Source organism: Martelella sp. FOR1707, assembly GCF_053484265.1.
Genome location: NZ_JBAKFP010000002.1, coordinates 171,603 through 228,160 on the forward strand (window position 1 = coordinate 171,603; position 56,558 = coordinate 228,160).

Annotated in this window: 53 protein-coding genes and 2 riboswitches (2 of these 55 cut by a window edge); of the genes, 27 read left to right on the forward strand and 26 right to left on the reverse strand. The window is 62.3% G+C overall.

The genetic code is table 11. From position 1 onward, the window contains the following. From cysQ to V6765_RS04685, 3 genes are all read left to right on the forward strand, one after another. Positions 1-362, forward strand: the final stretch of a protein-coding gene (gene cysQ / locus V6765_RS04675; RefSeq protein ID WP_448426886.1) for a 3'(2'),5'-bisphosphate nucleotidase CysQ. Its footprint begins 433 nt before the window's first position; 362 of the gene's 795 nt are visible here — the last part of the coding sequence; its start codon lies off the left edge, out of view; its stop codon occupies positions 360-362. Positions 363-866: 504 nt separating this feature from the next. Further along, positions 867-2,012, forward strand: a complete 1,146-nt coding sequence (locus tag V6765_RS04680; protein WP_448426887.1) for a glycosyltransferase family 4 protein — start codon at positions 867-869, stop codon at positions 2,010-2,012. Positions 2,013-2,525: 513 nt separating this feature from the next. Continuing rightward, entirely contained in the window at positions 2,526-4,640 is a 2,115-nt protein-coding gene (locus V6765_RS04685; protein ID WP_448426889.1) for a GumC family protein, read from the forward strand. A 135-nt stretch (positions 4,641-4,775) separates the two neighbouring features. Here the strand turns inward: V6765_RS04685 and V6765_RS04690 are convergent, their stop codons facing one another. Beyond that, positions 4,776-6,083, reverse strand: a complete 1,308-nt coding sequence (locus tag V6765_RS04690; protein WP_448426891.1) for a UDP-glucose dehydrogenase family protein — start codon at positions 6,081-6,083, stop codon at positions 4,776-4,778. A 334-nt stretch (positions 6,084-6,417) separates the two neighbouring features. Between V6765_RS04690 and V6765_RS04695 the strand changes: the two genes are divergently transcribed. From V6765_RS04695 to V6765_RS04705, 3 genes are all read left to right on the forward strand, one after another. Continuing rightward, a complete protein-coding gene (locus V6765_RS04695) occupies positions 6,418-7,557 on the forward strand; it encodes a lytic murein transglycosylase (RefSeq protein WP_448426893.1) in 1,140 nt (379 codons plus the stop codon). Positions 7,558-7,644: 87 nt separating this feature from the next. Continuing rightward, positions 7,645-7,747, forward strand: a riboswitch (TPP riboswitch). Positions 7,748-7,912: 165 nt separating this feature from the next. Further along, entirely contained in the window at positions 7,913-9,709 is a 1,797-nt protein-coding gene (locus V6765_RS04700; RefSeq protein ID WP_448427580.1) for a TRAP transporter large permease, read from the forward strand. A 14-nt stretch (positions 9,710-9,723) separates the two neighbouring features. Continuing rightward, on the forward strand, positions 9,724-10,722 hold the full coding sequence (locus tag V6765_RS04705) for a TRAP transporter substrate-binding protein (RefSeq protein WP_448426895.1): 999 nt from the start codon (positions 9,724-9,726) through the stop codon (positions 10,720-10,722). Positions 10,723-10,743: 21 nt separating this feature from the next. Here V6765_RS04705 and V6765_RS04710 read toward each other — a convergent pair whose 3' ends face one another. From V6765_RS04710 to V6765_RS04730, 5 genes are all read right to left on the reverse strand, one after another. After that, positions 10,744-12,051, reverse strand: coding sequence for a diguanylate cyclase (locus tag V6765_RS04710; RefSeq protein WP_448426897.1), 1,308 nt, complete (start codon positions 12,049-12,051; stop codon positions 10,744-10,746). A 216-nt stretch (positions 12,052-12,267) separates the two neighbouring features. Next, positions 12,268-13,548 (reverse strand): TRAP transporter large permease, encoded by a 1,281-nt coding sequence (locus V6765_RS04715; protein ID WP_448426899.1) that lies wholly within the window; start codon positions 13,546-13,548, stop codon positions 12,268-12,270. A gap of 4 nt (positions 13,549-13,552) precedes the next feature. Then, on the reverse strand, positions 13,553-14,077 hold the full coding sequence (locus tag V6765_RS04720; RefSeq protein ID WP_448426901.1) for a TRAP transporter small permease: 525 nt from the start codon (positions 14,075-14,077) through the stop codon (positions 13,553-13,555). 139 nt (positions 14,078-14,216) lie between these two features. Further along, the gene (locus tag V6765_RS04725) at positions 14,217-15,200 is read right to left on the reverse strand and encodes a C4-dicarboxylate TRAP transporter substrate-binding protein (protein WP_448426903.1); all 984 of its coding nucleotides are present in this window, start codon (positions 15,198-15,200) and stop codon (positions 14,217-14,219) included. 53 nt (positions 15,201-15,253) lie between these two features. Then, the gene (locus tag V6765_RS04730) at positions 15,254-15,949 is read right to left on the reverse strand and encodes a GntR family transcriptional regulator (RefSeq protein ID WP_230720249.1); all 696 of its coding nucleotides are present in this window, start codon (positions 15,947-15,949) and stop codon (positions 15,254-15,256) included. Between the two features lie 251 nt (positions 15,950-16,200). Here V6765_RS04730 and uxuA point away from each other — a divergent pair, with 251 nt between their 5' ends. Continuing rightward, complete coding sequence (uxuA, locus tag V6765_RS04735) at positions 16,201-17,397, forward strand: mannonate dehydratase (RefSeq protein WP_448426905.1); 1,197 nt, start codon at positions 16,201-16,203, stop codon at positions 17,395-17,397. Here the strand turns inward: uxuA and V6765_RS04740 are convergent. Next, positions 17,378-17,860, reverse strand: coding sequence for a MarR family winged helix-turn-helix transcriptional regulator (locus V6765_RS04740; RefSeq protein ID WP_448426906.1), 483 nt, complete (start codon positions 17,858-17,860; stop codon positions 17,378-17,380). The genes uxuA and V6765_RS04740 overlap by 20 nt on opposite strands. A gap of 68 nt (positions 17,861-17,928) precedes the next feature. Between V6765_RS04740 and V6765_RS04745 the strand changes: the two genes are divergently transcribed. The 6 genes from V6765_RS04745 (at position 17,929) to V6765_RS04770 (ending at position 24,244) form a co-directional block, all read left to right on the forward strand. Then, positions 17,929-18,282: a DUF1428 domain-containing protein gene (locus V6765_RS04745; RefSeq protein WP_448426907.1), complete on the forward strand. Its 354-nt coding sequence runs from the start codon at positions 17,929-17,931 to the stop codon at positions 18,280-18,282. A gap of 109 nt (positions 18,283-18,391) precedes the next feature. Next, positions 18,392-18,547: riboswitch (FMN riboswitch) on the forward strand. Positions 18,548-18,647: 100 nt separating this feature from the next. After that, positions 18,648-19,655 carry a bifunctional diaminohydroxyphosphoribosylaminopyrimidine deaminase/5-amino-6-(5-phosphoribosylamino)uracil reductase RibD gene (gene ribD, locus V6765_RS04750; protein WP_448426909.1) on the forward strand — a complete coding sequence of 336 codons (1,008 nt, stop codon included), beginning with the start codon at positions 18,648-18,650 and terminating at the stop codon, positions 19,653-19,655. Next, complete coding sequence (gene ribB / locus V6765_RS04755) at positions 19,652-20,863, forward strand: 3,4-dihydroxy-2-butanone-4-phosphate synthase (protein WP_448426911.1); 1,212 nt, start codon at positions 19,652-19,654, stop codon at positions 20,861-20,863. Before ribD ends, ribB begins: the two co-directional genes overlap by 4 nt. A gap of 47 nt (positions 20,864-20,910) precedes the next feature. After that, a complete protein-coding gene (gene ribH, locus V6765_RS04760; protein ID WP_448426913.1) occupies positions 20,911-21,351 on the forward strand; it encodes a 6,7-dimethyl-8-ribityllumazine synthase in 441 nt (146 codons plus the stop codon). A gap of 260 nt (positions 21,352-21,611) precedes the next feature. Continuing rightward, positions 21,612-23,324 carry a thiamine pyrophosphate-binding protein gene (locus V6765_RS04765; protein ID WP_448426915.1) on the forward strand — a complete coding sequence of 571 codons (1,713 nt, stop codon included), beginning with the start codon at positions 21,612-21,614 and terminating at the stop codon, positions 23,322-23,324. 68 nt (positions 23,325-23,392) lie between these two features. After that, a complete protein-coding gene (locus tag V6765_RS04770) occupies positions 23,393-24,244 on the forward strand; it encodes an IclR family transcriptional regulator (protein WP_448426917.1) in 852 nt (283 codons plus the stop codon). Positions 24,245-24,253: 9 nt separating this feature from the next. Here V6765_RS04770 and V6765_RS04775 read toward each other — a convergent pair whose 3' ends face one another. Next, positions 24,254-24,469: a helix-turn-helix domain-containing protein gene (locus tag V6765_RS04775; protein ID WP_448426919.1), complete on the reverse strand. Its 216-nt coding sequence runs from the start codon at positions 24,467-24,469 to the stop codon at positions 24,254-24,256. A 3-nt stretch (positions 24,470-24,472) separates the two neighbouring features. Beyond that, entirely contained in the window at positions 24,473-25,024 is a 552-nt protein-coding gene (locus V6765_RS04780; RefSeq protein WP_448426921.1) for a DUF2975 domain-containing protein, read from the reverse strand. A gap of 74 nt (positions 25,025-25,098) precedes the next feature. Here V6765_RS04780 and V6765_RS04785 point away from each other — a divergent pair, with 74 nt between their 5' ends. Beyond that, positions 25,099-25,674, forward strand: coding sequence for a hypothetical protein (locus tag V6765_RS04785; RefSeq protein WP_448426922.1), 576 nt, complete (start codon positions 25,099-25,101; stop codon positions 25,672-25,674). A gap of 23 nt (positions 25,675-25,697) precedes the next feature. On the opposite strand, the gene V6765_RS04790 is transcribed toward V6765_RS04785, so the two are convergent. The 3 genes from V6765_RS04790 to V6765_RS04800 form a co-directional block, all read right to left on the reverse strand. Continuing rightward, positions 25,698-27,182: a tripartite tricarboxylate transporter permease gene (locus V6765_RS04790; protein WP_448426923.1), complete on the reverse strand. Its 1,485-nt coding sequence runs from the start codon at positions 27,180-27,182 to the stop codon at positions 25,698-25,700. 30 nt (positions 27,183-27,212) lie between these two features. Then, positions 27,213-27,713: a tripartite tricarboxylate transporter TctB family protein gene (locus tag V6765_RS04795; RefSeq protein ID WP_448426925.1), complete on the reverse strand. Its 501-nt coding sequence runs from the start codon at positions 27,711-27,713 to the stop codon at positions 27,213-27,215. Positions 27,714-27,866: 153 nt separating this feature from the next. Further along, the gene (locus tag V6765_RS04800; protein ID WP_448426927.1) at positions 27,867-28,838 is read right to left on the reverse strand and encodes a Bug family tripartite tricarboxylate transporter substrate binding protein; all 972 of its coding nucleotides are present in this window, start codon (positions 28,836-28,838) and stop codon (positions 27,867-27,869) included. Between the two features lie 151 nt (positions 28,839-28,989). Here V6765_RS04800 and V6765_RS04805 point away from each other — a divergent pair, with 151 nt between their 5' ends. From V6765_RS04805 to V6765_RS04820, 4 genes are read left to right on the forward strand one after another with little or no spacing between them, the layout of a single operon-like run. Then, positions 28,990-29,757, forward strand: coding sequence for an SDR family NAD(P)-dependent oxidoreductase (locus tag V6765_RS04805; protein WP_448426929.1), 768 nt, complete (start codon positions 28,990-28,992; stop codon positions 29,755-29,757). Then, positions 29,754-30,665: an NAD-dependent epimerase/dehydratase family protein gene (locus V6765_RS04810; RefSeq protein WP_448426931.1), complete on the forward strand. Its 912-nt coding sequence runs from the start codon at positions 29,754-29,756 to the stop codon at positions 30,663-30,665. Before V6765_RS04805 ends, V6765_RS04810 begins: the two co-directional genes overlap by 4 nt. A 49-nt stretch (positions 30,666-30,714) precedes the next feature. Next, on the forward strand, positions 30,715-31,431 hold the full coding sequence (gene pxpB, locus V6765_RS04815) for a 5-oxoprolinase subunit PxpB (RefSeq protein WP_448426933.1): 717 nt from the start codon (positions 30,715-30,717) through the stop codon (positions 31,429-31,431). After that, positions 31,428-32,366 carry a 5-oxoprolinase subunit C family protein gene (locus tag V6765_RS04820; RefSeq protein WP_448426935.1) on the forward strand — a complete coding sequence of 313 codons (939 nt, stop codon included), beginning with the start codon at positions 31,428-31,430 and terminating at the stop codon, positions 32,364-32,366. Before pxpB ends, V6765_RS04820 begins: the two co-directional genes overlap by 4 nt. A 189-nt stretch (positions 32,367-32,555) precedes the next feature. Here V6765_RS04820 and V6765_RS04825 read toward each other — a convergent pair whose 3' ends face one another. Then, entirely contained in the window at positions 32,556-34,040 is a 1,485-nt protein-coding gene (locus V6765_RS04825; RefSeq protein WP_448426937.1) for an NAD-dependent succinate-semialdehyde dehydrogenase, read from the reverse strand. A gap of 381 nt (positions 34,041-34,421) precedes the next feature. Here V6765_RS04825 and V6765_RS04830 point away from each other — a divergent pair, with 381 nt between their 5' ends. Continuing rightward, positions 34,422-34,664: an Lrp/AsnC family transcriptional regulator gene (locus V6765_RS04830; protein ID WP_230720229.1), complete on the forward strand. Its 243-nt coding sequence runs from the start codon at positions 34,422-34,424 to the stop codon at positions 34,662-34,664. Between the two features lie 49 nt (positions 34,665-34,713). Here V6765_RS04830 and folD read toward each other — a convergent pair whose 3' ends face one another. From folD to V6765_RS04865, 7 genes are all read right to left on the reverse strand, one after another. Next, entirely contained in the window at positions 34,714-35,613 is a 900-nt protein-coding gene (folD, locus tag V6765_RS04835) for a bifunctional methylenetetrahydrofolate dehydrogenase/methenyltetrahydrofolate cyclohydrolase FolD (RefSeq protein ID WP_448426939.1), read from the reverse strand. A gap of 110 nt (positions 35,614-35,723) precedes the next feature. Further along, positions 35,724-36,209 carry a F0F1 ATP synthase subunit B gene (locus tag V6765_RS04840; protein ID WP_230720227.1) on the reverse strand — a complete coding sequence of 162 codons (486 nt, stop codon included), beginning with the start codon at positions 36,207-36,209 and terminating at the stop codon, positions 35,724-35,726. 4 nt (positions 36,210-36,213) lie between these two features. Next, complete coding sequence (locus V6765_RS04845) at positions 36,214-36,798, reverse strand: F0F1 ATP synthase subunit B (protein WP_448426941.1); 585 nt, start codon at positions 36,796-36,798, stop codon at positions 36,214-36,216. 87 nt (positions 36,799-36,885) lie between these two features. Continuing rightward, positions 36,886-37,113 carry a F0F1 ATP synthase subunit C gene (locus tag V6765_RS04850; protein WP_018063478.1) on the reverse strand — a complete coding sequence of 76 codons (228 nt, stop codon included), beginning with the start codon at positions 37,111-37,113 and terminating at the stop codon, positions 36,886-36,888. Between the two features lie 88 nt (positions 37,114-37,201). Beyond that, positions 37,202-37,954 (reverse strand): F0F1 ATP synthase subunit A, encoded by a 753-nt coding sequence (locus tag V6765_RS04855; RefSeq protein WP_230720225.1) that lies wholly within the window; start codon positions 37,952-37,954, stop codon positions 37,202-37,204. A 58-nt stretch (positions 37,955-38,012) separates the two neighbouring features. Beyond that, on the reverse strand, positions 38,013-38,354 hold the full coding sequence (locus tag V6765_RS04860) for an AtpZ/AtpI family protein (RefSeq protein ID WP_448426943.1): 342 nt from the start codon (positions 38,352-38,354) through the stop codon (positions 38,013-38,015). Between the two features lie 184 nt (positions 38,355-38,538). After that, a complete protein-coding gene (locus V6765_RS04865) occupies positions 38,539-39,516 on the reverse strand; it encodes a magnesium transporter CorA family protein (RefSeq protein ID WP_448426945.1) in 978 nt (325 codons plus the stop codon). A 134-nt stretch (positions 39,517-39,650) separates the two neighbouring features. Here V6765_RS04865 and V6765_RS04870 point away from each other — a divergent pair, with 134 nt between their 5' ends. Continuing rightward, the gene (locus V6765_RS04870; RefSeq protein ID WP_448426947.1) at positions 39,651-40,352 is read left to right on the forward strand and encodes a phosphoribosyltransferase; all 702 of its coding nucleotides are present in this window, start codon (positions 39,651-39,653) and stop codon (positions 40,350-40,352) included. A gap of 54 nt (positions 40,353-40,406) precedes the next feature. Here V6765_RS04870 and V6765_RS04875 read toward each other — a convergent pair whose 3' ends face one another. Both V6765_RS04875 and V6765_RS04880 read right to left on the reverse strand, forming a co-directional pair. Then, on the reverse strand, positions 40,407-41,477 hold the full coding sequence (locus V6765_RS04875; protein WP_448426949.1) for a PRC-barrel domain-containing protein: 1,071 nt from the start codon (positions 41,475-41,477) through the stop codon (positions 40,407-40,409). A 214-nt stretch (positions 41,478-41,691) separates the two neighbouring features. Next, on the reverse strand, positions 41,692-43,197 hold the full coding sequence (locus V6765_RS04880) for an HWE histidine kinase domain-containing protein (protein ID WP_448426951.1): 1,506 nt from the start codon (positions 43,195-43,197) through the stop codon (positions 41,692-41,694). 670 nt (positions 43,198-43,867) lie between these two features. Between V6765_RS04880 and V6765_RS04885 the strand changes: the two genes are divergently transcribed. From V6765_RS04885 to dgcA, 4 genes are all read left to right on the forward strand, one after another. Beyond that, on the forward strand, positions 43,868-45,286 hold the full coding sequence (locus tag V6765_RS04885; protein WP_448426952.1) for a phosphomannomutase: 1,419 nt from the start codon (positions 43,868-43,870) through the stop codon (positions 45,284-45,286). A 43-nt stretch (positions 45,287-45,329) separates the two neighbouring features. After that, a complete protein-coding gene (locus V6765_RS04890) occupies positions 45,330-46,763 on the forward strand; it encodes a mannose-1-phosphate guanylyltransferase/mannose-6-phosphate isomerase (RefSeq protein WP_448426954.1) in 1,434 nt (477 codons plus the stop codon). A 230-nt stretch (positions 46,764-46,993) separates the two neighbouring features. Then, entirely contained in the window at positions 46,994-47,995 is a 1,002-nt protein-coding gene (gene dgcN / locus V6765_RS04895) for an N-acetyltransferase DgcN (protein ID WP_448426955.1), read from the forward strand. Next, entirely contained in the window at positions 47,992-48,978 is a 987-nt protein-coding gene (gene dgcA, locus V6765_RS04900) for an N-acetyl-D-Glu racemase DgcA (protein WP_448426956.1), read from the forward strand. The genes dgcN and dgcA overlap by 4 nt, the downstream gene beginning before the upstream one ends. Positions 48,979-48,984: 6 nt before the next feature. On the opposite strand, the gene V6765_RS04905 is transcribed toward dgcA, so the two are convergent. The 4 genes from V6765_RS04905 to V6765_RS04920 all read right to left on the reverse strand — a co-directional run bounded on the left by V6765_RS04905 (position 48,985) and on the right by V6765_RS04920 (position 53,794). Then, positions 48,985-50,193: a GTP-binding protein gene (locus V6765_RS04905; RefSeq protein ID WP_448427581.1), complete on the reverse strand. Its 1,209-nt coding sequence runs from the start codon at positions 50,191-50,193 to the stop codon at positions 48,985-48,987. A gap of 602 nt (positions 50,194-50,795) precedes the next feature. Beyond that, positions 50,796-51,452: a GntR family transcriptional regulator gene (locus V6765_RS04910; protein WP_448426957.1), complete on the reverse strand. Its 657-nt coding sequence runs from the start codon at positions 51,450-51,452 to the stop codon at positions 50,796-50,798. Next, positions 51,449-52,606, reverse strand: a complete 1,158-nt coding sequence (gene argE / locus V6765_RS04915) for an acetylornithine deacetylase (RefSeq protein WP_448426958.1) — start codon at positions 52,604-52,606, stop codon at positions 51,449-51,451. Before argE ends, V6765_RS04910 begins: the two co-directional genes overlap by 4 nt. 3 nt (positions 52,607-52,609) lie before the next feature. Next, positions 52,610-53,794, reverse strand: coding sequence for a M24 family metallopeptidase (locus V6765_RS04920; RefSeq protein WP_448426959.1), 1,185 nt, complete (start codon positions 53,792-53,794; stop codon positions 52,610-52,612). Positions 53,795-54,216: 422 nt separating this feature from the next. Between V6765_RS04920 and V6765_RS04925 the strand changes: the two genes are divergently transcribed. The 3 genes from V6765_RS04925 to V6765_RS04935 form a co-directional block, all read left to right on the forward strand. Continuing rightward, complete coding sequence (locus V6765_RS04925) at positions 54,217-55,587, forward strand: aminotransferase (protein ID WP_448426961.1); 1,371 nt, start codon at positions 54,217-54,219, stop codon at positions 55,585-55,587. 19 nt (positions 55,588-55,606) lie between these two features. Next, complete coding sequence (locus V6765_RS04930) at positions 55,607-55,969, forward strand: VOC family protein (RefSeq protein WP_448426962.1); 363 nt, start codon at positions 55,607-55,609, stop codon at positions 55,967-55,969. A 72-nt stretch (positions 55,970-56,041) separates the two neighbouring features. Next, positions 56,042-56,558, forward strand: the beginning of a protein-coding gene (locus tag V6765_RS04935; RefSeq protein WP_448426964.1) for an ATP phosphoribosyltransferase regulatory subunit. 617 nt of this gene lie beyond the right edge of the window; only the first 517 of its 1,134 coding nucleotides appear in the window; its start codon is at positions 56,042-56,044; the stop codon falls past the right edge of the window.

The following is a 56,558-nucleotide window of genomic DNA, read 5'->3' on the forward strand; positions in this document are numbered from 1 at the left end:
GATCCGAAGCGATAAGATGCCGGCCCAGGGGCGAGGTTCTGACCGCGGTTGCCAGCCGATCGCACAACAGTCCGGAGACCGAGGATTTCATGCGGAAAATCGGCGTGTCCGATTTCACCTCGGTAGGCTCATCGCTGAAATTCTGCCTTCTGGCGGAAGGCGCTGCCGATGTCTATCCCCGTTTCGGACGCACCATGGAATGGGATACCGCCGCCGGCGATGCCATCCTGCGCGCCGCCGGTGGCACGACGGAGTGCGCGAACAATACGATTTTTGTATATGGCAAGACGCGGCAGGCTGAGGACAGCGACTTTGCCAATCCGCCCTTTATCGGATGGGCCCATCCAGTCTCACGTCGGTAAACTTCAAGAAATCTGTGGCGGAAGACTAAACGGCGGCGCTGCGGAGCGTACCCGCTTCATACAAGGTGGCTCTTCGGCCTCTCTCGGTCGCGGGCAGACACTCTGCTTCCATCGCTTGTCGTGCCTATATCGCAGCGATTGGCATCGGCATTGATCTGAAGCCAAAAAGACAGCCTTGGCTGTTGCGAATTTGCATGTCCCCTCGGCAAGGAAGTTAGCGGCTAATACACTTTAAAATTGAATGTATGAGAATCCGCATCTTTTTAGAGAATCGCGGCATCACAAGCAAATAAGTCTTTCAGTTCTCGGTTGACGAGGTTTCAATATCTGCTAATTTGCAGCCCATAGCAGGATGATTAAAATTTTATCTTTTGTAGGTTACATTTTTTAGTTGTGATGTTTGAGGCAGGTCAAACGTTTATTTGTAATTTTATTCAATTTTGATCGATGAATTTAGCTGGGCGGCCTGGTCAGCCGTGATTTCACGCAGGGGTGCCACCTTTCATGAGTGGGTATTTTTTCCAGGCGCTGGTGTGCGCATTTTTTGTTTCCGCTGCGATATGCGCGCTGATTGTATCGACGCGAAAGTTTCATCTCAGATTTTCTGATCGTCGCAAGGACACCAAAGCTGTTCAGAGTGCGCATCGAGTGCCGACGCCGAGAATTGGCGGCGTGGCTATCCTGGTCGCGCTTGTCTCGCTCGGCATGTTTATACCTGATACGACCGGTCATCATCTGTGGCTGCTGCTGCCCTCGCTGATGCCGGTCTTCCTTGCCGGCCTTGCAGAGGATCTCGGGTTTCACGTGTCTCCGCGTCGCCGTCTGATCGCCGCTGCGGTCTCTTCGTTGCTCGCCGTCGTTCTGTTCAAGCTTTGGATTCCGCGCGCCGACATTCCGCTGATCGGCACAATCATAGCGTTCTCGCCGTTCGCGATCGCCGTGACCATTTTTGGCGGAGCCGGCATTTGCAACGCCTTCAACCTGGTTGATGGCGTGAACGGACTTTCCAGCCTGATCGCCGTTGTCGTTGCTGCTGCTCTGGCGGCTATTGCTGCGCAGAACGGTTTGTTTGAAGTCAGTGCCTGGTGCGCCGTGGCTATCGGAGCGCTGCTCGGATTTCTTGTTTTCAACTTTCCGTTGGGAAAGATTTTCCTAGGTGATGCGGGCGCTTATGGCATCGGCCATATTCTCGCCTGGCTCGCCTTCCTGATACTGAACTTCATCCCGAACCTCACGCCGTGGGCGCTGTTGCTGATATTCTTCTGGCCGATCGCCGATACGTTGCTTGCCATATTCCGTCGCCGGATCGCCGGTCGGCCAGCTGATCAGCCGGACAGGCTGCATTTTCATCAGCTGGTCATGCGCGCGCTCGAGATTGGCGTCCTCGGCCGCAACGCGCGACATATCAGCAATCCAATGACGACGGTTATCCTGGCCCCGATGTTCACGGCGCCGGCCATTGCCGGCGTGATATTCTGGCACAATCCGGCAGCGGCCGCGCTCGCTCTTGCTTTCTTTGCCGCTTTATTCGTGGCGACTTATCAATTCGGCGCCCGGTTTGCCGCCTGCCTTCGCCTTCAGGCCGGGCACAAGGTGCATTTCAATTGGACGCTCCATCCGAAGAGGCTTTCGCACCGAAAAGACGGATAACCCTGGGGCGGAGCAGCCTTACTCAACGTCGGGCTGCTTTCAGTTCAGGTGCACCGGCTCGCATGATTTCAACTGACGCTCATGTGTTACGGGTCCTGCTTGCTCTTCTGGGAGTTTTCAATGACAATGAAATCTGATTTTGACGGGAAATGATTTTGGTCAAACTTGCGCAGCCCGCATCACGATCTCTTTGCAGTCTCTCGTGTTTGAGACGTTGCTCATAATGTGGGCGTTCTCGTTCCCTCAGCATGTCACGAATGCACTTTATTTCGGGTGCATGCCTGGATTGTGCAGGGCAAGCCTTTTGGCGCCATTCGACGCCATGCGCAATTGGCCGACACGCGCAAAAAAGTCCGCACGATCGGGCCTTCCCTCTCGGCAACTTGACTGGTTCGGTCGCATAGTCTATCGCCCGGTCGGCTCATCCTGGAAGTTTTTCGTCCAGAAAAACGTGAGATCGACCGACGGCAGGACCAACACGATTTACAGAAACGGCCTGAGTTTTTGAGCAACATGTCAATTAACAAAAACGATGCTGAAAACGACGAAATCGATCTTCAGAAAATATTCTTCATTTTCTGGCGGCGTAAACTCCTGATTGCGCTGATATGCATCGCCTTCGTTCTGGCGGGCGGGTATTACGCCTTCAAGATGACGACGCCGATCTACGAGGCATCCTCGGTCACGATGGTGCGCAACCAGGCGGAGACAGTCATCGATCTGCCGAGCGTTCTGGCGCAGCTTGGAACAGATGATGTCGCGCTGAAATCCGAAATCGAGGTGATCAGGTCGCGCATACTGATCGGAAAAGTCGTTGATATGCTGGATCTGACCTCGGATCCTGAGTTCAATGGAGCTCTCAGGGAACCGACGGCGTTTTCGCAACTGATCTCCAGCATCAAAGGCCTGTTGCCAACGAGTTCCAAACCTACCACCGGTCGGGTTGATCCGGGACGGACGCGCGAACGGGTGGTAAGCGCTCTTCTTGCGCATTTCACGGCGAACGTGGTCCCAGGCACCACGACCTTCAGAATAACCGTGCAGTCCGAGGATCCTGAAAAGGCAGCGCTGATAGCAGATACGATTGCCGAACAGTATGTCCAGCGTCAGATCGACGTCAAGCGCGGCGCCACGGTCGATGCGATCGACTGGCTCAGCGACCGCGTGGCTGAACTCAAGGTCGCGCTACAGAATTCCGAAAATGCGGTCAAGCAGTTCAAGACCGATACGCCGCTGACAACCCCTGAAGTGCTAAGCGGACTGGAGCGGCAGTTGAAGTCGATCCGCGATCGTATCGGCGAGACCCGTCAGAGGGTCGCGGCCTCTGACGATTTCTTTGCCGCATTCGAGCAGGCGACGAGCTATGAGGACAAGGCCGTTCTCCTCGGCGATGCAACGCTCATCGATCTGTCGGCGACCGCGTCTCGCAGCAGAAGCGCTGCATCGCGCTTCAATGCGAGGGTGGAAACACTGCTCGCCGAGCGCCGCAGGGATGCAGCCGAGAGTAAAAGTCAGCTCGCCTCATTGGAATCCGCAGAAGCGACGCTTGAGCAAAAAATTCAGAAGGAGAGCTCCGCCTACCTTGAACTTGAGCAGTTGACGAGGGAAGCGGAGGCCAATCGAACGCTCTACGAGTATTTCCTGGCGCGCCTCAAGGAGACTTCCGCCCAGCAGGGCGTGCAGCAGGCGGACAGCGTCATCCTGTCCTATGCAGTCGTTCCCGGGTCCGCGAGCGCACCGTCGAAGAAGCGGATCGTTCTGCTTTCCGGGTTTGTGGGCCTTATTTTCGGTTGTGCGCTCAGCATGCTTCTCGAAATGCGGAACAAGACTTTCCGCACGTCGCAGGAACTGGAGGAACTGGCCGGCTTGCCCGTGGTCGGCATGCTGCCTCTCGTTCCGGCAAAACACCGGAATGATTTCTTCCACTATCTGCAAAGTCACCCGACATCGCCGTTTGCCGAGGCTGTGCGCAATCTCAGAACGTCGGTCCTGCTTGCCCATCTCGATAACCCTCCGCAGGTGATCCTGCTTACGTCTTCAATACCTGGCGAAGGCAAGACGTCGAGCAGCATTGGTCTCGCGCTCAATTTCGCCAGCATGGGCAAGAGAGTTCTTCTGATCGAGGGCGACCTGCGTCGACTGACCTTCAATCAGTATTTTGACAATTCGCAAGGCGCTGCCGGCCTTATTTCCGTGCTCTCGGGGAAAACGTCGCTTGAGGAAACCGTTTTCCATCATGAAGAACTCGATATCGACATTCTGTTTGGAGAGCGCTCGACGAAAAATGCGGCCGACGTTCTCTCCTCGCGGAAGATGGATGAGCTTCTTCGCGAAGCCCGGTCCAAATATGATTTCGTCATCATCGACGCGCCGCCGGTGCTGATCGTGCCCGATGCCCGCGTGCTGAGCCAGTTTGTCGATGCCATCCTCTTCATCGTCAAATGGGATTCGACCCATCAGCGTCAGGTCGAAGAAGCGATCCGCTCGTTCGAGGAAGGCAAGATCGAGGGACTGGTTCTCAATCAGATCGATCCGAACGGGTTCAAGCGGTATGGCTATAATTATGGCTATGGCTATGGCTATGCCGCCCACTATGGCGATAAATATTACGACACCGCGAGCGATTAGGGTATTTCGCGCGCAACCGATGGATCGGCGCCTGCGACAACACCGTGAAACACGGAGCAGGAACCGCAATGCGCTTCCATCCGGATCGGGCCATCCTGGCTCCGATCCGCGGGTGTCTCGGCGGACCGTAGATGACTACTGACGCCCTACACCCACATAGGCGATAAACCCCGCCGCCTCGGCGTCGCCTCTGTTATATATATTCCTCAGATCGGCGAGCCTCGCCGTCGCCATTACGCCCGCCAGCCGGGACAGGTCGAGCGCACGGAATTCGTTCCATTCGGTGAGGATCACGGCAGCATCGGCGTCCTTTGCTGCTTCATAGGCGTTTTCCAGCCATTGGACGCCCGGCAGCAGGGCCTCGCCCTCACGACGGCCGTGAGGATCCACCACTCTCACATGCGCACCCCCGCCCACCAACGCCGGCACGATTGTCAGCGATGGCGAGTCGCGCATGTCGTCGGTGTTGGGTTTGAAGGTCACGCCGAGAACAGCGATCGTCTTGCCGTTTACCGAGCCGCCACACAGGTCCGTGACCTTCTCGACCATTCTGCGTTTGATGTCGTCATTGAGCTTGATGACCGTCTCGGTGATCTGCATCGAGACGCCGTGCTCCTGACCGATCCGGGCAAGCGCCTTGGTGTCCTTGGGAAAGCACGAGCCGCCGAAGCCCGGGCCTGCATGCAGGAACTTGTTGCCGATCCGATTGTCGAGGCCGATGCCCTTGGATACGAGTTTGACATCGGCCCCTACGCGTTCGCAGAGCGTCGCGATCTCGTTGATGAAGGTGATCTTGGTAGCGAGAAATGCGTTGGCCGCGTATTTGATCATTTCGGCCGACTCCAGGTCGGTCGTAACGATTGGAAAGTCGCGCAGAAAGAGGGGACGATAGATCTCGCCCATCACCTCGGCCGCGCGTTCATGTTGAACCCCCACAACCACCCGGTCCGGGCGCATGAAATCGTCGATCGCCGCACCCTCACGCAGGAATTCCGGGTTGGAGGCGACATCGAAATCAGCCTGGGGATTGGCCCTTGCAATGATTTCCTGCACCTGCCGGTTGGTTCCGACCGGTACCGTCGATTTTGTCACCACGACCGTATAGTCGTCGATGGCTTGGGCGATCTCCTCGGCCGCGGCGAACACATAGGTCAGGTCGGCATGTCCGTCGCCCCGGCGCGCCGGCGTGCCCACCGCGATGAAGACCGCATCGGCTTCCGACACCGCGGCGGGCAGATCACTGCTGAAATGCAGCCGGCCGGACTCCATGTTTCTCGCCATAAGCTCCTGGAGACCCGGCTCATAGATCGGCACCTGACCGGCTCTGAGCATGTCTAGCTTGGCTGGGTCCTTGTCGACGCAAACCACCTCATGGCCGAAGTCGGAAAAGCAGACACCGGAAACGAGTCCCACATAGCCGGTGCCGATCATTGCGATTTTCATGGGAAAATGTTCACTCTTCTGGCAGTTGACGGATCGCTTTTATTATTGAGACGAATTGATTACAGTTGCACGACAGGCCTTGTCGAGTAGGGGCCTTCAAAAAAGAAAGTCACGATGGACCTGGGCTTTACGGGAAAGAGTCGGTGTCGCCTTTTCGCGTTCTCGATATCGGCAAGGTAGTTCCCTGTTTTGACGCATCGGGTTATCGAAAAACCGGGTCTTACTTTTTCGCCGCTGTGCTTTCGCATCTCCATAAAATAGACGCAAGCGCGTGCTCTTTCGGTCAGGAGGCCGATGCGCTAGGTTTGCGCACGAATGGAGCGGGGTTATCGCTATGTATCTGACGCGACGCGTGTTTTCTTTCGGGGTGATTGCCGCGACGCTTTCAGCGTGCACGAACAGTTCGGTTGGCAGTTTTTCTTCCGTCGCCGATCCGGCGATGCGGCCGGTGGCCAATTCTGAGTGGAACGCGTGGGTGGCCGGGTTCAAGCAGCGCGCGGCGGCGCGCGGGATTTCCAACGACACGCTGACGGCGGCCTTCGCCAATGCCGGATACACGCCGGGGGTCATTGAGCAGGACCGCAACCAGACGGAATTCAAGCGCACGCTGGAAGACTATCTGGCCATTGCCGGCTCCGATGAGCGGATCGCCAAGGGGCGCGCCAATTATGCCCGCTACCGCGATGTTCTGGAGCGGATCGAGGCGACCTATGGCGTCGACGCCAATGTGATTGTCGCCATCTGGGGCCTGGAAAGCATGTACGGCGAACGGCGCGGCAGCATTCCGGTTGTGTCGTCGCTTTCGACGCTGGCCGTCGAGGGGCGGCGCGGTGCTTTCTTCGAAAGCCAGTTGGTCGGGGCGATGCGGATCCTGCAGAACGGCGATATCACGCCCGAGCGGATGACCGGAAGCTGGGCCGGCGCCATGGGCCATACCCAGTTCATCCCGACCTCCTATCTCGGCTATGCCGTCGATTTCAACGGCGACGGCCGGCGCGATATCTGGGACGCCGACCCGACCGATGCGCTTGCGAGCACCGCGAACTATCTTGCTCGCTCGGGCTGGCGGAAAGGTCAGCCCTGGGGCGGCGAGGAGGGCTCGCCGGGCGCTGCCGTCGATGGCACCAGGATACAGCCGCAGGCGGGCGGTCCGGTCTTCGTCGTCGGGCACAATTTCAACGTCATCAAGCGCTACAACAACTCCACCAATTATGCGCTGGGCGTGGGGTATCTCGCCGACCGGATCGCGGGCGCCGGCCCGCTCAGGGGCAGTTTTCCCGATGACAATTACGGCTTCAGCGCCGACCAGCGCAAGGAATTGCAATCGCGGCTTTCTGCGGCGGGCTACGATGCCGGCACCATCGACGGCGTGTTCGGCGACCAGACCCGCGCCGCGATCACGGCCTATCAGCGGCAGAACGGGCTGAATGTCACGGGCGAACCGTCCATGGCTCTGCTGCAAAGGCTTCGGTAAAACCCGTTGGCAAGTTGTCTTGCGTTGCCGCCAGACGCCACGTTTCCGGCATGCCATTGACAGCGCCCTAAAAGCCGGACAAAACCTGACTATTCCGAGGGGTGCATCCTGCGATGCTGAGACGGCGGTGAGCCGGACCCTTGAACCTGATCCGGGTCATACCGGCGTAGGAACGGAAAATCTGGCCGCTCTGCCATAACCTTTCTCTTCTCCGCCGGTCTCCGTGATTGCAACATGCTGGGGATCGCATCATGAAGCCTTGCCTTCCAATACCATGCGCGGGCCGCCAATGGTTCAGCCCTCCGAACGGCTGTTTTGAGACAGGCGTCGCCCGCGAACGACATCGTCCATGCGTATGACGGCGATTCATCGCGCGGCTGGACGGTTTGCGGACGCGCTGGAAACGGCGCTCGGTCTGCTCGCCGCCGTCATTCTGATGGCGATGCTCGCCCTTGTCGTGGCGGGCGTCGTGCTGCGCTACGTCTTTCACACCGGGGTCGTCGGCATGGAGGATCTGGGCGTGTGGCTGAATATCGCGCTGATCTCGGCCGGCCTGCCGCTCACCCTTTCGGGCCCGCTGTCGATGCGGCTCGATGGTCTTGCACGGCTGCTGCCCGATCGGGCGTCCGGCGTGCTCGCTGTCGTGGCCGACGGCTTCAGCGTCGTCGCGGGGCTGATCCTGTGCCTTGGTGGCCGTGAGGCGATCGCCTTGCTTGGCGGAATGTCGCCGACGCTCGGGGTTCCGGAATGGGTCCGCTTCGCCTTTCCCGCAGCGGGCGGGCTGGGACTGCTCGCGCTGCTCTGCCTGCGCCGCTTGGAGCGGTCGAGCGGCGCACGGCTGATCTTCGGCTTCGCGCTCGGCGGGTTTCTTTACTGGGCCGTCGGTCGGTTCGCGATCGATGTCGCCCTGCCGGCCAGCCTGTCGCTCGCGCTTGCAGCCGCGCTCGGCCTCATCGCCGGTGCGCCGCTCGCCCATGTGTTTCTGGCATCGTCCTACGGCGCGATCGCCTTCGGCGCGCTGCAGACGGAGCAGGCGATCATCGCCAATACCGTGGCCGGCATGTCGAAATTCCTGCTGCTGGCGATCCCGTTCTTTCTGCTCGCGGGCGCGTTTCTGAAACTGTCCGGGGCGGCCGAAAAACTCGTTCAGTTCGCGGTCTCGCTCGTCGGCCATTATCGCGGCGGGCTGGCGCAGACGACGCTTTTGACCGGCGTTCTGTTTTCCGGCGCGTCCGGTTCCTCCGTCGCCAATGCGGCCTTTGCCGCCTCGACCTTCCATCCCGAACTGGTGCGGCACGGTTATCCGCCCGCCCGCGCCGGCGCGCTTGTCGCGGCCTCCTCCGTTCTCGACAACGTTATCCCGCCGTCGATCGCCTTTCTAATCCTGGCGACGGCGACCAATCTTTCCGTCGGCGCGCTGCTTGTCGGCGGGCTGTTCGCCGGCCTGTTGATGGCGGCTTTTCTCGCCGTCGCCATAAGGCTTGCGATGGGGGCCGCGAGCGGCGCGCCGCCGGCTTCGGCTGAAACGCGCAGGCAGGCCGGGATCGCGGCTCTGCCGGCCTTCGGCCTCGGCCTGATCGTGGTGTTCGGCATTCGCCTGGGCATTGTCACGACCACGGAGGCGGCGGGTCTTGCCGCCCTCTACACACTGATCCTGGCGGCAACGTCCCGCCGCTCCGGTTCCAGCATTGTCGCCGCCTTCCGCCAGTCGGCGGTCGAGGCGGCGGCGATCGGTCTCCTGATCGGCGCGGCGGCCCCCGTCGCCTTCCTGCTCGCGATCGACGATATCGCCGGTCTGGTGCGCCACCTCGCCGGCCTGTTCGGGGGTAGCGCCGTCGCCGTTCTCCTGCTCGCCAATGGGATCCTGCTGATTGCGGGCCTGGTGATGGATATCGGGGCGGCGATCCTGCTGCTGGGTCCTGTGCTTCTGCCGGTTGTCGTTGCCGCCGGGATCGATCCGATCCGCTTTGGCGTCGTCCTCGTCGTCAACCTGATGATCGGCGGGCTCACCCCGCCGGTCGGGATGCTGGCCTTCGTGGTCGGCGGCGTCACCGGCCTTTCGCCGGAAAGCCTGTTCAGGGCGATGCGTCCCTTTCTTCTGGCGCTTCTCACAGCCCTGTTCGTTCTCACCCTCTTTGCCGTTCCCGTATGAAAGGTTTGTCTGCCATGACCACGCTCAACCGTCGCCATCTTCTGAAAACAGGCGCTGCCGCCGCCGCAATGCTTGTTGCGCCCGCCTATCTGCGAACCGCCAGCGCCGCCGCGCGCGATGTCGTCATCGCCTCGCTTCTCGGCGAGGATAAGCCGGAAACCATGGTCTGGCGCTTCTTCGCCGACGAGGTCGAACAGCGGCTTCCGGGCCGGTTCCGTTTCCGGATCGTGACCAATGGCGCGCTCGGCGGCGAAAAGCAGGTGGCGGAGAATATTCGCCTCGGATCGGTGCAGGCGAGCCTTTCCACCGTTTCGGCGCTTTCGGCCTGGACGCCGCACTTGCAGCTGCTCGACCTGCCGTTCCTGTTTCGCGATGCCGCTCACCTCAGTGATGTCGTGAATGGTCCGATCGGCGACGACCTCTCGGCCCGGCTTGCGCAAGAGCAGTTCATCGTCGGTGGTTTCATCGATTACGGAGCTCGCAACCTGCTGGCCAAGGAGGCAATCACGCGGCCCGGGCAGATGGAAGGCAAGACCATCCGCGTCATCAACACCCCACTCCACACGCGCCTGTGGAGCGCCTATGGCGCGACGCCGGTCGGCATCCCGATCACCGAAACCTACAACGCGCTCGCCACCGGGGTAGCGGATGCCATGGACCTGACGAAATCGGCCTATGCAGGGTTCAAGCTCTATGAGGTGGTGCCGTTCATGACCGAAACCGGGCACATCCGCGCCGCCGGGGTGCTCTATTTTTCCGCCGGCTTCTGGAACAGTCTCGATCCCGAAACACAGGCCGTGCTCGGCGCGATCTCGGCCGAGGCCGCGCTTTATTTCAACAGGCTGATCGTTGAGGACGAGACGCAGTCCGTGGCGCTTGCCAAGGCGAATGGCGCCACGTTCCTTGAGCCGGAGGAGATGGAGGCCTGGCGCGCCGGGGCGCGGGGCGTGTGGAGCGATTTCGCACCCGTCGTCGGTGGGATGGACACAATCGAGGCGGTAGCGCAGGGCTGAGCTGCGCCCGAGACCGGCCGTTCAGCCGGTGACCTTCACCTGATTGCGGCCCTCCATCTTGGCGGCATAGAGCGCGCGGTCGGCGAGCTCGATGATGTTGGGCGGCGAAACCCGCGGGCTGAAGACGGATATGCCGATGCTGACCGTCAGCGTCTGCTTCTGTCCGTCGGGGAGGATGAACGTTTGCCCGGCGATGGTGTTGCACAGGCGCTCCGCGATCGCTGTCGCCTCATAGGTGCGAAGCCCCGGCAGGATCATCGCGAATTCCTCGCCGCCATAGCGGTAGGCCAGGTCATTTTCGCGCGCGGTCAGTTCAATCGTATCCGCAACCTGCCGGAGCGCGTCATCCCCCGCTAGGTGTCCATAGGTGTCGTTGAACTGCTTGAAATGGTCGACGTCGATCATCAGCAGGGAGAACGGCTCGCCGCTCTCTTTCGATACGGCGATCGCCTCGTCGATCGCGCGGTCGAACTCGCGACGGTTGTAAAGGCCGGTCAGGCCATCGGCGCGCGCGGCTGCGGCCAGGGCATCTTCCTGCCGGTTGATCTGCTTGAGCATGGTGTTGAAGGCCTGCGCCACGGAGGCGAGTTCCGGCGGGACCTGCACCTCGATTTCGCGGTTGCGCGTGCCGCCCGCGACCAGCATCGCGCCTTCCACCAGTTTGTCGGTGCTGCGGATCAGCGCCTGGTCGATGATGAATATGCCGATCCCGGAAAACACCAGCGCCAGAACGCCCGCAATCGCGGCAAAGCGGTCGAGCCGCTCCATTGTTTCGAGCGCTTGTCGGTGGCTCTCCTCGTTCAGCAGGCGCATGCTCTCGGCAATGCTTTCCACGCGCTTGCCGGTTTCGCCGATGACGCTTTCAAACCGCATCAGTCGCTGATCGGCGCCGCCGGGCAAAGGGGCAACGTCCGACGCGGCCTGCAGTAACAGTGCCCATTGCTGGCTCACGCCTTCAAGCACTGGTTCAAACGAGGGGTAGTCATCGGTTATCATTTCCAGATCGCGCAGATTGGCGGCGATATCGCGCTCGGCCGCTTCGAAGTGATTGCGGTAGCTTTCGTCGCCGGTCATCGCGAAATCAGTGACGTCCGTGGCGATGTCCCAGAGGTTGCCCTGGATCCGCTCCAGCGCCAGCGATACCTTGTGCTGGGTGTGCAGGACCTGCCGGAAGGGTTCTCGGAGCTGATCGCGATAGTCGATGTACCAGAAGGCGGAAAGGGCCGCGACCGGCAGCAGCGCCATCATGAATCCGACGATCAGCCAGGCCCTGAGAGAAAGCCCGCGGAACCAGCGGCCAAACAGGCCGGGATCACCCGATTTGTCCATCCAACAATATCCCCCGCGGCATCATGCCGTTGTTCGCTTTTTCGGTGTGTTTCGGTGGTGTTGCACTAAACCGAACAAGGGGTCGGGTTCAACTATCTGCAAGTTGTCATTTGAGCCCGGACCGTAAGCCGCCTCGAGCACGCGCATCGCTTTCGGCGGACGATAACGCGGCTCCTCGAAGGGCATGGGCTTGGGGCGAAAGCCTGTGTGACGCTGCTACCCGTACATCAGGTTCGGCAGAAACAGCACGATGCCAGGTACGAACAGAAGCAGCGCCACCAGCGCCATGATGGCGGCGATGAACGGCCAGGATTCTTTCACGTAGTCCTCGATCTTGGTGTCCAGCAGGCTGCAGACCGTGAACATCGCGACGCCGACCGGCGGCGTCATGCCGCCGAAGGTGACGATGGTCATCATCAGGATGCCGAAATGCACCGGGTCGACGCCGGCCTTGACCACAACCGGAACGAGGATCGGCGTCAGCAGCAGCACCAGGATCGTGCTTTCGAAAAACAGGCCGGCGATGAACAGGCCGATCAGGATGACGGTGACGATCAGAACCGGATTCGCGAGGCTTTCCAGCATGAAGCCCGCCACGCTCTGCGGCACCTGAAGGAAGATGATCGCGAAGCCGATCATGCCCGACATCAGGATGATCAGCATGATCAGGCCGATATCCGACAGCGCGTGGCCGAAGGCCCGCTTGATCGTCTCGAAGGTCATCACCCGGTGGGCGAAGACGCCGACGAGGATCGCGTAGACCACCGCAAACGCGCCGACTTCCGACGGCGTGAACAGACCGCCGCGGATCGAGCCGATCAGAAGCACGGGAAACAGCAGCGCCCATTTGGCGCCCCAGGCGGCGCGGCCGAGTTCGCCGGCGGTCGGCTTCCGCATGTCGCTCATGACGTAGTTGCGCTTGCGGGCGACGAGCCAGGCGGCGATCATCAGGAATACCATCATCAGCACGCCGGGCACGATGCCCGCCATGAACAGCCGACCGATCGAGACCTGGCCGACATAGCCATAGAGGATCAGGCCGATCGACGGCGGAATGGTCGCGGTGATCAGCGAGGACATCGCGATCACGGCGGAGGAATAGCCCTTCGAATAGCCGTTGGAGATCATCTGCGGACCGAGCACGCGCGCTTCCATGGCGGCATCGGCGACGGCCGAGCCGGATACGCCGCCCATCAGCGTCGACAGGATGATCGAAACCTGCGCGAGACCGCCCGCCATCCAGCCGACGGCGACCTTGGAGAAGGTGAATAGCCGGTCGGTGATGCCGCTTTCGTTCATCAGATGTCCGGCGAGCACGAAAAAGGGTACGGCCAGCAGCGGAAAGCTTTGCGAAACGGTGGCGATTTTCTGCACGCCGATCGAGACCGGCATGATGTCGGAGGTCAGAAAGAAGGTGAAGCCCGAAATGCCGATCGCGAACGCGATGGGCGCGCCAAGCAGCATCAGGGCGAAGAAGACGATACCGATCAGGGCCATGGGCTTACTCCGCCGGCCCGGTGTGGATCACAGGCTGTTCGGGGACTGTGGTGCGGGTGAAGATCAGCATCCTGTCCTTCGCATTGCGCCAGGCCTGCCAGAGATTGCCGAGGATCGAGATCGACAGCATCACGCAGCCGGCAGGCACGGCAATCGTCACCCAGGCATAGGAGAGGCCGGAGTCGCCGAACTGGCGTTCCTTGTTGAGCATGGTGAGCTTGTAGCCCTCATAGGCAAGCAGCATGAGAAAGGCGAGGAACAGCGCTGCAAGCGCCGTCTCCAGCGCCAGCCGGTAACGGTGCGGGAACGGGCGGACCAGGAAATCGACGCCGAGATGGCCGCGCTCGCGCATGGCCCGCGTCGCGCCGATGAAGCAAAGCCAGATGAACAGAAGCTGAGCGAGATCGACGGACCAGATCAGCGGATGGCCAAAGAAGCGCATGGTCGCGGCGATGAACACAAGAAAGGTGATGACCGCAAGCAGGGTCGCGCCTGCAACATATTCGATCTTTGCGAGGAAACCGGGCATGGTGGCCCCTCCCGATATGGCGCGAGGAGCGACAGCTCCCCGGCGTGTTTTTCCCGGGCTTCCGCGGCGGAAGCCGAATGTTGTTTCCGGCCGCGCCTCTGGAGCAGGGCGCGACCGGCTTTCGGCAGGGCCCGCGGGCTTACTGCGCGGCGATGGCCTGCAGCTTGTCGCGCAGGTCGCCATAACCGAGATTGTCATAGACCACGGCGGTCCGCTCCTTGAACGGGGTGACGTCGATTGCCTCGACCGTGACGCCGCCATCCTTCAACTGCTGTTCCAGGCTCGCCAGCGCGTCGCGGGTGCCGTAGGAGGCAATGTCGCCGGCCTTCAGCGCTTCCTCGTGCAGGATCGTCTGCAGGTTTTCCGGCAGCGAATCGACCCATGCGGCGGAGGTGATCAGGCCGGTGATCAGGTTGATGTGGCCGGTCAGCGTGATGTTGGTGATGACCTCGTCGAGCTTGGCGCCGACGACGGCGGGTAGCTGCGCTTCGGCTCCGTCGATGACATTGGAGGAGATCGCGGAATAGACCTCGCCCCAGGGCATCGGCGTCGGCGTTGCGCCCATGGCCTCGATCGTGCCGGTCCACACAGGCGCGCCGGGCGTGCGCATACGCACGCCGGAAAGGTCATCCGGCCCGTTGATCGGCTTCTTGGTCAGGAGATGGCGTTCGCCCTGCCACCAGTTGAAGCTCAGAACGTCAAGGCCGGCCTCGTCGTGAAGCGTCGTCGCCCATTCATCGAACATGTCGGAGGTGACGACCTTGCGGATGCCGTCATAGCCATTGGCGAGATAGGGCGCGCCCAGCACGCCGAATTCGTTGACGAAGACGGCGAGGCGTCCGCCATCGACCACGACCGCAACCGGCGCGCCGGCGCGCGCCTGTTCCAGCACGTCCTCATCGGGACCAAGCTGCGAATTCGGGAACAGGCGCACTTCGAGCGCGCCGTCGGAGGCCTGGGCAACATTGTCGCGGAATGCCTCAAGGCCCTTGTAGAGCGGGTCCGTGGTGGCGAGCGCCGTGTTGACGCTCAGCGTGTAGTCGGCGGCAAGCGCTGTGCCTGCCATCAGGCTTGCGGCAAGGCCGGCGAGCGCGATGCTTTTGATATTGGCGATGTAGTTCATATCGTCCTCCCATTCAGACGGCGGGGCATTGCCCCGGTGGCAATGTCCGGGGCCTAGCGTCCCGGCTCCTCGAAAAACTCAGGCTTTTCCTCGAATATCGCGGGCAGGTCGCTCAGGATTTCGCGCAAGTGCCCGCGCGCTGCGGCCTCCGCCGCTTGCTGGTCGCCATCGCCGATCGCGTTGACAATGGCTTCATGCTGGTCGGTGAGCTTGACCATCGGGAAGCGCAGCAGGCTGAGATAGCGCACGCGGTCCATCTGCACCTTCAGCCCCTCGATCAGGGCCCAGGCGCGCGCCTTTCCGGCGGCGTCGGCCAGCGTCTTGTGAAACAGTTCGTCGAGCTTGATGAAGCGCGTGGCGTCGGTGCGGGCCGCTTCGCGCTGTTCCTGCAGCTGGAGCCGTAACTCCTCCACCAGCCCCGCGTCGGGTCTTGCGGCCAGAAGCTTGACGATATCGGCCTCGATCGCCTCGCGCACGAAGCGCGCATCCATGACCGCGGCCTGCGATATCCGGCGCACGAATGTGCCGCGCTGGGGGCGAACCTCCAGCAGGCCTTCCTCCGAAAGCTTGATGAAAGCTTCGCGCACCGGCTGGCGGCTGACGGAAAAGCGGGCAGCCAGCTCCGACTCGGAAAGCCTGGAGCCGGGCGGCAGATCGTTGTGAAGGATAAGGTCACGCAGAATGCCATGCAGCTGGGCGCCAACCGGCGCGCCCGGAGCAATTGTCGTTTGCACTGTCTCTGGCAGCATTGCGTTCCTCCCTATCGTTTCAGGTTGCACCATACTTCCATACTAGTCAACAGGACATTTCGATGCTAAGTCTGCGACGTGACCATCCGGGTGCTTACGCGCCCGGGACTGACCACAAGAGCGCGCCCAGGAAAAGTGGATACCGTTTGCTGACCGGACACGCGTAAAAACAAATGGATAGGGTATTTCCGGGGATTCGGTTTTCATCGGAAATGCTCTAATGAGATGAAGAATGTTTCGGGAGAGAGAGTATGCGGCAGACATGGCGCTGGTTTGGACCTTTGGATCGCGTATCGATCGACGATATGCTGCAGGCTGGCGTTGAAGGCGTTGTCACCGCGCTGCATCATCTGCCGACAGGCGAGGTGTGGACGCCGGCCGAAATCGAACGGCGGCAGACCGAGCTGTCACTGATGAGCGACGGCGCGCCGTCCGGGCTGAAATGGGAAGTGGTGGAAAGCCTGCCGGTTTCGGAGGATATCAAGAAGCAGAAGGGCAACTGGCGCCGCCATATCGACAATTACAAGATCAGCATGGCAAATCTCGCCGAGGCCGGAATCGAGACCATCTGCTATAATTTCATGCCGGTGCTGGACTGGACCCGCACCGATCTCGCCTACCGCCTGAAGACCGGCGCGACCTGCATGCGTTTCGACTACGCCGATTTCGCCGCCTTCGATATCCATATCCTTGAGCGCCCCGGCGCGCATGAGGATTTCGCCGAGGACGTGCGCGCCGAGGCCGGACGTCGGTTTGCAGAGATGGATGAAACGCGCAAGGCTGAACTTGCAAAGAACATCGTCTTCGGTCTTCCCGGCGCTGCCGAGAGTTTCACGCTTGAGGATGTGCGCCGGCATCTCGCCGAATATACATCGATCCCGGCCGAGGGTCTGAGGGCCCATTTCATTGATTTCCTGGAAGAGGTGACGCCGGTTGCCGAAGAGCTTGGGCTCAGGCTTTGCTGCCACCCCGATGATCCGCCCTTCGGCCTTCTGGGCCTGCCGCGGGTGATGTCGACGGAAGCCGATTACAGGACGATGATGGAGGCTGTCGATAGCCCCGCCAACGGCATCACGCTCTGCTCCGGTTCGCTGGGCGTGCGGCCCGACAATGATCTGCCGGGGATGATGGAGCGGCTCGGCGACCGGGTGCATTTCCTGCACCTGCGCAATGTCCATCGCGAGAGCGCCAACATTGCAGGCTCGTTCTATGAATCCGAACATCTCGGCGGCGATACCGATATGGTGGCGCTGATGGCGGCGGCGATCGCCGAGGAGCGGCGGCGCAAGGCGGCGGGCCGCGCCGACTGGAACATTCCCTTCCGGCCCGATCACGGCCTCGACATTCTCGATGACCAGAAGCGCAGGGCCCAGCCCGGCTATCCAGCGATCGGCCGGCTGAAGGGGCTTGCGGAACTGCGCGGCATCCTCAAGGCTCTGGATCGCTGATCTCGTCCTCGGCATCGGGCAGGGCGAAGGTCATCGCCAGAAGGTTGTCGCGAAGCCGGTCGATATCAGCGCCCACGACCTTGTCGATCCGGTCATGGGTCTGCCGCCAGATCGGCACGGCTTTTTCAAGCAGGTTGAGGCCTTCATCCGTCAGTTTCAACCGGCGCACGCGCCTGTCCTTCTCGTCCTGGAACGAGGTCATCAGACCGCGGCGCTCCAGCGGCTTGATGCTGGCCGTCAGCGTGGTGCGGTCCATCGCCAGCACATGGGCGACCTCGGCCACGCGCGGCGGCTCCGGCCGGTTGAGCGAGACCAGCAGCGAATACTGACCGTTGGTCAGCCCCAGCGGCCGCAGTACCTCGTCAAAATACCGGCCCACGGCCCGCGCGGCGCGCTGGAGGTGAAGGCAGATACACCGGTCCCGTACTTCAACGGTGACTGACAGGGGTAGACTTTCGCGCATATCCGTGCCTTTATGTTGATATCAACGTATGTTCCGCAACGGACAAAGTCAAGATATCGGAGGATTTCATGGCGTATGTAGACGGGTTTTTGGTCCCTGTTCCCGCTGAAAACAAGAAGGCCTATGTGGATTTATGCGCACAGGCGGCAAAAAAGTTCCGGGAATGGGGCGCGCTCGACTATGTCGAATGCTGGGGCGACGACGTGCCCGAGGGCAAGGTGACCTCTTTTCCCATGGCTGTGAAACGTGAAGAGAACGAAGTCGTCGTGTTTTCCTGGGTGGTTTGGCCGGACAAGGCGGTTCGCGACGCGGCCTGGCAGAAAATGTTCGATGACCCCGAAATGGGCGAGATGAAAATGCCGTTCGATGGCAAGCGCATGATCTTTGGCGGCTTCGTGCCGGTGTTCGAACTCGACGCATAAACGCCGCGTTGACACTGTGTCTCGCCCCGCTACGCCTGTGAAGGCAGAATCGGGCTTGTCATTTTCAGATTGCACCCCTAAGTTTACCTCGCCGGTCCGGTTGGGCCGGTGACGTTCTCAGGGCGGGGTGAAATTCCCCACCGGCGGTAATTGCTCAAATCGAGCATCAGCCCGCGAGCGCCTTTTTCGCCAAAACGAAGAAGGGTCAGCAGATCCGGTGTAACTCCGGAGCCGACGGTTAGAGTCCGGATGGAAGAGAACGAAGCGTATCGACGCGCGGAATCTACCCTTTGACGAGGGTATTTTACGCCGTCATTCTCGCTTTTGCCCTGCGTGCGTCTTGTTGCAACAACGAGGCGAAGGGCATGATCTCAGCCCCGGACATAACGATTTCATCCACCGAGAACGCCGCCTTGCGGCGGGCGCTTGAGGGTGCCGCGCGCTTTGCCGGCGCCACCTCCCCAAATCCGCCGGTCGGTTGCGTGTTGCTTGATGAAGATGGCGCGGTGCTGGCCGAAGGCTACCACATGAAGGCCGGCGAGGCCCATGCCGAGGCGGCGGCGATTGCCAGCGCCCGCGCGCTTGGGGTTTTCGGTCGCATTCACACCGTGGTGGTCACGCTCGAACCCTGCAATCACCATGGCCGCACCCCGCCCTGTTCGGACGCGATCCTTACCACCCCCGCGCGGCGCGTAGTGATCGGCGCGGCCGATCCCAACCCGTCGGTCAAGGGTGGCGGCGGCGCGCGGCTGAAGGCGGCGGGGCTCGATGTCGTCTTCATCACCGATGAGCCGGAACTCCGTAGCCAGAGCACTGCCGCCAGACGGCTGATCGCGCCATTCGCCAAACATGCCCGGACGGGAAAGCCCTGGGTCACCGTCAAGCAGGCGGTGGACGAGACCGGCGGCATGGTCCCGCCGGCCGGTCGCAAGACATTCACCTCGAAATCCTCGCTGGTCTTTGCCCACCGGCTACGCCGCCGCGCCGATGCGATCCTCACCGGATCGGGCACGGTGCTGGCCGACGATCCGGCATTCACGGTGCGCCATGTGCCTGACTTTCCGGGAAAGCGCCGGTTTCTGGCGCTGCTGGACCGCCGGGGGCAGGTGCCGCCGGGCTATCTCGAAGCGGCCCGCGCGCGCGGCTTCGCCGTGCTCAATCCCGCCGGCCTTGACGAGGCGCTCGCCATGCTGGGCGCGCGGGGCGTGCTGGAAGTGCTGGTCGAGGCTGGACCGTTGCTGACCGCCGCCGTGCTCGAGGCTGGCCTTGCCGACGAACATGTGCTGATCACCAAGGGGAATCCCGACCATATCGCGATCACCCACGCCAATCCCGAATTTGATGCCGTGAAGGGCCCTGGAGAAGACCAATGAAGATGGAACGCGATTTTTCGATGGAGCCGGTGGAGCGTGCGCTGGACGCCTTGCGCGCCGGCGGCATGGTGCTGCTGGTCGATGACGAGGCCCGCGAAAACGAGGGCGATGTCGTGGTCGCCGCCGAGTTCGCCGATGCCGCCGCCGTCAATTTCATGGCCAAGCATGCGCGCGGGCTGATCTGCCTGACGCTGACGGGCGCCCAGGTCGACCGTCTCGGCCTGACCCCAATGGTGGCCGACAACCGGGCCCGCCATACCACCGCGTTCACCGTGTCGATCGAGGCGGCGGAGGGGATCACCACCGGCATTTCGGCGGCCGAGCGCGCCCTGACGGTGGCGGCAGCCGCCAATCCGGAGGCGAAGCCCGGCGACGTCGTCTCGCCCGGCCACATGTTTCCCCTGCGCGCCGTTGAAGGCGGCGTCCTTGCCCGCGACGGCCACACCGAAGGGGCGGTCGATCTGGCGCGGCTTGCAGGCCTCAACCCGGCGGCGGTGATCTGCGAGGTGATGCGCGATGATGGCGAAATGGCCCGCCGCGATGACCTGATGGCGTTTGCCAAAGAGCATGACATGCCGTTCCTGACCATCGCCGACCTTGCCGAATACCGCATGCGCACCGAAATCCTTGTCGATGAGGTCGCGGCGGCCAACCTGCCGGTCGCGCAGGGCACGTTCGAGGTCCACGCCTTTACGAGCAAGATCGACGGCGTGGAGCATCTGGCGCTGGTCAAGGGGCCGCTTTCGGCGAACCCGCTGGTGCGGGTGCATTCGGAATGCCTGACCGGCGACGTCTTCGGTTCGCTGCGCTGCGATTGCGGCGATCAGCTTGCCGAGAGCATGGCGCTGATCGGCGAGAAGGGCGGGGTCGTGGTTTATCTGCGCGGGCAGGAGGGCAGGGGCATCGGCCTTGCCAACAAGATCCGCGCCTATGGCCTGCAGGAACAGGGGCTCGACACCCATGCTGCCAATCTGGCGCTCGGCCTGCCTGCGGATGCAAGGCAATATTATACCGCCGCCCACATCCTCAAGAGTCTCGGCGTTTCAAGGCTCCAGCTTCTGTCCAATAATCCGGAAAAGCCCGAGGCGCTCACGCGCTGCGGATTGACGGTCGAAAAGCGCCTGCCGCTGATCATCGCCACCAATCCTCACAACGAAAATTATCTTGCCGCCAAGCGCGAAAAGTTCGGTCACACTCTGCCGATCTGAACCCTGGCTGCCTGTTCCGGCGCATCTTGACACTGAAAGGAAACAGCGTGTCCCATCGCATCGCCATCGTCATTTCCCGCTTTAACGAAAAGGTCACCACCGGCCTTCTGAACGGCGCAAAGGCCGAACTCTCTGAGCGCGGTGCGCCGGTCGCCGACGCCGATATCTTCGACGTGCCGGGCGCCTTCGAAATTCCGCTGGTCGCCAAGAAGCTTGCCCAAACGGGCAAATTCGCCGGCGTTGTCTGCATCGGCGCGGTGATCAAGGGCGAGACGGCCCACTTCGAATATATCTCGGAAGCCGCCGCCCACGGGCTGATGCAGGTCTCGCTTGAAACCGAAATCCCCGTCACCTTTGGCATCCTCACCACCTATACCGCCTTCCAGGCCTTCGACCGCTCGGGCGACGACGAGCACAATAAGGGCCGCGAGGCGGCGGCTGCCTGCGTGGAAGCCCTGGAAACACTGGCGAAGGTCGCCGCGGCCTGAGCGAAAATCTAAAGTTTTCTGGAAGATAGCCTGAACGGCGGCTTCCACCGTGATGATCCGTGGAAGCCGCCGAACGCTCCAGCTTTACCTACAAAATAAACCGGTGATGGGCGGCGAAGCCCAATGACGCCGAGGATAAGGAGACCGTACGTGCTAAGCGGCGGCTAGATTTCTCGCACTTAAATCCACATATCACTACAAAATTGCGCTTGGCAGAATTAATGCGATTGATTATCCTCCTTTCAAAATGGAGGAAATCGATGAAAACCAATGAGGGCGTCATCAGGACGTTTATCGAGGCCGGCATCACGCGCGGCTTCACGCTGCCAGGTTTGGGCATCACATGGTCGCTGCCGGCATTTTTCGATCGCAAGGACGAGTTCGAGCTGGTGCTGGCGCGCTCGGAACAGTCGGCCTCGGTTATGGCGCAGGTCGCCGGCAAGCTGACCGGCCGCCCGGGCCTGTTGATGGCGCAGGGGCCGTTTGCGAGCTCCACCGGCGCCTTCGGCATTCTGGAGGCCTATTTCTCCTCGACCCCGATGGTCGTGCTCACCGACACGTCCTGCTATGACGGCTTCGCCCAATACGGCGTCTACCAGACGATGACCGGCGATTACGGCGCGGGCGATGCGTTCGCGGTGATGAAGACCATGACCAAATACGCCACCTACGCCACCACGCCGGCGGAAGCGATCTACGGCACCCAGCTTGCGGTCAAGCACGCCATGACCCCGCGCCAGGGGCCGGCGGCGGTGGTGATGCGCACCAACATCATCAAGGAGGAGGTGCCCGATCATCCGCGCGCCAAACTCTATCCGACCGAGGGATATCTGCGTTCGACGCCGATGAAGCCCGATGGCGATGCGCTGCACAAGATTGCCGAGACCCTGAAGGCGGCGGAACGCCCCGTCATCATCGCCGGCAATGGCGTCTATATGAGCCGTTCGGGCGAGATGCTGTCGCGGTTCGCCAACCGCGAGGGGATCGCGGTCGCCTCCAGCTATCACGGCAAGGGCGTCATCGATGAAACCACGCCGGTCGCCGTCGGCATGATGGGCAACTGGGCGGCGAAATCGGCCAACCGCATGGTTCAGGCTGCCGATGTCATCCTCGTGCTCGGTTGCAGCCTCGGCCCGGAATATACCCGCTTCCGCGACGAGAAAATGATGCGGCCGGGCGAGCAGACGATCATCCAGGTCGATCTAGATCCGCTGAATGCCGGCTGGGTCGTGCCGGTCGACATGGCGGTGACGGCGGATGCCGCCGACGTGATCCGCTACCTGCTCGATGCCATCGGCGTCGACGCCGCGCAGGCGGCGAGGCGCAGCGATTTCATCGGCAGGATCAAGGCCGAAAACCGCTATGGCGACCTGCCGCATTACAAGACCCGCCCTGGCACGGTCCATTATGCCGATATCATGCGCGGGCTCGACGGCTTCCTGACGCCAAACGACCTGCTGACGCTCGATGCCGGCACCAACCGGATCTGGGCGACATCGTCGCTGCCGCTCAGAACGCCGCATCAGCTTGTCGCCCCCGGCGGCATTGGCGGCATGGGATGGTCGACGCCGGCGGCAACCGGCGCCAAGGTGACCTGCCCGGAAAAGCGCGTCACCGGCGTGATCGGCGATGGCGGCTTCGTCATGACCATGGATGCGATTGCCACGGCGGCCGAGCACAATCTCGACGTTGTCTATGTGGTCGCCAACAATGCCGGCCTCGGCATGGTGCGCGATAATCTCGGCAACAAGGCGATCGGCGTCGACTTCGGCGATCATGACTTCGCCAAGGTGGCCGAGGGGCTTGGCGGCTCCGGGATCACGGTGACCGAGGCCGACCAGATCGGCGATGCGCTGCGCGAGGCCCATGGCCGCGGCGGTCCGGTCGTGGTCGACGTCAAGGTCGATCCGGCGGCAAGCCACCGCGATTGCTCGGATTACGACGACCTGCCGGACCCGTCCGCGCTAAAATAGGAATTTTGTCCTTCCCGCGCCCGTCAAATCCAATGACAAACGGGCGCTGGATGGGCTAAACAGGGGTCATGAGCGAGGACAATCAAACAAATGATCAACCTGTCAGGCGGCGCGGTCGCCCGCGGCAGGATATCGGGGCCGCAGCCCTGAACGAGGAGCGGCCGTTCGTCAGTTCGCTGGCGCGCGGTCTTTCGATTCTGCGCGCCTTCAGGGCGGACGACAAGGTGCTGGGCACCCAGGCGCTGGCCGAACGCACCGGCCTGCACAAGACCACGGTCTCGCGGCTGCTCGGCACGCTGACCAAGCTCGGCTATCTGCGCTATATGCCCGAATACGGCAAATATGCCGTCTCCAACCAGGTGCTCACCCTCGGTTATGCGGCGATCGGCCGGTTCGGCTTCGGCGAACTGGTGCGCTCCCACATGGACCAGATCGCGGCAGTGGGTGATTGCGCGGTGGCGCTGTCGGTGCGTGACGGGCCGGACATGATGTTCGTGGAACTGGTGCGTCGGCCGACGGCGGTGGCGCTCAACCTCAATGTCGGCTCGCGCATTCCGCTCGCCGAAAGCGCGCCCGGAAGGGCCTATCTGTTCGCCATGGGCGAGGAGGAACGCGCCGAGGCGTTTGCGCTGCTGGCCGATATTCACGGCGATGAATGGGACGCCAAGAAACGGCCCGCGCTTGAAGAGGCATTGTCGCGCATGGCGGGCAATGGCTATTCGGATTCCTTCGGCGAATGGAAGGAGGGACATAACGCCATCGGCGTTGTCCTGCGCGCGCCGATGACAGGTGATATCTATACGCTCAGCGTCGGCGGCAATGCCCGCAACCTGCCGCCGGAAAAGCTGAAATCGGTCCATCTGCCGATGCTGATGAAGGCCGCGCAGGAAATCTCGGCGCTTTCAGCCAGCAATTTTTAGGGCTCGTCCTCAGCCGCTCTCTTCCGGCTGGTATTCGAGGATATCGCCGGGCTGGCAGTCGAGCGCGGCGCAGATCCTTTCGAGCGTTTCAAAGCGCACGCCCTTCACCTTGCCCGAGCGCAGCAGCGAAATATTCTGCTCGGTGATGCCGACATGTTCGGAGAGGACCTTCGCCCGCATCTTGCGGCGGGCGAGCATGACATCGAGGTTGACAATGATCGGCATGGGTCAGACGAAACGCTCGTAGTCTTCGTTGATCGCGGTGGCGAGAACCATCACATGGCCCATCACGAACAGGAATCCGGCAAGCAGGAACAGCATCAGCTGGTCGCTGCCGACACCGATGGATATCGCCCGCGCGCCAGGCGGGTTGGCAAGCGTTGCGAGCAGCGTGACGACCGGGCGCAGAACCATGCCCGCAATCGCGCCGGTAAGCGCGATCAGACCCGCGCGGCGCAAAAGGGCGGCCGCCTCATAGGAAAATGGGCGCTCGCGCTGAAGCCGGTCGAAAAGCTGCCAGACGGTTTGCAATCCCGTTAGCACCAGCCCCGCCAGGATCGCCGCGATGGCGACGAAGGCAAGCCCGATCGCTGGGGTGATGGTCACGGCGACGTTCAGGTCAAGAGCGTCCGCCAGCCATGCTGCAAGCCCGTCAGTCCGGAAAAGCGCCGTCCAGGCCACGTAGATCAGGCCGGCTGCAAGCATGGCCTGAAGAGCCCGCGTCAGGAGCTTCATCCGCTTGCATAGCCGGATCATGGTGGGAGAATTTTGATTGTTCATCGTGATGCCTCTTGATTGACGATATAAAATTCTCGTAAAACAATAATAAATGTCTGTCAATCGAGAGGGGTTTCATGGTTCGACATTTTTTGCTTCGCGCCTTCTGTTGCGCAATCCTGGCGCTTCCGGCTGCGTGTTCCACCATGGGCGGCGTTGCGCCGGGAGCGCTTGAGGCCGCTTCCCCGCTCGATGCCGATCCCGATGCGCTTGTCGTCGCATTGACCAAGCCGAAGGCCTTGCGGGTGGAAGATGGCGATCTCGCCCTTTCGCTCAGTTGGGCCGTTCCGGGGCGGGCGGCGCTGGAGGAGCAGGCGGGCCTGCGGGTCGCCCGCCGCCTCTTCGCTGCGCCCGACCGCGATACGGTCGAGCTCGTGCTTGCGCCCGATGAGGCAGAACGCATGTCGACGCTGTTGTCTGAGATCAGGAAGGACAGAGAGGTCGGCGTTGAAGGCAAGGGCGCGTTTTCCGTTTCCTTCACGGCACGCTGTGTTGGTGGCGGCGCGGATCTTTCCGATATGGCCGTGGATGTCGCGCTCACGCTCCGGCCCGGCGAGCCGGCGGTTCCGCTGTTGAAGAACGCGAAGTTTGGCGCGCTGCTGGCCGCCCGCGGCATCGAGCGCCTGCCGGATTGCAGTGCCCTGCAACGGTGAAGAGAAGGCCGGCGTAATAGGTCTTAGCGCTTGACCCGGGCATACCCCTTGCGCAGCAGCGGCCAGCAGAGCGTCAGCGCGGTGATGACGAACAGGATAGCGGCGATCGGGCGCTCGAAGAACGCCCAGAAATTGCCGTGAGTCAGGATCAGGCCCTGGCGCAGGGATAGTTCGATGGTCGGCTGCAGCACCATGCCGATCACGATCGGGGCGACGGGGAAGCGGAAATGCCGCAGCACCACGCCGACGACACCGGCGATGAACGCCACCCAGACGTCGAACGGATTGCCGTTGACGCCATAGGCGCCGACGGTGGCGATGATCAGGATCAGGCCGATCAGGATCGGTTCGGGAATGCGCAGCACGCGGGTGAACAGCGATGCGCCGAGCGCGCCGATCGCAAACATCGCCAGATTGACGATGATCAGGCAGAAGAAGATTGCATAGATCAGGTCGAGATGATTGGCGAAAAGCTGGGGGCCCGGCGCAATGCCCTGAACCACCAGCGCGCCGAGCATGACGGCGGTCACCGGATCGCCGGGAATGCCAAGCGAGAGCGTTGGCACCAGCGCCGAGCCGGTGACGGCATTGTTGGCGCTTTCGCAGGCAATCAACCCATCGGGTTCGCCCTTGCCGAAGTTGTCCTTGCGTTTGGAAGCGCGCCGGGCCTCCGAATAGGCGATGAAGGCGGAGGTGGCGGCGCCCGTGCCCGGCAGCGCGCCGACGAAGGAGCCGATCAGCGAGCCGCGCAGCAGCATGCCGAGACGGCCCTTCCAGGCGGCAAGCGGCGGCATGCGGAAGCCGACCCGCATCTGCTCGGGCGGCGGCCCGTCGCGATCGATGGTCAGCACCCGCATGAACATTTCCGAAAAGGCGAACAGGCCGACGATGACCGGAATGAGGCCGATGCCGGCGGAAAGCTGGAAACTGTCGAAGGTGAAGCGCAAATCGCCGGTGACCGGATCATTGCCGACGGTGGCAAGCAGCACGCCAAGCGCGCCCGCGGCGAGCCCCTTCAAGAGGTTACCGGAGGAGACGCCGGCGATGCAGGTCATCGCGAACAGGCCGAGCGCGAAATACTCGATCGGCGTGAACTGCAGGGAAAAGGCCGCAAGCGAGGGGCCCGCCAGCACGAACACCAGCACCGAGAACAGCCCGCCAATGGTGGAGGCGGTCGTGACCCAGCCGATCGCCAGATCGGCCTCGCCGCGCTGGGCCATCGGAAACCCCTCGAGCGCGGTCGCCGCAGATTGCGGGGTGCCGGGGGTGTTGAGCACGATCGCGGTAATCGAGCCGCCATAGACCGAGCCGCAATAGACGCCGAGCATCAGCGCGATCGCCGGTATCTGCGGCATGGAGAAGGTGAAGGGCAGCACCATGGTAAGGCCGATCACCGAGCCGAGCCCCGGCAGGACGCCGACAATCACGCCCACCAGCGTTCCCGCGATGATGGCCAGAAGCGTGAGCGGTGTCGCGATCTGGGTTGCGGCCGAAACTATGAGGTCCATGAAACGTCCCTGGCTAACGGTTTGACGAGGTCACCACGGCCATGAAAAGCCGGGCAGAAGAATCAGGAACACCCGCTCGAACAGGAACCAGACGGCGAGCGAATAGCTGACCGCGACGGCGGCGAGCACAAGAATATCGCGCCGCCCCAAAATGGCGGGAACCACGATCGCGAAGACGATGCTGGATGCGAGAAACCCGATCACCGGCATCGCGGCGCAATAGCCCGCCGTTGCCGCCATCAGCGCCAGCATGCGCAGCGATGGCTTGAGCGCCGGCAGTTCCGAACCGCGATGGCGCGCGCCCGGCAACAGCAGGATCAAAAGCGCGATCAGCAGCGCCATGACGCCAAGCACGAAGCGCGGAAAGAAAAACGGGCCCCGACCCTGGCTCGCGCGGGCAAAGGCGCTGATTTCCTCGAAGGTCTGGATGAAGAACACGAGGACAAGGAGCGCAAGCGCGCCGATGATCGCGGCCTCGCTGAGGCGCGCTGCCCGTGACACCTTGCCGTCGCTGATCTGCCGGTCGTCCATGCTTCCTCCAAGCCTGTCTCGACGTGACAAAGATGGCGCCGGCGGGCGCTGGCCTGCCGGAACCGCAAAACGATAGATACCGTATTTTCGTCGTCTTCAGAAACTGCGGTCTTTCCGGGACGGCTGCCGCAAACCGCGGCAGCCGTCAGCCGATCAGTTTGCCAGAAGCCCGGCCTTTTCGAGCAGCTTGCGGTTGGTTTCGTATTTTTCGTGAACGAAAGCGTCGAAATCGGCCGAATTCATGTAGGCGATCGGCTGCTTGACCGCCTCCATCCGCTCCTGGAAGGGCGCGGAATCGATCGCTGCCTTGCAGGAGGTTTCCAGCCTGGTGATGTCGGCGGCTTCAAGCCCTTTCGGCGCGACCAGACCGCCCCAGATCGGGAAGTCGAGATTGTAGCCCTGCTCGGCGGCCGTGACCAGATTCGGCTGTTCGGCAAGCTTGTCCTTGGCAAGCAGCGCCAGCGATTTCAGCTGGTCCGCATTGCTGGTGTAGAAGGACACGTGGGGGATGAACACGTCGGCGGTCCCGTCAAGCAGCGCCTTCAGCGCGGGACCATCGCCGTCGACCGGCAGATAGGTCATCTTGATGCCGGCGGCATCTTCAAGCGCCAGACCGGCGATATGCGGGATCGAGCCGATCGCCTGCACGGCGAAGGTTACCCCTTCCGGGTTTTCCTTGGCATATTTGACGAGGTCTTCGAGGTTGTCGAAGGGGGCATCCTTTCCGACCGCGATCACCGTCGGCGCCGAATAGGCGAGGCAGATATAGTCGAAGCTGTCGACGTCATAGGGCAGCTTGCGCAGATGCGGCTGGGTGGTCAGCGGGCCGACCGGGGCCATGCCGAGCGTAGTGCCGTCCGCCCTTGCGCGGGCAACCTCGCCAACGCCGATCGTGCCGCCGGCGCCTGCGGTGTTCTTCACCGCGACGTTGACGCCGAGCGATTCCGACATGCCTTCCTGCATGGCGCGGGTGGTGATGTCGGTGCCGCCGCCGGCGGCAAACGGAACGACAACGGTGACAGGTCGGTTGGACTGGGCCTCGGCGCCGCCGGTGAAGGCGACAAATGTCGCGGCCACTGCCATTACGGATGCGAGGCGGCCAGCGCCCCCCTTGGCTGATTTCATCATGAATCTCCTCCCAAATATTCACGCGCTCCGCCAGGAGCTCTCGCAAAAACCGTTGGCAGAATGCCAAAAGTTCTGCATAGTGGTATTATGTACCATTTTTAATACGGGTCAATCCCTCATTCAAAAGGGATGGCCAAAGGGAGGATATATGGAACGGGTGAAAGGCAGAACCGCGCTGGTGACGGGTGCTGCGGACGGGCTGGGTGCGGCGATCGCGGCAAGGCTCGCCGCCGAGGGCGCGCGGGTCGGCATCATAGACCGCAGCCCGGACGCGATCGACAAGGCGCGCCAATCCCCCGAACTGCGCGACGCCGCCTTCATTGCCGGCGACCTGACTGATGGCGATGACATCGCCCGGATGATGGCGGAGTTTGCCGACAAGGGCATGACATTCGATATCCTGGTCAATAATGCCGGCGGATCGCTGCACACGCCCAAGGCCTTTCTGGAGGAAAGCGATGACGACTGGGAGCGGGTGATGGCGCTCAACGTCACGGCGGCCGTGCGCGTCAGCCGCCATGTCCTGCCGGGCATGGTCAGGGCAGGCTTCGGCCGGGTGATTAATCTCGGCTCCAAGGCCGGGCGCTATGGCAGCCTGTTCACCGGCGCGAATTATGTCGCCGCCAAGGGCGCGATCCAGTCGATGACCTTGCAGATGGCGCAGGAATTCGGCCCCCATGGCGTCACATGCAACGCGGTCTGCCCCGGCGCGATCCTGACGCCGCGGGTCGAGCGGCTTTTGAGCGAGCGGATGTCGCCGGAGGAGCGGCAAAAGGCGGTGGAGGCCATTCCCGTGCGCCGCAACGGAAGGGTTGAGGATGTCGCCGCCGCCGTCGCCTTCTTCGCTGCCGATGAGGCCGGCTTCATCACCGGCCAGTTGATGGACGTCAATGGCGGGCAGGGGATGGCATCATGAGCGGGCACAACGAAAAGCGCATGCCGCTGACGGTGCTGGTCACGGGCGGATCGGGTTTTCTGGGGCAGTCGCTTGCCGATGCGCTGGCTGAGCGCGGCGACACGGTGATCGTGTTCGATCTCAACCTGCCGCCGGAAGAGGCGCGTTTGCCGGGCGTCACCTATGTGGAAGGCGACATCACCCGGTCGAGCGCGATCGAGGCGGTGATCGCCCGTTTCGGGGTCGACGCCATCCTCCATCTGGCGGCCCTCGTCATCCCGGCCTGCCGCTCCAATCCGGTGCTCGGCGCCAAGGTCAATGTCATCGGCCATATCAATATTCTCGAAGCGGCGGTCAAGGCGGGGATAGACCGCGTGGTCTATGCCAGTTCGCTCGCCGCCCGCCCGCGTGGCCCGCTGGCCTCGCCGGCGAACCTCTATGGCGTGTTCAAGCATTGCTGCGAGGAGATATCGAAGGTTTATTTCCTCGATCACGGGCTCGGCTCGGTCGGGCTGAGGCCGAATGTCGTCTATGGTCCCGGCCGCACCAGCGGCGAGACTGCCGCGATCACGCTTGCCATGCAGGCCGCGGCACGGGGCGAGGCTTATGAGCTGCCGTTTTCCGGCAAGATGTGCTTCCAGCATGTGGATGAGGTGACCGAGATATTCCTGCGCTGCCTCGACAAGCCGGCAAGCGAGCCCGTCGTCAGCGACCTGACGACCGAGATCGAGACCATGCACGACGTCGCCGACGCAATCCGCGCGGTCGTGCCCGGCGCCGCGATCACCGTGGCGGATAATCCGCGGCCTGTGCCGGAAACCATGGACAACGCCCCGCTGCGCGCCTTTCTCGGCGACTGGCCGGCCATCTCGCTTGTGGAAGGGACGCGGCGAACGATCGAGGTCTTTCGCGAAACCGTGGAAAGCTGATAGCCTGAGCGCGCGCCCGGCGAACGGGTGCCGCTTGGAGCAGTGGACAGTGGTGACGATCAAGCCGGCCGGCGATCAGGCCTTGACCGTGGAATTCGACGACAGGATCGACGCGGCCGTCAATGCCCGCGTGATCGCGCTCGCCGACGCTTTGAAGGCGCGGCCGGTGGAGGGCATTGTCGAGACCGTGCCGACCTATCGTTCGCTGCTCGTCTATTACGATCCCGGCCGCATTCGCGGCGCACAGCTGATGCCGCTGCTTCACGAGCAGGTGGAGCATCTCACCGAAGGCGGGGAAAACGCCGCGCGCCATTTCCGGGTGCCGGTCTGCTATCGGGGCGATGACGCGTTTGATCTCGCAGACCTTGCCGAAATCAAGAATATCAGTCCTGAAGAGCTGATCGCGCTTCACACCGGGGCTGACTACCGGGTCTACATGATCGGGTTCGCGCCCGGCTTCACCTATCTCGGCGGCCTGCCTGAGGCGCTACATACGCCGCGCCTCGCCGTACCGCGCCAGAAGGTGGCGGCGGGCGCGGTCGGCATTGGCGGCGCGCAGGCGGCGATCAACTCGGTTTCCGGGCCCAGCGGCTGGCGCTATATCGGTCGCACGCCGCTGCGCCTCTTCGACCCGGAGCGCGCAGCCCCCTCCTTCTTCCGCGCCGGCGACACGATCCGCTTTTATGAGATCGGCGTCGACGAGATGGCGGCGCTGGAACGTCGCGCGGCTGCGGGCGAGGCCATTGTAGAACCGGAGGCGGCATGAACAGGCTGGAGGTCGTCAGGGCCGGGCTCATGGTTTCCGTGCAGGCGCGGCCGCGCACCGGCTATCTCGCCGCCGGCGTCTCGCCTTCGGGGCCGATGGACGAGGCGGCCTTTCGGATTGCGCAGGCGCTTGTCGGCAATGAGGATGGCGCGGCGGCGCTGGAGTTTGCTCAGTTCGGCGGTAGCTATCGCGTCACCGCGCCCTGCATGGTGGCCGTCACCGGAGGCGCCGCGCAGTTGACGATCAACGGGCGCGCCATGCCGCTTTGGGAAAGCCATGCGCTGCGGCCGGGCGAAACGCTGGAGATCGGCCCGATGAGGGGGGCGATCTGGGGCTATATCGCCTTTTCGGGCGGCATTGCGGTGCCGGAGCTTCTCGGCTCGCGCGCCACCCATGTCCGGAACGCGATGGGCGGGTTTGAGGGCAGGGTGCTTGCCGAGGGCGACCTGCTGCCGCTCGGCGAAAGCCAACCAGCTCCGCCGCAAAGGCTGACGGAGATCTTCCATTACCCGCAAGGTCCGATCCGGATCGTTGCCGGGCCACAGGACGATCGCTTCGATGGCCACGCCTGGGCGCTGCTTCTCACCGAGCCGTTCTCCGTCTCCAGCCGGCGCGACCGGATGGCGAGCCTGCTCGACGGGCCGCTGCTGCGCGCCATCGGCGGCCACGATATCATTTCCGATGCAACGCCCGCCGGTTCGATCCAGGTGCCGGGCTCGGGCATTGCCACGGTGCTGACGGCGGAACGGCAGACGACCGGCGGCTATCCGAAGATCGCCACGGTGATTTCCGCCGACCTGCCGCGCCTTGCGCAGATGCCGGCCGGCAAGCCCTTCCACTTCGTTCGCATCAGCCAGGACGAGGCCGAGGCGCGGCTTCTGGCCGAGCGCGAGCGGGTCGAAGCGGCAATCCGGTCGATTGCGACGCCGGTGTGAGGGGCGACAAGAAGTAGAAAGGGGCCTTGGTTGTTAAAGAGATCAAACCCCAATCGGGGTCACCCTCGGGCTTGACCCGAGGGTCCAGGCGGCGTTTTCCGCGTGGCATGGATGCTCGTGTCAAGCACGAGCATGACGCCTGGGAAGGCGGGAGGCTTCGTCACCTCCCGACCAGAGCGTTGCCCGCCCTCAGGCGATGCCGCCGAGGCAGATATATTTCAGCTCGGTATAGTCATCGAGGCCGTATTTGGAGCCTTCGCGGCCGAGGCCGGACTGCTTGACGCCGCCGAACGGGGCAACCTCGGTGGAGATCAGGCCGGTGTTGACGCCGACAATGCCGTATTCCAGCGCTTCGGCGACCCGGAAGATCTTGGCCACATCGCGCGAGAAGAAATAGGAGGCGAGGCCGAATTCCGTGTCGTTGGCCATGGCGACGACATCGTCCTCGGTCTCGAACTTGAACAACGGCGCCACCGGTCCGAAGGTCTCCTCGCGCGCGCACTTCATCTCCGGCGTCACGCCGGTGAGCACCGTCGGCTCGAAGAACAGGCCGCCGCGCTCATGTGGTTTGCCGCCGAGCTTGACCGAGGCGCCCTTGGCGGTTGCGTCGGAAATGTGATCCTCGACCTTCTCGACCGCCGCCTTTTCGATCATCGGACCGATTTCGACGCCGTCCTCCATGCCGGAACCGACCTTGAGGCTGGCAACGCGTTTGGAAAGCTTTTCGGCGAATGCGTCATAGACGCCGGCCTGCACGTAAAGTCGGTTGGCGCACACACAGGTCTGGCCGGCATTGCGGAACTTCGACGCGATCGCGCCTTCGACCGCCGCATCGAGATCGGCGTCGTCGAAGACGATGAACGGCGCATTGCCGCCGAGCTCGAGGCCCATCTTCTTGATCTGGTCGGCGCCCTGGCGCATCAGGATGCGGCCGACCTCGGTGGAGCCGGTGAAGGTGATCTTGCGCACCCGGTCATCCTCGCTGAAGACCTTGCCGACGGTGGACGAACTTGTCGAGGTGACGACCGACAGCAGGCCCTTCGGCAGGCCGGCGCGCTCGGCAAGCAGCGCCATGGACAGCGCCGAAAGCGGCGTCTGCTGGGCGGGCTTGGAAACGATCGAGCAGCCGGCGGCGAGCGCCGGGGCCATCTTGCGGGCCAGCATCGCGTTCGGGAAGTTCCACGGCGTGATCGCGCCGACGACGCCCACCGGCTGGCGGATCACCATGATCCGCTTGTCGGCCTGATGGCCGGGAATGATGTCGCCATAGGCGCGCTTGGCTTCCTCGCCGAACCATTCGATATAGGCCGCGCCGTAAAGGATTTCGCCGCGCGCCTCGGCAAGCGGCTTGCCCATTTCCGCAGTCAGGATCACGGCGAGATCATCGGCATTCTCGACCATCAGGTCGTAGAGCTTGCGCAGGATCTGGGCGCGTTCCTTGCCGGTCTTCTTTGCCCAGACCTTCTGTGCCTCATAGGCGGCGGCGACGGCCTCCTCGACCTCTTCCTTGCCGCAGTCGGGCAGCGTGGCGATGACCTCGCCGTTGGCCGGGTTCACGACATCGAAGGTCTTGCCGCTGTCCACCGTGTCGCGCCATTCGCCGGCGATATAGGCGCGCGGCTCGGCGAGGTCCGCCTTCTTGAGTTTGTCCGATAACGCTTTTGCGATGGCCATGATGTATACTCCCTGTTTCCTTCGTCTGCCGGCCCGTGACTGAAAGGCCGCGGTCGACGCTTACAATGCATATAGACCGGCCGTTTCATTCGCCAAACTAAATTCTGGCGCGCCGGTTCCGAAGATTATCTCCGCTCAGGTTACGTGTGCCGGAAATGTGTCGTCTCCCATCGGTTCTCATGCCGCCGGCGACAAAACCACATCATCTTTCCCGGAAGCGCTCTGTGGGTCCTGAGAGAATAAATAACGTATAATGGAATTAAGTTTTATTTTTGTGATAGTCAATCTCTCGCATCGAACCATCTGGCCTCCCTCTGCCGGCTGGTGCTATACACGAAGCGGCGATGCCATGATGATGCGCAAAGAGGGTAGATAAAGCCGATGCAGACGATTTTCGTTCAGTTCAAATGCCATCCCGGACAGGCGTATGACGTCGCCGATCTGGTGGTGCGCACGCTTGAGGAAACCTCCGAAATCTATTCGACCTCCGGCGATTACGATCTGCTTGCGAAGTTCTATCTGGCCAAGGATGCCGATATCGGCCATTTCGTCACCAGCAACCTGCAGACGATTGAAGGCGTGAAGGACACCTTCACCCTGGTGACGTTCAAGGCGTTCAGCTAAAGCCTTTCCGACTTAACGGGGCGGAAACGGCCGGTGGCCGCGGTTCGCCTCAGAAATCGGGAACGGACACGCCATTGTCGCGGCAGGCGGCGATCACGGTATTGGCCATCAGCATGGTGATGGTCATCGGGCCAACGCCGCCGGGCACCGGCGTGATGGCGCCGGCGAGAGGTTCGACGGCGGCATAGTCGACATCGCCGATCAGGCGGGTCTTGCCCTCGCCGCGCTCGGGTGCGGGTATGCGGGTGATGCCGACATCGATAACCGTCGCGCCGGGCTTCACCCAATCGGCCTTCACCATTTCCGCCCTTCCGGTGGCCGCGATCAGGATATCGGCGCGGCGGCAGATTTCCGGCAGGTCTGCGGTACGCGAATGGGCCATGGTGACCGTGGCATTGGCCTGCAGCAGCAATTGGCCCATCGGCTTGCCGAACAGATTGGACCGGCCGATCACGACGGCGTTTAGGCCGGAAAGATCGTTGCCGTGGACGGTGCGGATCAGCACCATTGCGCCTGCGGGCGTGCACGAGATCAGGCCTGTCTGGGTGTCGCCGAGTGCAAGCTTGCCGGCATTGACGATCGAAAGCCCGTCCACGTCCTTTTCCGGACGGATCAGCTGGATGACGGGAAATTCGTCGAGATGGCCGGGCAGGGGGAGCTGCACCAGGATGCCGTGGATCGCGGGATCCTCGTTCAGTTCGCGGACAACCTGTTCCAGTTCCGCCTGGCTGGTTTCCGCCGGCAGGGTGACCTGGACGGAGTGAAACCCGCATTCCTTGGCGCGTCTGCCCTTGGCCGCGACATAGGTGTGGCTTGCCGGATCATCGCCCACGATGACCACAGCCAGCCCCGGCACGATGCCCTTTTCCGCCTTCAGCGCGGCGCTTGCCGCCGTGACCTTCCCGATCACATCCGCCGCGATCGCCTTGCCGTCTATCCGCTTTGCCATGTCTGCAGCCCTCTTTCGAGGCGTCCTGCCATCGTTCAACCGGACGCCAGAAACAAAAACGGCAAGCGCCGGAACGCTTGCCAATGTCTTTCACACTTAACCCGGCCGGATCAGTTCAGGCGGGATTTGACCGCGTCGACCGACTGCGAGAACAGCTTGGAGCGAACCGCAGGCGTCGCCTTCTTTTCCAGAACGATGCGCGCGGCATCGACGGCAACGTCGACGGCAGCGCCACGCACTGCGGCAACGGCTTCCTGCTCGGCCTGACGGATCTTCTGCTCGGAAAATGCGGTCCGGCGCTCGACATATTCTTCCGTCTTGCGGCGGGCTTCTTCCTTGATCGCCTTTGCGTCGCGCTCGGCGGCGGCAACGATATCCTTGGCCTCTTCCTCGGCCTCGCGGCGCTTGCGCTGATAATCGGCAAGCACGTGCTGGGCTTCCTCGCGCAGGCGCTTGGCTTCCGCCAACTCGTCGCGAATCTCGTCGGCGCGCGAATCAAGCGAGCGCAGCAGAATGCCGGGCACCTTGAAATAGGCAACGACGATGAAGAACAGGATCAGGCCGACAAAGGCGTAGAATGTTGCATCGAGAGACATGGGCTCAGCCCTCCCTGACGGTCGAAACCGCGCTTTCGATGTCGCCCTTGGCGACCCGGCCGCCGATCAGCTGGGTAACGATCAGAGCGGCTGTTTCCTCGGCGATGCCGCCGACTTCCTGAAGCGCTTCGTTGCGAACTGCGGCGATGCGCTCATTGGCGGCCGCAAGCTTCTTGCCAAGCTCGGCTTCGAGCTGCTCGCGCTCGGCATCGGCCTCGGCGCGCGCCTTGTCGGCGGCGGCGGCGGAAATGCTGCGGGCCTCGTTGCGGGCTTCGGCGAGTTCTTTTTCATAGGCCTTGATCGCGGCATCGGCCTCGCTGCGAAGGCGTTCCGCCTCGTCGAGGTCCTGGGCAATGCGATCGTGGCGGTCTTCCAGAATGGAGCCGACGCGGGGAACGATCACCTTCTTCATAACCAGATAGAAGAGACCGAACGTAATGGCCAGCCAAAGGATCTGCGACGGGAAGGTCGCGAAATCGAAGGGCGGGAACACCTGCTGTTCGTGATGTTCCACCTCGGCCAGCGTGGTTTCCGTGTGCTGTTCTTCTGCACCATGCGACGTCTGGGCCAAAGCCGGGGTCACAAACATGCTCACCTCCAAAGGTCTTCGACAACAAGGGGCGCGGCGCCGGCCTCAGGCCAGGCGCCGCAACCGAAAGTCGGACCGTTCAAAAAATCAAACGGCGAAGAGGAGGAGCAGGGCAACGAGCAGCGAGAAGATGCCGAGCGCTTCGGTAACGGCGAAGCCGAACACCAGACGGCCGAACTGGCTGTCGGCGGCGGACGGGTTGCGCAGCGCGCCGGTGAGGTAATCACCGAAGATGCGGCCGAGGCCCATGGAGGTTGCACCCATGCCAAGGCAGGCAATACCGGCGCCGATGAACTTTGCTGCTTCCGCTTCCATATGAGAACTCCTTAGAAGAATTGGGTTGTTGCGGCTTAATAGCGATGCCGGTTCCGCCTGTCCAGACGAAGCCGGCGACTTTTCTATCCTAGTGCTCGCCCGCGTTGACGGCGTCGTTGAGATACATGCAGGTCAGGACTGCAAAGACGTAGGCCTGCAGGAAGGCCACCAGGAATTCCAGCGCCGTCAGCGCCACGGTCATGGCGAGCGGCAGGATTGCGCCGCCGGTGCCGATCGTGCCGATCGAGATCAGCGAGACCACGAAACCGGCAAAAACCTTCAGCGTGATGTGGCCGGCCAGCATGTTGGCGAACAGACGGACGGAAAGGCTGATGGGACGCGAGAGAAACGAAACGATCTCGATCAGCGTCACCAGCGGCAGCAGCGCCACCGGAACCCCGGATGGCACGAACACCTTGAAGAAATGGAAGCCGTGCTTGTAAAGTCCGTAACCGACGACCACGCACATCACCATCAGCGCCAGCGAGAAGGTGACCACGATCTGACTGGTGACGGAGAAGAAATAGGGGAACATGCCGATCAGGTTCGCTGTCAGCAGGAACATGAACAGCGTCAGCACGAAGGGGAAGAACACCATGCCCTTCGTCCCCGCGCCCTCTCTCAGCATCGAGGCGACGAATTCATAGAGAAGCTCGGCGATCGACTGGGTGCGCGAGGGAATAAGGCCGCGCTTGGCAGTTGCCAGGTAAAGGAAGCCCGCAGCGGCCCCGGCGGAAATCACCATGAACAGCGAAGCATTGGTGAAGGACAGGTCCAGCCCGCCGACATTGATCGGAACGATGCTGTGGATCTGAAATTGATGGGTCGGATCGTTTGCCACCTAGTCTCTCTCTTCTTGCCCTGCCTGCGGCCGTTTTCAGCCGCCGGCAACCAAAACTTTACTTGCCGTCTTTTTTCATACGGTCTTCCGGCTCCGCCACATAACCCACGGAGCGCAGTACATTCAATACCCCGGCGCAGAATCCGAGGAGAATAAATACAATCAATCCCCAGGGGCCTGTCCCCGCGAAGCGATCAAGCAGGTATCCGATCATGAAACCGACGAAGATCGCCGCCATGAACTCGCTCGAAAGCTTGAGGCCCTTCGACATCTCCTTGCGGTCCTTGGCGGAGGCCGCCGTCTTTGCCCGTTCGGAAACCTCGTCCTTGCGCAGCGAGCCGAGTTCGGATTCCAGCCTCTTGCGGCGGGCCTCCAGATCGTCCTGTCCGTCTTCTGCCATGACATCCCTCCTTGAGCGCGTCCCCGTCAAGAAGGCTCCGGCCACGCGATAAAGCGGCGGAAAGGCCCGGTCAAGTGGTCCGCACCATAGTTTTAGCGCCCATGCTAGTCAAGACAAGGGGCGGCATCAATGGCGCAAGCCGCAAATATCTGATTTCATTGCGGTAAATGCGAGTAATTCGGCGCTACAGCCAGCCGCGCTTGCGCAGCCAGACGACCGCCGCCGCCCCGGTCAGGAACATCAGGCCGAGAGCGGCCGGATAACCCCACGAAAAGTGCAGCTCCGGCATCTTGTCGAAGTTCATGCCGTATATGCCGGCAATCAGCATCGGCGGGGCGAACACGACCGAGACCACGGAGAACAGTTTCATGATGTTGTTCTGTTCAAGATTGATCAGCCCGAGCGAGGAATCGAGCAGGAAGGTTATGTTGGAGGCCACGAAGCCGGCATGCTCAGAGAGCGACTGGATATCGTGGGAGACGATCCGGCAGAGGTCCTTGGTTGCCTTGTCGTCGCGCACCCGGCGCAGCGTCTGCACATAGGTCGCAAGCCGCGACAGCGTGGTCAGGCTGTCGCGGGTCTTGCTGACGAGGCGGTGATAGGTCGAAATCTCGATCAGCCGTTCCTCCAGTTCCGCCGGCGGGCGTCTGCGTCCGCGCGCGCCCTCTCCGAAGACAGCGATCGAGATATTGTCGATCTTGGCGACAGCCAGTTCCAGGATTTCGGCGGTGCGGTCCACGATGGTGTCGAGCAGATAGGCCAGAACCTTGGCGCCCTGACCGGGCGCGACCTCGAGCCGCTTCATGTCGGCGGCAAACAGGAAGAACGGTTTGGGCTCGGCATGGCGGATGGTGATCAGCCTGCCCTCGGCGAGAATGAAGCCGATATCGGTGAGGTGGGCCAGGCCGAAATCCACGTTCATGACGACCGAGGCGGTCATGTAGACAGCGTCGCCCTCGGTATAGTAGCGGCTCGAGGGTTCGATATCCTTCAGCGATTCGCGCGTCGGCAGCACTACGCCGAGCAACTCCTCGATGTGGCGCATATCGTCTTCGGTCGGATCGAGCATGTCGATCCAGATCACGTCGTCATCAAGCGGCGCGGGCGTGCCGGTGGAAGACATCGGCGTCTTCGCCCCTCCGACCTTGTAGAGATGGATCATCAAAACCCCGCTTTTCGAGATCGCGCGCCGGTGAATGCGCACCGGCGCACAGCGCCCCCTTGCCTCAAAGGGCTACCGAAGCCTAATGATGAGGGCAAGACTGTTTTTGGCCAAGCCTCGAGATTTCATCCGCCATGCAACCCCATCATTTCTGGCAGGAATTGCTGCCGCCCGCTCCGGCTGAAACGGCCGCCCATAATGCTGCCCATGAAGTCGCTCATGACGCCGCCTATACCGCGCGGCTTGCCGACGGCCGCCGTCTTCTGCTGCCGATCCGTCCGCTTGGAGACAGCGGCGAGGGGCTTGCCTCGCTGATTATCAATCAGGCGTCGTTTTCGGTTACAAGAGCGCTTGCCGACGATCTCGCCGCCCGGCTTGCGCCCCTGAAACCCGAGATCATCGTCGGCCTGCCGACGCTTGGCCTCACGCTGGCGGCTGCCGTCGCCGAGGCGCTTGGCCATGCGCGCTATGTGCCGCTCGGCAATTCGCGCAAGTTCTGGTACGAGGACGCGCTGTCGCTGCCGGTCAGTTCCATCACCACGCCCGGCCAGCAGAAGCGGCTTTATATCGATCCGCGCATGCTGCCGCTGCTTGAGGGGAGGCGGGTCGCGCTCGTCGATGACGTGATCTCCTCGGGCAAGTCGATCCTGGCGGGGCTTTCGCTCCTGAAGCAATGCGGCGTGCGCCCCGTGGCGATCGCCGCTGCCATGCTGCAGACCGAGCGCCACCGTAAGGCGCTTGCCGCTTTCGATGCTGAGACCGTCGACGATATTCACGCCTGTTTTGCCACGCCGCTGCTCATTCGAGGGACAGACAGGCTCTGGCGTCCGGCATGAAAAAGCCCGCGATCGCGAGATCACGGGCTTTCTGCAAGGAACTGTAAACCGGGATTAGTTCAGAAGAACGGCATCCGGATTGTCGTTCAGGCTCTGCTCGGTATATTCCGGCTGGTTTTCGAGCGTCTCACGGTCATACTTGGTCTGGACGACATAGGTGTCGCCATCGCTCATGACCGTGGCCGAGTCGGCCGCAATGGCGACCGGCTTTTCGCCGATACCGAGGAACCCACCAACATCCACGACGAAGACGTTCTCATTATTGTCGCCGTAGACGATGATGTCCGAGATTTCGCCGACATTGTCGCCATCGGCGCCCAGAACCGGCGCGCCTTCCAGCTCATCGTAGGAGATCGAGGCGGTGTCGACTTCGCTCATGCCTTCCAGCATCGGGTTTTCAGCCATCGTGCCGTCGGTCTGCATCGCATCGCCAGCGTTGTCCACGTTAGAAGCAACGTCGTTCATGGCGTTGCCGGTGGCGTCCGCGGCAGTGCCGAGGCCGGTTGCCACATCATTCATGGCTTCTCCGGTTGCATTGCCGGCTTCGTCAAGAGCCGTTCCCGCCGAGTTGGCCAGATCGTTTGAGCCCTCGGCCATGGTGCCTTCAGGCGCCGGAGCGCGGCCGACCTTCATCAGGTTCTCATTGTCGGATTCGAATTCCGGCGCGGATTCCAGCTCTTCGCGAGTGGCGTCGATGCTGAGCCAAGCGCCGTTCTCACCGGGCTCCCATGACAGCCGATCGAAGGAAATCGCGACTTCCTTTTCACCGATGCCGAGGAAACCGCCGACGCCGATCACGGCGGCATTGGCCGTGCCGTCGGTGTTCATCACGATGTCCGCGATGTCGCCAACCTGCTCGCGCTCCTGGGTCTCGGCGCTCATGCCGTAAACCGGCCAGCCAAGCAGCGAACTTGCGAGAACCTGCTCGCCGGTCGCGCCGTAGAAGCTCTTGGCGTCTTCGCCGGCAGCCTGACGATCAGGGAAGATCGGCGAAGCGCCGTTTTCCATGCCCGAGCTTGCTTCAGGCTGTTTCATGGGTTCGGTGGTGTTGGTGTCCTGGGCAAAGGCTGCACCCGTGGAAACAACAGCTACCAGTGCGGTGGTCGAAAGAATCTTGCGAAGCATGTCAATACTCCTCTCTTCTTGTAATGCTCCAATTTAGGTGCGATTTAATAGTTGTATTATTTGCTTTTATCTCACCTTGCTCACGACAATTAAACGTGCCCGGATGACCCTTGTTCCTCCGAGCGATGACTTTTTTGGAAAAAAAGAGCGCAAAAAAATAAACCCGCCGCGTTCCGGAAAACGGGCGGGTGGCTTGATTTGAATTGATATTCGCTCAGCAGTAGCGCAGCGGCATGGAAATGTGGACCTTGAGGCCGGTTTCGGCATAGTCCACATCAACCTTGCTGCCGATGACCTTGTCGAGGCTGCGTTCTATCAGAACGGAGCCAAAGCCGCGCTGCTCGGGGGTGGTCACCCGCGGCCCGCCAACCTCGACCCAGTCGAGTTCCAGATGGGCGTTGCCGCCCTCATCCTTGCAGGCGACGGTGATATCCACAACGCCGGCCCGGGTCGAAAGCGCGCCGAACTTGGCGGCATTGCTGGCAAGCTCGTGGATGACCAGACCAAGCGCCAGCGCTTCGTCGGGATCGAGATAGACGGCGCTGCCGTGAATATCCACCTGACGGCCCGAGCTGTCGCTGTAGGGGGCGATCTGCGAGCGCAGCAGCCGGTCGAGCGCAATCGCGCCCCACTGCTCGTCGGAAAGAAGGGTATGCGCGGCGGAAAGCGCCTGCAGCCTGCCGGAAAACGACATGTTGAATTCGGCCGAGGTCCGCGAGCGCCGCAGCGTCTGGCCTGCAATCGACTGCACGATCGCCAGCGTGTTCTTGACGCGGTGGTTGAGTTCGCGCAGCAATAGCCGGGTCTTCTGTTCGCTTTCCTTGGTGGTGCTGATGTCGACCACCACGCCGAACACCGGTCCCTTGCGCTCCTCGAGCAATGCATCTTCATAAGCGCCGCCCAGCGAAAGCAGCCACTTGCCTGTGGAATCCACCTTGAATTCGCTTTGATATTCCTCGCCCCGGTCAAGCGCCGCCTTGAACCGGCGCATCAGGGAAAAGCGCATGTCCTTGTTAATGGCGCCGAGCACCCGGCGGCAGGTCACCGGCTCATCGGGTGAAAGCGCAAGCATTTCCCGTAGGGCATTGTCGCATTCAACCGTCTCGCTGATGCCGTCCCAGCTCCAGGTCGCGATATTCGCGGCCCGCAACGCCATCGAATGGCGGCGTTCCGATTGAGAAAGGGCGATATCGGCCGAAGCCTTGCCGCGCGCGGCGTGCTTCAGTTCATAAAGCGAGCCGGCCAGGTTCGCCAGTCGGCGCAGCGCTTCGGCATCCTCTTCAGTGGTGTCGCGGTGGTTTTCGCCGTCGATGATGCAGATGGCCCCGGCATTGACGCCGTGAACCGGGATCGGAGCGCCGGCGAAAAACTTCACCCGCTTGCCCTCGAACATGGGAACCGAACGGGCGAGTTCCTCATGGGTCTCGGGATTGTTGAGGATCAGCGCCCGCTGTTTCTTGAGCGCGATCGGGTAGACGAACAGGCCCGAGCGGGTGGGCACGTCATCGACCATCATGCCATGAACGGCCTGAACCCAATTTTCGTCAGAATCGGCAATCAGGATCAAGGCGGCCGGGCAGGAAAAGCGGTTTGCCGCAGCTTCGACGATAGCGACGAAATTCTCGTCGACTTCCGCCGCGCGCATGATCGATTGCGAAAGCGTCTTCAGACGGTCCTCGTCCCTGATCGCCTCCACAATTTCCGATGGCAAATGTTCCACAGGCTCAAGCTCTTTTATTCTCGCTCAGGCAGACAATCCCCGGCCCGGGCACACCTATAAGTCACCGTACCGGGAACGTGCAAGGACTTCCGGCTTCGCATCGAAACGTCCCGGTTCGGCGATCGGTTCCACGCCGGCGTGATTTTTTGCCGCTTTAAATTCCTTCCGCTGAGCGCGAGGGGAACAAAGTGGAAGGAGAGGCGTTAGAATTTCAAATGAAGGCAGATGAATGCCTTGGTGCGTTCGTCTGGGTTTCGGAGCGGAAGTTTGACAGGAAAGGGTTGAAGTGTCAGGCGTTTTTGAGAGAACGCCTACAACTTTTCGTTACAGTGCAGGGTGATTTGCGGCGGGCATTGGTCGATGTCAAAGTGTCAGCGTCTATGCAGATCAGTGCTTGATGAGGCTGGCGCTGAGTGTACTACTCTGAGCTTTCGAGGCCTTTTCGCGGTGCCTTGACCTGTTTGGCGCTTTTTGAAGCCAAGGCCATCGGAAGATTGCCGCGTCCGCGCGGCATTGCTATGAGCTACGTCTCATCCAAGGATTTTTGGTAATCGACGGGTTCGTGCGATAGACTGTCTGAAACGGAGTGGCCGAGGCCGCTCCATTGTTTTGAAAGGCGGCCGGTCGGGACCTCTGCCCGGCGGCGCAAAGACTGGGATAAAGAGTATCGATGAGCGTAAAATTCGGGACGAGCGGCCTTCGCGGCCTGTCAACGGATCTCCTGGGGGAGCCTTCCTCTCTTTACACGGCGGCTTTCTGTCATCATCTGCAAAAGGCGGGCTATGCCGAAAAAGGCGATGTCGTGCTCGTGGGTCAGGATTATCGCGAGTCGAGCCCGGCGATAGCGGCCAACTGCATGGGCGCGATCGCGGCCGCCGGCTTTACACCGGTCGATTGCGGGGCGCTGCCGACGCCCGCTCTCGCCTTTTACGGCCAGAAGAGGAAGGCCGCCTCGATCATGATCACCGGTTCCCATATTCCGGCCGATCGCAACGGCATCAAGTTCTATCTTCCCGATGGTGAGATCACCAAGGACGACGAGCAGGCGATTTCCGGCTTTGCCGAAAAACTCAAGGGCACGATCGAGCAGACATCCGCGGAGGGCGAGGACGAGGCAAGCGAGGCGCTGGCCGGCTTCGGCGCGCGCTGTACCGTCATTCTGCCCGACGAGGCCCTTTCCGGCATGAAGGTCGGCGTCTACCAGCATTCCACGGTGGCGCGCGACCTGTTTATCGCGGTGCTCGAGCATTACGGCGCGGACGTCACGCCGCTTGGCTTTTCCGAGGAATTTATTCCTGTCGACACCGAGGCAGTTTCCCCGGAAACGGTGGAGCTTCTGAAGGGCTGGGCCGGAGAACACGGGTTTGATGCCATCATTTCCGCTGATGGCGACGGCGACCGCCCGCTGGTGGCGGACGAGACCGGCACGCCGCTGCGCGGCGATCTGATCGGCCTGATGACCGCAAATTTTCTCGGCGCGAAAGTGGTGGTGACCCCGGTCACGTCCAATTCCGGCATCGAAAAGAACGGCGATTTCGAGGTGATCAGGACAAAAGTCGGATCGCCCTTTGTCATCGCCGGCATGGAAAAGGCGATTGCCGAAGGCAAGGACGGCGTCATGGGGTTCGAGGCCAATGGCGGTTTGCTGACGGCCTCGCCTTTCCGCCCTGCCGGCGACACGATTGCGGCCTTGCCGACGCGCGATTGCTTCCTGCCCGTGCTGTCAGCGCTCTATCTTGCCCATCGCGACAAGCGCAAGCTCTCCGAACTCGCGAAAGCCTACAGCCTCCCGGTCGCTGATGCCGACAGGATCAAGAATTTCGAGCAGGCGCGCAGCGCGGCGTTGATGGACCATCTGCGTGAAAGCGACGACAATCTTGCCGATTTCCTCGCGCCGGTCGGCACGGTTGCGGACAAGAGCGACATTGACGGCCTGCGGGTCACGCTCGATGACGGACGCATCATCCATTTCCGCCCCTCCGGCAACGCGCCGGAAATGCGCTGCTATGTGGAGGCGGCGAGCGCCGGTGAGGCGCGCGAACTTCTGAAACAGGGGCTCGCCCTGATCGAAGGTTTCAAATCCCGTTAAACAGACCCTTATTCTAGATTCATTCATTAGGAGATTTATCGATATGAGCAGCAAGATCGTTCCCGTCATCATGGCCGGCGGCAAGGGCACGCGCCTGTGGCCGCTGTCGCGCGCCACCGCGCCGAAACAGTTCATCCGTTTTCTCGGCCCGAAGACGCTTTACCAGAAGACGCTGGAACGTGTGTCGGACAGCGACCGCTACGAAGCGCCGATCATCCTGACCAATGAGGACTTCCGCTTCCTTGCCGCCGAACAGGCGCGCGAACTGGATATCGAGCTCTCCGGCATCATTCTTGAGCCGATCGCCCGCAACACTGCCCCCGCCGTTGCCGCCGCCGCCGCCATGGTGCGCGCCAATTTCGGCGATGACGCGATCATGCAGGTGCTGGCCTCCGACCACGAGATCGATGCGGGCTCGGATTATTTCGGCGCGATCGATACCGCGCTTGAGGCCGCCAAGAGCGGCAAGCTCGTCACCTTCGGCATCGAGCCGACCGAACCTGCCACCGGCTTCGGCTATATCGAGGCCGGCGAGGAGCTTCCCTCCGGCGCCCGCAAGGTTGCCCGCTTCGTTGAAAAGCCCGCGCAGGACAAGGCCGAGGAAATGCTGGCGGCCGGCAATTACACCTGGAACTCCGGCATGTTCATGTTCCCGGTTGCGGTGCTGATCCGGGAACTGGAAAAATACGCCCCCGAGGTGTTCGAATTCGCCGAACAGGCGGTGCTGAAGGATGAGAGCGATCTCGAGCTCGATTTTACCCGTCTCGACAAGGAAACCTTTGCGCAGAGCCCCGATATTTCCATCGACTATGCGGTGATGGAAAAGACCAGCGAGGCCGCCGTCGTGCCGTCGGCCTTCACCTGGTCGGATCTCGGCTCCTGGGACGCGATCTGGAAGGACGGCGAGCAGGATGGCAGCGGTAATGTCGTCTCCGGCGATGCGACGCTTCTCGATACGCAGAATTCGCTGGTGATCTCGCGCGACATGCATGTCGCCATGCAGGGGCTCGACGGCATGGCGGTGATTGCCTCCGAGGATGCCGTCTATGTCGGCAAGCTCGAAGACAGCCAGAATGTCGGCAATATCGTCAAGGTGCTGAAGGGGGCCAAGGAAACCCGGGCGCTGGCCGAGGAACACCCGACCTCCTACCGGCCCTGGGGCGGCTATACCTCGATCATCAAGGGCGAGCGCTTCCAGGCCAAGCGCATCTTCGTCAAGCCCGGCAAGAAGCTGTCGCTGCAGAAGCACCATCACCGCGCCGAACACTGGATCATCGTCAAGGGCACGGCCGAGGTGACGGTGGACGAGGACGTGAAGCAGCTCACCGAAAACCAGTCGATTTACATTCCGCTCGGCGCCGTCCACCGGCTTTACAATCCCGGCAAGATCACGCTGGAATTGATCGAGGTCCAGACCGGCTCCTATCTCGGCGAGGACGACATCATCCGCATCGTCGACGATTTCGGTCGCGGCTGATTGAGAGGCGTGGCCCCGCGCCGTTCGGCGCGGGGGTAGCTTTGCGTCAATCTTCTACCTTGCGCTGTAGCCCCAAAAATCCGTCAAAATCACATTTCAGGCTATCGCAATTCGCGTTTCCTGCGTTTCGTTAGTCAATTCGCGCAAACTTTCGCCGCTCCAGCTTGACCGCTACCGTCCCGTCGCGATATCGTCTCGCAACTCTCTCTCACAGCCGGGTGGTCAAGCACATGATCGAAACTCCCTATCTTCTGTTTCTGGGCGATGCGCCCGACGCGCTCGCCGCCAAGGTGGCGCAGGGCATCAAGGACTGGCGTCCGGAATATGCCGTCGGCCAGTTGCGGCTTGAAGGCTGCAAGGCGGACATGAAGCTGCCTGATCTTTCGATCGCGGAAGCCGTGGACAAGGGCGTCAAGACGCTGGTGATCGGCGTTGCCAATCGCGGCGGCGTGATCTCGCCGGCCTGGAAGAGCGTGCTGATCGAGGCGATGGAGGCGGGCCTCGACCTCGCCTCCGGCCTCCACAACCTGCTGCGCAACGAGGCCGACCTTGCCGCCAAGGCCAGGGAACTCGGCCGTACGCTCCATGATGTTCGCATTCCCGCCGTGCAATATCCGATCGCCAACGGCAAGAAGCGGACCGGCAAGCGCATGCTCGCGGTCGGCACGGATTGCTCGGTCGGCAAGATGTACACCGCGCTCTGCGTGGAAAAGGCGATGCGCGACAAGGGCATGAAGGCAACCTTTCGCGCCACCGGCCAGACCGGCATTCTGATCACCGGCGGCGGCGTGCCGCTCGATGCGGTGATCGCCGATTTCATGGCCGGCTCGATCGAATATCTTTCCCCGGACAATGACGCCGACCACTGGGATCTGATTGAGGGGCAGGGCAGCCTGTTCCACGCCTCTTATTCCGGCGTCACGCTGGCGCTGATCCATGGCGGCCAGCCGGATGCGCTGGTGATCTGCCACGAGCCCAACCGGCCGCATATGCGCGGCCTGCCGGACTATCAGCTTCCGAGCATCGAAGCCGTGCGCGATCTGGCGCTGCAGATGGCGCGGATCGTCAATCCGGACTGCAAGGTGGTCGGCATCTCGTTGAACACTTCGGCAATGTCGGATGAGGAAGCACTCGAATATTGCCGGCAGACCGAAGAGCGCATGGGCCTGCCGACGGTCGACCCGTTCCGCCACGGCGCCGAACGTCTGGCTGACGCGCTGGCGGCGCTATGACCGGACTTTACGTCTCCGCCCGCGAGGACGTGTTTCCGGTCGCGGGCTCCTTCACGATCTCGCGCGGTTCCCGCACCGAAATCCGCGTGGTGACGGTCACGCTCACCGATGGCGCGCATACCGGGCGCGGGGAGTCCGTGCCCTATGCCCGCTACGGCGAGACGGTTGACGGCGTAATCGCGGATATCCTGTCGCTGGAGGCCGAAATCCGCGCCGGGCTTAGCCGCGAAGCCTTGCAGACCCATATGAAACCGGGTGCTGCCCGCAATGCGCTCGACTGCGCCTTCTGGGATTTCGAGGCCAAGAGCAACGGCACATCGGTGTGGCAGCTTGCGGGCCTCAAAAAGCCCGGCCCCCTGACCACGGCCTACACGATCTCGCTTGGCGAGCCGGACAAGATGCGCGCCCAGGCTGCCGAGAACGCGCATCGCCCGCTTTTGAAGGTCAAGCTCGGCACGGATGACGACCTTGCCCGCATCGAGGCTGTGCGCGCGGGCGCGCCCGATGCCGCGATCATCGTCGATGCCAATGAGGGCTGGAGCGTGGAAGCCTACCAGGCGCTTGCGCCTGCGCTCGTGCGTCTCGGCGTGGCGCTGGTGGAGCAGCCGCTGCCGGCCGGCGATGACGAGGCGCTGCGCCATATCGACAGGCCGCTGCCGGTCTGCGCTGACGAGAGCTGTCATGCCCGCCCCTCGCTTGCCGATCTCAAGGGCAAATATGACGCGATCAATATCAAGATCGACAAGACCGGCGGCCTGACCGAGGCGCTGCTTCTGAAGCAGGAAGCGGAGGCCATGGGCTTTAAGATCATGATCGGCTGCATGCTCGGCACCTCGCTTGCCATGGCGCCGGCCATGCTGGTCGCCGAGGGCGCGGCCTTCGTCGACCTCGACGGGCCGCTTCTGCTTGCCGAAGACCGCGCCAACGCGATCCGCTTCGAAGGCTCGGTGATGCATCCGGCCGACCCGGTGCTGTGGGGGTAGAGCCCGTCAACCTCTCGTCCAGGACGGGAAGGGGTCAGTGAGCGATTCGTAGTCACGTTCGTTGAAGCCGGGCCCGGTGTCGATCAGGCAGTCGTCGAGGGCCTCGCGGATCGCGTCCTTGTCCATGCCCGCGCCGATGAAGACGATTTCCTGACGGCGATCGCCATAGACCGCGTCCCAGCAATCCTCGATCATCCGGCGCAGGTCAGGCGCGTCGGGCCAGCGGCTCTCCGGCACGGCTGCCCACCAGCGTCCCAGCGGACCGCTGCGCACGATTGCGCCGGCAAGCGAGAATTCGCCGGCGAAATCCGGCCGCGTCGCCAGCCAGAAATGGCCCTTGGCGCGGATCAGGCCGGGAAAATTCATTCGCGTGAAGGCATCGAATTTCAGCGGATCGAACGGCGCGCGCGCCCGGTAGACGAAGCTTGAAATGCCGTATTCCTCGGTCTCTGGCACATGGTCGGCAAAGCCGTAGAGCTCCTTGGCCCAAAGCGGGTGCTGGCTGGCCTTATCCTCGCTGAAGAGGCGGGTATCGAGCAGTTCGTCGAGATCGACGCGGCTGAAATCCGTCTCGATGATCTTTGCATCGGCGTTCAGCGCGCGGACAATCTTGACGACGTTCTCGCGCTCTTCCGCGCTCACGTCGGAGACCTTGTTGACGACCACGACATCGGCGAATTCGATCTGCTCGACATGCAGGTCCACCAGCGTGCGCTCGTCGCCTTCGCCGGCGACCTCGCCGCGATTTTTCAGAAATTCATGGCCGCCATATTCGCGCAGCAGGTTCACCGCATCGACGACGGTCACCATGGTGTCCAGCCGGGCGAGATCGGACAGGCTCTCGGCGCGCTCGTCGCGCCACGAAAATGTCGCGGCCACCGGCAACGGTTCGGCAATGCCGGTTCCCTCGATCAGCAGATAGTCGAAGCGCTTTTCCTCCGACAGCCGCCGCACCTCGGTCAGAAGGTCGTCGCGCAGCGTGCAACAGATGCAGCCATTGGTCATCTCGACCATGGTTTCCTCGGTGCGCGACAGATCGGCGCCGCCCTCGCGCACCAGATCGGCATCGATATTCACCTCGCTCATATCGTTGACGATCACCGCGACCCGCCGCCCTTCACGATTGTTGAGAATGTGGTTCAGCAGCGTGGTCTTGCCCGCGCCGAGAAAGCCGGAAAGCACGGTGACGGGAAGGCGGGTGTCGTTGTATTGCAGCATGGGGAGAGGTCCTTGCAATGCGTGAGAATGCCAAACGAAAGATTACGTTCAGCTATTAAATGTTATAACGTAACATAAATAACCAGAAGCCTAACTGGCGTCAACTCACGGCGGCAGGGCCGACAGCGGCGGGCTGCGGGGAGGCTCGATAAGTGGGGGTTCTGCTGGGTTAAGCGAGAGCTCCGCTTTGGCCATGGTCGAACGGCGCCCCCTCCGCCACAAGCCCTTGGGTGCCGAGGCTTTCCAGGTGCAGTCGGGTCGTTGTGGAACTTTCGGCCCAGCGCTCGGCAATACGCTCGACCCCACCGCATAGCCCCCCAATCTTCTCGCCCCGGCGGGGAGAGATGTCGCGAAAGCGACAGTGAGGGGGAGACTTTCACCGCGAACGCCATCAAGATTTGAAACGCCGCACCACCCTCACTGCCCCTTTCGGGGCATCTCTCCCGCCAGCGGGAGAGAATATAGGGAGCAAGCCGCCATGCCACATGCGACCGCGCTGCAGTCGAGCGAAGGGCGGCTGCAGGGTGCGCATTTTTTAGCCAGCCACGGAAGGCGACTACCGCAAAACGCGAACCTGCGGGGCATTCGTGCCAACCTGATCATCGCATCCGCTGAAAGCTCATCGCGATATGGGCGCGGCGGAGATGGCAAAGCGCGTCGAGATTGCCGGCCTCGACTGCGGCGAGGATTTCGGCGGTTTCCCGGCAATAGATCTCCGCTTCATTTTCGAGGTCCGCCGCCGAGGCGGTGATCGCCTGCAGCCAGATGCGGGCGGTGCGGAAATAGAGGCGTTCGCCGGTGTCCCGGAGGGGTTGGTTCAGCGAAAGTTGGTTGAGCGCCAGAAACATGTCACGGTCGAGTGCCGCGAAATCGCGCGGCGCGGGGGCGTTCCTGAGCGAAACAGCGCGCTCGTGGAGTGCGCGAAAATCCGTCACGATCTCCTCGGTGACCGGTGCGGGATCTAGATGCGCCATCAGCACGGCAAGCTCCATCCTCAGGCGATAGACCTGCGCCAGTTCCTCAAGGTCAACATCGGTGACGATGGTGCCGACGCCGTGGACGGAGAGCAGTAGACCCTCATCCTCCAGCCCTGCCAGCACGCGACGGAGCGGCGTGCGCGAGACGCCGAATTCCGCCGCCAGCGCCACCTCCGAGAGTTTCTCGCCCGGCGGATAGTCGAGCATCATGATCCGCTCGCGGATGATGTCGTGGATCTGGGCGAGCCGGTCGCGTCCGGTCATTTCCTCCGTCGTCATCGCCACGCGCTTCCGAGCCGGTCGAGCATGGCGAGGCAGTGGCCGAGCTGATCCGCGCTCAAGAATTCGTCCGGCTTGTGGGCCTGGTCGATCGAACCCGGCCCGCAGACAACGGCGTCCATGCCGATTTCCTGAAAGAAGCCGGCCTCGGTGCCGAAGGGGACGACATCGGCGCTGTCCTCGCCGGTGAGCCGGAAGGCGAGGTCGCGGGCGGCGTTTTCGTTTCTCGGAAACAGCGCCGCCGCCTCGCCGATCACCTCCGTCTCGATATCGGCTTCCGGGGCCACCGCGCGCATGGCGGGCAGCAGGTCGCGGGTGCAATAGGCGGCAATGTCGTCTTTCACCAGCGACAGGTCCTCGGCGATCACCGGCCGGGTTTCCCAGCGCAGCACCGCGCGGGGCGCAATGACATTGTGCGACAACCCGCCCTCCAGCGCGCCGACATTCAGCGTCGCATAGGGCGGCTGGTAGCGCGAGCCTTCCGGCACGCGCGCCATCAGCCGTTCGCGCAGTTCCATCAGCCGGGCGATGTAGCGGGCGGCGTATTCAACAGCGTTGATCCCGGCTTCGGGCGCGGAGGAATGGCCGGAGCGGCCGGTGAAGGTGACGGTATATTCGCAGCAGCCCTTGTGGCCCTCGATCACCCGCATCATGGTGGGTTCGCCCACGATCGCGAGCGCGGGACGGACTTCCCGGGTTGTGAGCCATTCGGTCAGCGCCCGCGCGCCGATGCAGCCGACCTCCTCGTCATGGGTGAAGGCGAAGTGGATCGGCTTGCGTTCGGCGAACGCGGCAAGCGTCTCCCGCTTGGCAAGGCAGGCGGCGATGAAGCCCTTCATGTCGCAAGTGCCGCGACCGAAGAACTTGCCGTCGCGCTCTGCAAGCGTGAACGGGTCGCTGGTCCAGAGCTGGTCGTCCACGGGCACGACATCGCTGTGGCCCGACAACATCAGCCCGCCGGGGCGGTCGTCGCCGAGGGTTGCGAACAGATTGGCCTTGGTCCCGGTGGCATCGGTCAGGATTTCCACCCGCGCGCCGCAATCCGACAGCCGCTCGGCGATATAGGCGATCAGCGGCAGGTTGCTTTCCGATGAAACCGAGGGAAAGGCGACAAGGTCTGCAAGAATATCGCGGGCGGCAGACAGATCGCTCAACGGTCAGTCCTTCACGAACAGTTTGCGCTCGACGCTGCAGAGCGCCTCGGCCGGGCCGTTTTCGGTGATCAGGATGGTCTCGGTGATTTCCAGTCCCCAGTCATCCATCCAGAGCCCCGGCATGAAGTGCAGCGTCATGCCCGGCTTCAGCAGGGTTTCGTCACTGGTGCGGATGCTTACCGTGTGCTCGCCCCAGTCCGGCGGATAGGCGAGGCCGGTGGCATAGCCGCAGCGGTTCGGCCGCTCGATGCCGACCTTCCAGAGTTCCTTTTCCAGCGCCGCGGCGATATCGCCGGCCCGGTTGCCGGCCCGCGCCGCCTCGATGCCGGCGTTGAGGCCATCCACCAGCGCTGCCGCGGCGTCAGTCATGAATTGCGGCGGCTTGCCGAAGAAGACGGTACGGCTGAGCGGCGCGTGGTAGCGGCGATAGCAGCCGGCCTGCTCGATGAAGGTGGCCTCGCCGGTCTTGAACTCGTCGCCGCTCCAGGTCAGATGCGGCGCGGAGGCGTCGGGACCCGACGGCAGCAGCGGCATGATCGCCGGATAATCGCCCCAGATATCGTCGATGCCGGTGATCGCGGTCTTCATCAGTTCGCCGACGAAATGGTTCTTCTTCATGCCCGGCTCGGCAATCTCCATGGCACGGCCCATCACCCGGTCGGAGATCTTTGCCGCCTTGCGCATGAAGGTGATTTCCTCATCCGATTTCACCACGCGCTGCCAGTCGACGAGGCCCGAACCGTCCTTGATCGTTGCCCCCGGCAGGCCCTTCACCAGCGCGGCGTGCCCGGCTGCGGAATAGTAATAGGCATTCATCTCCACGCCGATGCGGGCCTTGTCGAGCGCCAGCCCCGCGAGCTTTTCGGCCAGATCATCCATCGGGTGGATGCCGTCTGCCTGAATGTAGCGGTCGGCGTACCAGAGGATATGATCCTCATCGAGGAATGCGGTGCGGCGGGCGCCATTGGCATCCATCAGCCGCCCCCACCAGTAGGGCATGCCCTCGCCGGTGACGATCACGGCCTGATCGACATAGAAGGACCAGCCGTCATAGCCGGTCAGCCAGTTCATGCCGGCGGGCGAAGTCACCACCAGCGCATCCAGCCCATAGGCTTCCATCGCCTTGCGGGTCAGCGCCAGCCGGCGGTCATATTCCGATTTCGAAAAGGGCAGTTCCGTCGCCGCCATGGCTTTCCTCGTTTTGTTGTGCACAACAGTTGGTGTTTGCACGTTTTTCTACGTCTCTTGATTCACCGGCGTTGCCACCTTCCTAAGCCTGCCAGGAGCGCTGATCTCACCCCTTGAGGGGGATTGTTTGGCGTCAGCCTCCCTGCGGGCGTCATCCTCGGGCTTGACCCGAGGATCTAATCACCTTTCCCTGCGAAAGGAGGGCGTGGCGAACTAGGCTCTCTCTCCTCCGCTCCACCCGCAAACGCCGCTCGCGACATACGTGGTTGGATCCTCGGGTCAAGCCCGAGGATGACGCAGAATGGGAGGGAAGGCTGCGCCATCGTGCGCCGGGCAAACGTTCTCCTTTGCATTCTCTCTCGATGTTGTATACAACACGGTTTCAACACGGCGCGCAAGCCCTTTCACAGCACGAGGATACGATGCTCACCAACGACCAGCTCGACCGTTTCGACCGGGAGAATTTCTTTCATCCCTCGACCCATCTCGCCCAGCATGCGCGCGGCGAAAGTCCGAGCCGGATCGTGAAGACGGCCAAGGGCGTGTTCATCGAGGATCGCGACGGAAAGAAGCTGCTGGATGGCTTCGGTGGGCTTTATTGCGTCAATGTCGGCTACGGCCAGGAAAGCATCATCGAGGCGATTGCAGAGCAGGCGAAGGAGCTTGCCTATTACCACGCCTATGCCGGCCACGGCACGGAGGCCTCGATCAATCTGGCGAAGATGGTGATCGACCGCGCGCCCGATCACATGTCCAAGGTCTATTTCGGCCTCTCGGGGTCTGATGCGAACGAGACCAATATCAAGCTGGTCTGGTACTACAACAACATCCTTGGCCGGCCTGAGAAGAAGAAGATCATCTCGCGCTGGCGCGGCTATCACGGCTCCGGGCTGATGACCGGCTCTCTGACGGGCCTTGCCGGCTTCCAGAGGAAATTCGACCTGCCGCTGGAGCGGGTGTTCCACACCACCGCGCCCTATTACTACCGTCGCAAGGATCTCGCCATGAGCGAGGCCGATTTCGTCGCCCATTGCGTGGCGGAGCTCGAAATGCGGATCGAGCGCGAGGGCGCGGATACGATCGCCGCCTTCATCGGCGAGCCGGTGCTGGGCACCGGCGGCATCGTGCCGCCGCCGGAAGGTTACTGGAAGGCGATTTCGGCGGTGCTGGAAAAGCACGATATCCTGCTGATCGCCGATGAGGTGGTCACCGGCTTCGGGCGGCTCGGCACCATGTTCGGCTCGGATCATTACGGCCTGAAGCCCGACCTGATCACCATCGCCAAGGGGCTGACGTCCGCCTATGCGCCGCTTTCCGGCACCATCGTATCCGACAAGGTGTGGAAGGTGCTGGAACAGGGCACGGATGAAAATGGCCCGATCGGCCATGGCTGGACCTATTCCGCCCATCCGATCGGCGCCGCTGCCGGCGTTGCCAATCTGAAGCTTATCGATGAACTGGGACTGGTGAAAAACGCGGGCGAAACCGGCGCCTATCTGCGCTCCGCCATGAAGGATGCGCTCTCCGATCACCCCCATGTCGGCGATATTCGCGGCGAGGGCATGCTGCTGGCCGTTGAATTCGTCAAGGATCGCGAGAGCCGGACTTTCTACGATCCGTCGGAAAAGGTCGGCCCCAACCTTGCCGCCGCGCTGATTTCCGAAGGCGTCATCGCCCGCGCCATGCCGGAGGGCGATATTCTGGGCTATGCCCCGCCGCTCTGCCTGACGCGGGATGAGGCCGACCAGATCGTTGCGGCGACGAAGAAGGCGGTGACGACGGTTCTGGGTTAGGGACGAAACAGGAGGCGCGATGCTGAAGGCGATCCATCATGTGCAGCTTGCCATGCCGGCCGGCGGCGAGGACAAGGCGCGCGCCTTCTATCGGGATGTTCTCGGCGTGCCCGAGGTGGAAAAGCCCGACAACCTGAAGCCGCGCGGCGGGTGCTGGTTTGAAGCGGACGGGCTGCGCATCCATCTCGGCGTCGAGGAGGACTTCAGGCCCGCCCGCAAGGCGCATCCGGCGATCCTTGTTGATGATGTCGATTTGCTCGCGGCCCGCGTGGCGATGGCCGGCTATGAGGTAAAGAAAGACGAGCCGCTTGAAGGTTTCCTGCGCAGCTATGTCTATGATCCCTTCGGCAACCGCATCGAATTGATGCAGGCGATCGCGTGAGCTTTTCCGCCCGAAATCGTTGACATTTGGCTGAAAGGATGGTCATCGGTTGCGGCGAACAGGGAAGACCGTATGCCGTCCACCAGCCTGCCGGATTGCGCCGGCGCCATCCTTCAAGCCTTTAAGGCGCGCGATACGGCGCTGACCGATATTCCGGTCATTCAGCCCGCTGCCCCGTTTCTGGATATGGCGGGCGAGGCGCTGCGCCGCCGCATCTTCATGACCGAGAGCGAGACCGGCGAAAGCCTGTGTCTTCGACCCGAATTCACCATTCCCGTCTGCGCCCATCATATCGAGAACAATGCGGGCACGCCGAAACGCTATGCCTATTGCGGCATGGTATTCCGCCAGGCCCGCGATGACGGCGCTTCCGAATTCTTTCAGGCAGGCATCGAGGATCTCGGCAGCGCGGATTTCGCAAAGGCCGATGCTCGTGCCATCGCCGATGCGCTCGATGTCCTGCGCGATTGCCTGCCGGAGACGCCGGTTTCGGTCACGCTCGGCGACCAGAATCTGTTCGAGGCGGTCGTCGGCGCGCTCGGCCTGCCAGGCGGCTGGCAGAAGCGGCTGATCCACGCCTTTGGCAACC

Bases quoted from the DNA above. Each gene is read 5' to 3' on its own strand.
- V6765_RS04680 (WP_448426887.1), top strand. From the start codon at position 867: ATGAGTGGGTATTTTTTCCAGGCGCTGGTGTGCGCATTTTTTGTTTCC.
- V6765_RS04685 (WP_448426889.1), top strand. From the start codon at position 2,526: ATGTCAATTAACAAAAACGATGCTGAAAACGACGAAATCGATCTTCAG.
- V6765_RS04690 (WP_448426891.1), bottom strand. From the start codon at position 6,083: ATGAAAATCGCAATGATCGGCACCGGCTATGTGGGACTCGTTTCCGGT.
- V6765_RS04695 (WP_448426893.1), top strand. From the start codon at position 6,418: ATGTATCTGACGCGACGCGTGTTTTCTTTCGGGGTGATTGCCGCGACG.
- V6765_RS04700 (WP_448427580.1), top strand. From the start codon at position 7,913: ATGACGGCGATTCATCGCGCGGCTGGACGGTTTGCGGACGCGCTGGAA.
- V6765_RS04705 (WP_448426895.1), top strand. From the start codon at position 9,724: ATGACCACGCTCAACCGTCGCCATCTTCTGAAAACAGGCGCTGCCGCC.
- V6765_RS04710 (WP_448426897.1), bottom strand. From the start codon at position 12,051: ATGGACAAATCGGGTGATCCCGGCCTGTTTGGCCGCTGGTTCCGCGGG.
- V6765_RS04715 (WP_448426899.1), bottom strand. From the start codon at position 13,548: ATGGCCCTGATCGGTATCGTCTTCTTCGCCCTGATGCTGCTTGGCGCG.
- V6765_RS04720 (WP_448426901.1), bottom strand. From the start codon at position 14,077: ATGCCCGGTTTCCTCGCAAAGATCGAATATGTTGCAGGCGCGACCCTG.
- V6765_RS04725 (WP_448426903.1), bottom strand. From the start codon at position 15,200: ATGAACTACATCGCCAATATCAAAAGCATCGCGCTCGCCGGCCTTGCC.
- V6765_RS04730 (WP_230720249.1), bottom strand. From the start codon at position 15,949: ATGCTGCCAGAGACAGTGCAAACGACAATTGCTCCGGGCGCGCCGGTT.
- uxuA (WP_448426905.1), top strand. From the start codon at position 16,201: ATGCGGCAGACATGGCGCTGGTTTGGACCTTTGGATCGCGTATCGATC.
- V6765_RS04740 (WP_448426906.1), bottom strand. From the start codon at position 17,860: ATGCGCGAAAGTCTACCCCTGTCAGTCACCGTTGAAGTACGGGACCGG.
- V6765_RS04745 (WP_448426907.1), top strand. From the start codon at position 17,929: ATGGCGTATGTAGACGGGTTTTTGGTCCCTGTTCCCGCTGAAAACAAG.
- ribD (WP_448426909.1), top strand. From the start codon at position 18,648: ATGATCTCAGCCCCGGACATAACGATTTCATCCACCGAGAACGCCGCC.
- ribB (WP_448426911.1), top strand. From the start codon at position 19,652: ATGAAGATGGAACGCGATTTTTCGATGGAGCCGGTGGAGCGTGCGCTG.
- V6765_RS04765 (WP_448426915.1), top strand. From the start codon at position 21,612: ATGAAAACCAATGAGGGCGTCATCAGGACGTTTATCGAGGCCGGCATC.
- V6765_RS04770 (WP_448426917.1), top strand. From the start codon at position 23,393: ATGAGCGAGGACAATCAAACAAATGATCAACCTGTCAGGCGGCGCGGT.
- V6765_RS04775 (WP_448426919.1), bottom strand. From the start codon at position 24,469: ATGCCGATCATTGTCAACCTCGATGTCATGCTCGCCCGCCGCAAGATG.
- V6765_RS04780 (WP_448426921.1), bottom strand. From the start codon at position 25,024: ATGAACAATCAAAATTCTCCCACCATGATCCGGCTATGCAAGCGGATG.
- V6765_RS04785 (WP_448426922.1), top strand. From the start codon at position 25,099: ATGGTTCGACATTTTTTGCTTCGCGCCTTCTGTTGCGCAATCCTGGCG.
- V6765_RS04790 (WP_448426923.1), bottom strand. From the start codon at position 27,182: ATGGACCTCATAGTTTCGGCCGCAACCCAGATCGCGACACCGCTCACG.
- V6765_RS04795 (WP_448426925.1), bottom strand. From the start codon at position 27,713: ATGGACGACCGGCAGATCAGCGACGGCAAGGTGTCACGGGCAGCGCGC.
- V6765_RS04800 (WP_448426927.1), bottom strand. From the start codon at position 28,838: ATGAAATCAGCCAAGGGGGGCGCTGGCCGCCTCGCATCCGTAATGGCA.
- V6765_RS04805 (WP_448426929.1), top strand. From the start codon at position 28,990: ATGGAACGGGTGAAAGGCAGAACCGCGCTGGTGACGGGTGCTGCGGAC.
- V6765_RS04810 (WP_448426931.1), top strand. From the start codon at position 29,754: ATGAGCGGGCACAACGAAAAGCGCATGCCGCTGACGGTGCTGGTCACG.
- V6765_RS04820 (WP_448426935.1), top strand. From the start codon at position 31,428: ATGAACAGGCTGGAGGTCGTCAGGGCCGGGCTCATGGTTTCCGTGCAG.
- V6765_RS04825 (WP_448426937.1), bottom strand. From the start codon at position 34,040: ATGGCCATCGCAAAAGCGTTATCGGACAAACTCAAGAAGGCGGACCTC.
- V6765_RS04830 (WP_230720229.1), top strand. From the start codon at position 34,422: ATGCAGACGATTTTCGTTCAGTTCAAATGCCATCCCGGACAGGCGTAT.
- folD (WP_448426939.1), bottom strand. From the start codon at position 35,613: ATGGCAAAGCGGATAGACGGCAAGGCGATCGCGGCGGATGTGATCGGG.
- V6765_RS04840 (WP_230720227.1), bottom strand. From the start codon at position 36,209: ATGTCTCTCGATGCAACATTCTACGCCTTTGTCGGCCTGATCCTGTTC.
- V6765_RS04845 (WP_448426941.1), bottom strand. From the start codon at position 36,798: ATGTTTGTGACCCCGGCTTTGGCCCAGACGTCGCATGGTGCAGAAGAA.
- V6765_RS04850 (WP_018063478.1), bottom strand. From the start codon at position 37,113: ATGGAAGCGGAAGCAGCAAAGTTCATCGGCGCCGGTATTGCCTGCCTT.
- V6765_RS04860 (WP_448426943.1), bottom strand. From the start codon at position 38,354: ATGGCAGAAGACGGACAGGACGATCTGGAGGCCCGCCGCAAGAGGCTG.
- V6765_RS04865 (WP_448426945.1), bottom strand. From the start codon at position 39,516: ATGATCCATCTCTACAAGGTCGGAGGGGCGAAGACGCCGATGTCTTCC.
- V6765_RS04870 (WP_448426947.1), top strand. From the start codon at position 39,651: ATGCAACCCCATCATTTCTGGCAGGAATTGCTGCCGCCCGCTCCGGCT.
- V6765_RS04875 (WP_448426949.1), bottom strand. From the start codon at position 41,477: ATGCTTCGCAAGATTCTTTCGACCACCGCACTGGTAGCTGTTGTTTCC.
- V6765_RS04885 (WP_448426952.1), top strand. From the start codon at position 43,868: ATGAGCGTAAAATTCGGGACGAGCGGCCTTCGCGGCCTGTCAACGGAT.
- V6765_RS04890 (WP_448426954.1), top strand. From the start codon at position 45,330: ATGAGCAGCAAGATCGTTCCCGTCATCATGGCCGGCGGCAAGGGCACG.
- dgcN (WP_448426955.1), top strand. From the start codon at position 46,994: ATGATCGAAACTCCCTATCTTCTGTTTCTGGGCGATGCGCCCGACGCG.
- dgcA (WP_448426956.1), top strand. From the start codon at position 47,992: ATGACCGGACTTTACGTCTCCGCCCGCGAGGACGTGTTTCCGGTCGCG.
- V6765_RS04910 (WP_448426957.1), bottom strand. From the start codon at position 51,452: ATGACGACGGAGGAAATGACCGGACGCGACCGGCTCGCCCAGATCCAC.
- V6765_RS04920 (WP_448426959.1), bottom strand. From the start codon at position 53,794: ATGGCGGCGACGGAACTGCCCTTTTCGAAATCGGAATATGACCGCCGG.
- V6765_RS04925 (WP_448426961.1), top strand. From the start codon at position 54,217: ATGCTCACCAACGACCAGCTCGACCGTTTCGACCGGGAGAATTTCTTT.
- V6765_RS04930 (WP_448426962.1), top strand. From the start codon at position 55,607: ATGCTGAAGGCGATCCATCATGTGCAGCTTGCCATGCCGGCCGGCGGC.